General features: G+C 45.8%; 49 protein-coding genes, 2 pseudogenes and 1 other annotated feature (1 of these 52 cut by a window edge). Of the genes and pseudogenes, 43 read left to right on the top strand and 8 right to left on the bottom strand.

The features are described 5' to 3' along the window. Positions 1-107: 107 nt before the first annotated feature. From WH46_RS09175 to WH46_RS09165, 3 genes are all read left to right on the top strand, one after another. On the top strand, positions 108-1,412 hold the full coding sequence (locus WH46_RS09175) for an arsenical efflux pump membrane protein ArsB (RefSeq protein WP_046226497.1): 1,305 nt from the start codon (positions 108-110) through the stop codon (positions 1,410-1,412). Between the two features lie 125 nt (positions 1,413-1,537). Continuing rightward, positions 1,538-1,957 carry an arsenate reductase (thioredoxin) gene (gene arsC, locus WH46_RS09170; RefSeq protein WP_046226496.1) on the top strand — a complete coding sequence of 140 codons (420 nt, stop codon included), beginning with the start codon at positions 1,538-1,540 and terminating at the stop codon, positions 1,955-1,957. A gap of 77 nt (positions 1,958-2,034) precedes the next feature. Beyond that, positions 2,035-2,302, top strand: a binding site (T-box leader). A 140-nt stretch (positions 2,303-2,442) separates the two neighbouring features. Then, complete coding sequence (locus WH46_RS09165; RefSeq protein WP_046226495.1) at positions 2,443-4,119, top strand: glutamine--tRNA ligase/YqeY domain fusion protein; 1,677 nt, start codon at positions 2,443-2,445, stop codon at positions 4,117-4,119. Between the two features lie 113 nt (positions 4,120-4,232). On the opposite strand, the gene WH46_RS09160 is transcribed toward WH46_RS09165, so the two are convergent. After that, positions 4,233-4,913 (bottom strand): TetR/AcrR family transcriptional regulator, encoded by a 681-nt coding sequence (locus WH46_RS09160; protein ID WP_046226494.1) that lies wholly within the window; start codon positions 4,911-4,913, stop codon positions 4,233-4,235. A gap of 131 nt (positions 4,914-5,044) precedes the next feature. Here WH46_RS09160 and WH46_RS09155 point away from each other — a divergent pair, with 131 nt between their 5' ends. The 6 genes from WH46_RS09155 to WH46_RS09130 all read left to right on the top strand — a co-directional run bounded on the left by WH46_RS09155 (position 5,045) and on the right by WH46_RS09130 (position 12,880). After that, positions 5,045-6,397, top strand: a complete 1,353-nt coding sequence (locus tag WH46_RS09155) for an MATE family efflux transporter (protein WP_046226493.1) — start codon at positions 5,045-5,047, stop codon at positions 6,395-6,397. 80 nt (positions 6,398-6,477) lie between these two features. Beyond that, the gene (locus tag WH46_RS09150) at positions 6,478-6,945 is read left to right on the top strand and encodes a MarR family transcriptional regulator (RefSeq protein WP_046226492.1); all 468 of its coding nucleotides are present in this window, start codon (positions 6,478-6,480) and stop codon (positions 6,943-6,945) included. Positions 6,946-7,096: 151 nt separating this feature from the next. Further along, positions 7,097-8,506, top strand: coding sequence for a DHA2 family efflux MFS transporter permease subunit (locus tag WH46_RS09145; RefSeq protein WP_046226491.1), 1,410 nt, complete (start codon positions 7,097-7,099; stop codon positions 8,504-8,506). Between the two features lie 177 nt (positions 8,507-8,683). Next, positions 8,684-10,897: a heavy metal translocating P-type ATPase gene (locus WH46_RS09140; RefSeq protein ID WP_046226490.1), complete on the top strand. Its 2,214-nt coding sequence runs from the start codon at positions 8,684-8,686 to the stop codon at positions 10,895-10,897. 392 nt (positions 10,898-11,289) lie between these two features. Continuing rightward, positions 11,290-11,925 carry a flagellar brake protein gene (locus WH46_RS09135; protein WP_081604072.1) on the top strand — a complete coding sequence of 212 codons (636 nt, stop codon included), beginning with the start codon at positions 11,290-11,292 and terminating at the stop codon, positions 11,923-11,925. Between the two features lie 505 nt (positions 11,926-12,430). Continuing rightward, the gene (locus tag WH46_RS09130) at positions 12,431-12,880 is read left to right on the top strand and encodes a C40 family peptidase (RefSeq protein WP_017812344.1); all 450 of its coding nucleotides are present in this window, start codon (positions 12,431-12,433) and stop codon (positions 12,878-12,880) included. Between the two features lie 195 nt (positions 12,881-13,075). On the opposite strand, the gene WH46_RS09125 is transcribed toward WH46_RS09130, so the two are convergent. Continuing rightward, a complete protein-coding gene (locus tag WH46_RS09125) occupies positions 13,076-15,691 on the bottom strand; it encodes an FAD-dependent oxidoreductase (protein WP_046226489.1) in 2,616 nt (871 codons plus the stop codon). A 1-nt stretch (position 15,692) separates the two neighbouring features. Then, complete coding sequence (locus tag WH46_RS09120; RefSeq protein WP_017812342.1) at positions 15,693-15,995, bottom strand: ArsR/SmtB family transcription factor; 303 nt, start codon at positions 15,993-15,995, stop codon at positions 15,693-15,695. A gap of 293 nt (positions 15,996-16,288) precedes the next feature. On the opposite strand from WH46_RS09120, the gene WH46_RS09115 reads away from it, so the two are divergent. The 13 genes and pseudogenes from WH46_RS09115 to WH46_RS09050 all read left to right on the top strand — a co-directional run bounded on the left by WH46_RS09115 (position 16,289) and on the right by WH46_RS09050 (position 30,369). Next, entirely contained in the window at positions 16,289-16,684 is a 396-nt protein-coding gene (locus tag WH46_RS09115; protein ID WP_156172242.1) for a hypothetical protein, read from the top strand. Between the two features lie 218 nt (positions 16,685-16,902). Continuing rightward, positions 16,903-17,133 carry a DUF896 domain-containing protein gene (locus tag WH46_RS09110; RefSeq protein ID WP_017812340.1) on the top strand — a complete coding sequence of 77 codons (231 nt, stop codon included), beginning with the start codon at positions 16,903-16,905 and terminating at the stop codon, positions 17,131-17,133. Between the two features lie 243 nt (positions 17,134-17,376). Next, the gene (locus tag WH46_RS09105; RefSeq protein ID WP_046226487.1) at positions 17,377-17,955 is read left to right on the top strand and encodes a TetR/AcrR family transcriptional regulator; all 579 of its coding nucleotides are present in this window, start codon (positions 17,377-17,379) and stop codon (positions 17,953-17,955) included. Between the two features lie 113 nt (positions 17,956-18,068). Continuing rightward, on the top strand, positions 18,069-21,230 hold the full coding sequence (locus tag WH46_RS09100; RefSeq protein ID WP_046226486.1) for a bifunctional cytochrome P450/NADPH--P450 reductase: 3,162 nt from the start codon (positions 18,069-18,071) through the stop codon (positions 21,228-21,230). Between the two features lie 420 nt (positions 21,231-21,650). After that, positions 21,651-21,938, top strand: a complete 288-nt coding sequence (locus tag WH46_RS09095; protein ID WP_046226485.1) for a hypothetical protein — start codon at positions 21,651-21,653, stop codon at positions 21,936-21,938. Between the two features lie 22 nt (positions 21,939-21,960). Next, positions 21,961-22,755 (top strand): prolipoprotein diacylglyceryl transferase, encoded by a 795-nt coding sequence (locus WH46_RS09090; RefSeq protein WP_017812336.1) that lies wholly within the window; start codon positions 21,961-21,963, stop codon positions 22,753-22,755. Positions 22,756-22,836: 81 nt separating this feature from the next. Then, positions 22,837-24,249, top strand: a complete 1,413-nt coding sequence (locus WH46_RS09085) for a radical SAM protein (RefSeq protein ID WP_017812335.1) — start codon at positions 22,837-22,839, stop codon at positions 24,247-24,249. 610 nt (positions 24,250-24,859) lie between these two features. Then, on the top strand, positions 24,860-25,363 hold the full coding sequence (locus WH46_RS09075) for a DUF7832 domain-containing protein (protein ID WP_052714173.1): 504 nt from the start codon (positions 24,860-24,862) through the stop codon (positions 25,361-25,363). Positions 25,364-25,550: 187 nt separating this feature from the next. Next, positions 25,551-26,069, top strand: coding sequence for an SMI1/KNR4 family protein (locus tag WH46_RS09070; protein ID WP_046226483.1), 519 nt, complete (start codon positions 25,551-25,553; stop codon positions 26,067-26,069). A gap of 138 nt (positions 26,070-26,207) precedes the next feature. Beyond that, on the top strand, positions 26,208-26,606 hold the full coding sequence (locus tag WH46_RS09065) for a YxiJ family protein (RefSeq protein WP_046226482.1): 399 nt from the start codon (positions 26,208-26,210) through the stop codon (positions 26,604-26,606). Positions 26,607-26,959: 353 nt separating this feature from the next. Then, positions 26,960-28,159, top strand: coding sequence for a GTP-binding protein (locus WH46_RS09060; RefSeq protein ID WP_046226481.1), 1,200 nt, complete (start codon positions 26,960-26,962; stop codon positions 28,157-28,159). Between the two features lie 78 nt (positions 28,160-28,237). Then, a pseudogene (locus WH46_RS09055) lies at positions 28,238-29,450 on the top strand (GTP-binding protein). An 85-nt stretch (positions 29,451-29,535) separates the two neighbouring features. Next, positions 29,536-30,369, top strand: coding sequence for an AAA family ATPase (locus WH46_RS09050; RefSeq protein WP_017812327.1), 834 nt, complete (start codon positions 29,536-29,538; stop codon positions 30,367-30,369). A gap of 80 nt (positions 30,370-30,449) precedes the next feature. Here the strand turns inward: WH46_RS09050 and WH46_RS09045 are convergent, their stop codons facing one another. Then, a complete protein-coding gene (locus WH46_RS09045; protein ID WP_046226480.1) occupies positions 30,450-30,917 on the bottom strand; it encodes a hypothetical protein in 468 nt (155 codons plus the stop codon). A 108-nt stretch (positions 30,918-31,025) separates the two neighbouring features. Between WH46_RS09045 and WH46_RS09040 the strand changes: the two genes are divergently transcribed. Then, the gene (locus WH46_RS09040) at positions 31,026-31,499 is read left to right on the top strand and encodes a DUF6678 family protein (RefSeq protein WP_046226479.1); all 474 of its coding nucleotides are present in this window, start codon (positions 31,026-31,028) and stop codon (positions 31,497-31,499) included. Positions 31,500-31,657: 158 nt separating this feature from the next. Here the strand turns inward: WH46_RS09040 and WH46_RS09035 are convergent. Both WH46_RS09035 and WH46_RS09030 read right to left on the bottom strand, forming a co-directional pair. Then, a pseudogene (locus WH46_RS09035) lies at positions 31,658-33,412 on the bottom strand (alpha-amylase family glycosyl hydrolase); the annotation flags it as partial. Between the two features lie 750 nt (positions 33,413-34,162). After that, positions 34,163-34,594: a hypothetical protein gene (locus WH46_RS09030; protein ID WP_046226477.1), complete on the bottom strand. Its 432-nt coding sequence runs from the start codon at positions 34,592-34,594 to the stop codon at positions 34,163-34,165. Between the two features lie 463 nt (positions 34,595-35,057). Between WH46_RS09030 and WH46_RS09025 the strand changes: the two genes are divergently transcribed. The 20 genes from WH46_RS09025 to WH46_RS08930 all read left to right on the top strand — a co-directional run bounded on the left by WH46_RS09025 (position 35,058) and on the right by WH46_RS08930 (position 56,319). Beyond that, entirely contained in the window at positions 35,058-38,732 is a 3,675-nt protein-coding gene (locus WH46_RS09025) for a nitrate reductase subunit alpha (RefSeq protein ID WP_046226476.1), read from the top strand. Next, positions 38,722-40,299 carry a nitrate reductase subunit beta gene (gene narH, locus WH46_RS09020; protein WP_017812320.1) on the top strand — a complete coding sequence of 526 codons (1,578 nt, stop codon included), beginning with the start codon at positions 38,722-38,724 and terminating at the stop codon, positions 40,297-40,299. The genes WH46_RS09025 and narH overlap by 11 nt, the downstream gene beginning before the upstream one ends. Beyond that, entirely contained in the window at positions 40,292-40,867 is a 576-nt protein-coding gene (gene narJ, locus WH46_RS09015) for a nitrate reductase molybdenum cofactor assembly chaperone (protein WP_017812319.1), read from the top strand. Before narH ends, narJ begins: the two co-directional genes overlap by 8 nt. Beyond that, positions 40,854-41,540, top strand: coding sequence for a respiratory nitrate reductase subunit gamma (narI, locus tag WH46_RS09010; RefSeq protein WP_017812318.1), 687 nt, complete (start codon positions 40,854-40,856; stop codon positions 41,538-41,540). Before narJ ends, narI begins: the two co-directional genes overlap by 14 nt. Positions 41,541-41,588: 48 nt before the next feature. Beyond that, entirely contained in the window at positions 41,589-42,047 is a 459-nt protein-coding gene (locus WH46_RS09005) for a GAF domain-containing protein (RefSeq protein WP_046226475.1), read from the top strand. Beyond that, a complete protein-coding gene (locus tag WH46_RS09000; RefSeq protein WP_407944405.1) occupies positions 42,044-43,114 on the top strand; it encodes a sensor histidine kinase in 1,071 nt (356 codons plus the stop codon). The genes WH46_RS09005 and WH46_RS09000 overlap by 4 nt, the downstream gene beginning before the upstream one ends. 13 nt (positions 43,115-43,127) lie before the next feature. After that, complete coding sequence (locus tag WH46_RS08995; protein WP_017812315.1) at positions 43,128-43,775, top strand: response regulator; 648 nt, start codon at positions 43,128-43,130, stop codon at positions 43,773-43,775. Positions 43,776-44,000: 225 nt separating this feature from the next. Then, positions 44,001-44,654, top strand: a complete 654-nt coding sequence (locus WH46_RS08990; RefSeq protein WP_046226474.1) for an ArsR/SmtB family transcription factor — start codon at positions 44,001-44,003, stop codon at positions 44,652-44,654. A 247-nt stretch (positions 44,655-44,901) separates the two neighbouring features. Continuing rightward, on the top strand, positions 44,902-45,816 hold the full coding sequence (locus tag WH46_RS08985) for a phosphotransferase (protein ID WP_046226473.1): 915 nt from the start codon (positions 44,902-44,904) through the stop codon (positions 45,814-45,816). A 320-nt stretch (positions 45,817-46,136) separates the two neighbouring features. Then, positions 46,137-47,072 carry a thioredoxin-disulfide reductase gene (trxB, locus tag WH46_RS08980; protein ID WP_046226472.1) on the top strand — a complete coding sequence of 312 codons (936 nt, stop codon included), beginning with the start codon at positions 46,137-46,139 and terminating at the stop codon, positions 47,070-47,072. Continuing rightward, positions 47,072-47,440 (top strand): rhodanese-like domain-containing protein, encoded by a 369-nt coding sequence (locus WH46_RS08975; RefSeq protein ID WP_082208352.1) that lies wholly within the window; start codon positions 47,072-47,074, stop codon positions 47,438-47,440. Before trxB ends, WH46_RS08975 begins: the two co-directional genes overlap by 1 nt. Positions 47,441-47,497: 57 nt before the next feature. Further along, the gene (locus WH46_RS08970) at positions 47,498-47,839 is read left to right on the top strand and encodes a thioredoxin family protein (protein ID WP_046226470.1); all 342 of its coding nucleotides are present in this window, start codon (positions 47,498-47,500) and stop codon (positions 47,837-47,839) included. 331 nt (positions 47,840-48,170) lie between these two features. Continuing rightward, complete coding sequence (locus WH46_RS08965; protein WP_046226469.1) at positions 48,171-49,673, top strand: nitrate/nitrite transporter; 1,503 nt, start codon at positions 48,171-48,173, stop codon at positions 49,671-49,673. Between the two features lie 120 nt (positions 49,674-49,793). Continuing rightward, on the top strand, positions 49,794-50,810 hold the full coding sequence (moaA, locus tag WH46_RS08960) for a GTP 3',8-cyclase MoaA (RefSeq protein WP_046226468.1): 1,017 nt from the start codon (positions 49,794-49,796) through the stop codon (positions 50,808-50,810). Between the two features lie 23 nt (positions 50,811-50,833). Continuing rightward, positions 50,834-51,544, top strand: a complete 711-nt coding sequence (locus WH46_RS08955) for a YwiC-like family protein (protein WP_052714172.1) — start codon at positions 50,834-50,836, stop codon at positions 51,542-51,544. Positions 51,545-51,571: 27 nt separating this feature from the next. Next, the gene (locus WH46_RS08950; RefSeq protein ID WP_046226466.1) at positions 51,572-52,690 is read left to right on the top strand and encodes a TIGR04053 family radical SAM/SPASM domain-containing protein; all 1,119 of its coding nucleotides are present in this window, start codon (positions 51,572-51,574) and stop codon (positions 52,688-52,690) included. After that, a complete protein-coding gene (hemG, locus tag WH46_RS08945; RefSeq protein ID WP_046226465.1) occupies positions 52,687-54,240 on the top strand; it encodes a protoporphyrinogen oxidase in 1,554 nt (517 codons plus the stop codon). Before WH46_RS08950 ends, hemG begins: the two co-directional genes overlap by 4 nt. Before the next feature lie 375 nt (positions 54,241-54,615). Next, a complete protein-coding gene (locus WH46_RS08940; protein ID WP_046226464.1) occupies positions 54,616-55,230 on the top strand; it encodes a hypothetical protein in 615 nt (204 codons plus the stop codon). Positions 55,231-55,288: 58 nt separating this feature from the next. Beyond that, complete coding sequence (locus WH46_RS08935; protein ID WP_026136082.1) at positions 55,289-55,867, top strand: histidine phosphatase family protein; 579 nt, start codon at positions 55,289-55,291, stop codon at positions 55,865-55,867. A gap of 53 nt (positions 55,868-55,920) precedes the next feature. Beyond that, positions 55,921-56,319: a hypothetical protein gene (locus tag WH46_RS08930; protein WP_017812302.1), complete on the top strand. Its 399-nt coding sequence runs from the start codon at positions 55,921-55,923 to the stop codon at positions 56,317-56,319. 162 nt (positions 56,320-56,481) lie between these two features. Here the strand turns inward: WH46_RS08930 and WH46_RS08925 are convergent, their stop codons facing one another. Continuing rightward, entirely contained in the window at positions 56,482-56,721 is a 240-nt protein-coding gene (locus tag WH46_RS08925; RefSeq protein WP_017812301.1) for a hypothetical protein, read from the bottom strand. 64 nt (positions 56,722-56,785) lie between these two features. Next, positions 56,786-57,671: the 3' portion of a hydroxylamine reductase gene (gene hcp / locus WH46_RS08920; protein WP_017812300.1), read on the bottom strand. The gene runs 809 nt beyond the window's last position; only the last 886 of its 1,695 coding nucleotides appear in the window; its start codon lies off the right edge, out of view; its stop codon occupies positions 56,786-56,788.

Raw genomic sequence — 57,671 nt, 5'->3', positions numbered from 1 at the left:
TTACTTCGGATAATCACGGGTACATGTGATTAGCAAGTGATTCAAAAGGTGTTTTGCCTGTTTAACAGTACGAATATTGTAATGCTGATCATGTGGAGGAAGTTATTGTGCTTAGTGTAATACTTGCGATCGTTATTTTTGTGGTTACCCTTGTTTTTGTAATCTGGCAGCCTCGCAATCTTTCGATTGGCTGGTCGGCATGCGGAGGTGCAGTGCTGGCTCTGCTGGCAGGAGTCGTTAACCTGCAGGATGTCTGGGATGTGACACAGATTGTATGGAATGCGACATTGACGTTTGTCGCGATTATTCTAATTTCTCTTATTCTCGACAAAATCGGATTTTTCGAATGGGCGGCGCTACATATGGCACGTATCTCTCATGGGAACGGGCTGCGCATGTTTATTTATGTCTCCCTGCTGGGAGCGGTGGTATCAGCCCTGTTCGCCAATGATGGGGCTGCGCTGATTCTGACGCCGATTGTTCTGGCGATGGTGCGTGCACTAAAACTGAGTGACAAGCATATTCTGCCGTTTATTATGGCCAGTGGATTCATCGCAGATACTACTTCGCTGCCACTGGTAGTCAGCAATCTGGTGAACATTGTCTCGGCAGATTATTTTCATATTACCTTTATGGAATATGCGGGCCGGATGATTGTACCAAATCTGTTTGCACTGGGTGCGAGTATTCTGGTACTGTATCTCTTTTTCCGTAAAAGTATTCCGCGTAACTTTGATGAACGAAACCTCAAGCCGCCGGTCGATGCGATCAAGGATATCCGTATGTTTCGGCTATCCTGGTGGGTACTGGGACTGCTGCTGGTGGGGTACTTTGTCAGCGAATTCTTCAATATCCCGGTCTCACTGGTAGCAGGGGTTATCGCTATCTTTTTCCTGGTCATGGCAAATCGCAGTGAGGCAGTGCCTACACGCGAAGTCGTCAAAGGAGCACCATGGGCAATTGTGTTTTTCTCGATCGGGATGTATGTAGTGGTGTACGGGCTGCGTAATGCCGGACTGACTGATATATTGGCAGGTATGATCCAGGTAACAGCCGATCATGGTCTGTTCGCAGCGACTATGGGCATGGGCTTTCTCTCTGCCATACTGTCCTCGATAATGAACAATCTGCCGACAGTACTGATCAATGCGCTGGCTATTCAGGGAACAACTGCTGCAGGTGTGATCAAGGAAGGTCTTATTTATGCCAATGTTATCGGATCGGATCTGGGTCCCAAAATGACGCCGATCGGTTCACTGGCTACACTGCTCTGGTTGCATGTACTGAATGGCAAAGGAATCCGTATCTCCTGGGGAACCTATTTCAAAACAGGTATTATCCTGACGATTCCTACGCTGTTCCTGACTTTGCTGGGTCTGTATCTCTGGCTACTGCTGATTGCCCAGATGTAAGAAAGAGTAAGCAATAGATACCAAGGGTTCGTTTTATCGTTGTGGGTGCTTGATAGTAGATAAGCAGTATATCGGCTGTGAACGAGTCTACAGACTGGTAAATAAGTGTAAAGGAGCTGGGTGTAATGGAAAAGAAAATCCTCTATTTTTTGTGTACAGGCAATTCTTGCCGTAGTCAGATGGCGGAAGGCTGGGCGAAGCAATATCTGGGCGAGAAATGGAATATTTACAGCGCAGGCATTGAAGCCCATGGATTGAATCCGAATGCGGTAAAAGCGATGAAAGAAGTAGATATCGATATCTCGGGACAAACATCCGACGTAATTGATATGGAATTGTTAAACCGGGCCGATATGATCGTAACTCTATGCAGTGATGCCGATGACAAATGTCCAGCGACACCATCGAATATTCGCCGCGAACACTGGGGATTCGATGACCCTGCCAAGGCAGAAGGCAATGACTTGCAGCGCTGGGGAGTATTCCAGCGTGTGCGGGATGAGATTGGTAACCGTATCAAAAGTTTCTCGCTGACGGGCATGTAATTGAATGTAATTATAAGGCGTCAGCATACTGGCATCTATTGTCAAACCGACTGCCGAATGGTAGTATAATTCCAATATCAAATGCGATGATGAGAAGAGTAGAATAAATTACTTTTTGTACAGAGAGCTCCGGATGCTGAAAAGGAGTCAAAAAGCTTTATTTGAAACAAGCCTCTGAGCAGCGGATCGGACCGGATGAACCGGGTATGGTACGACAGGAGCTCCTGTTACAGAGCTAGGGTATAACCGTTATACTGGATTTGTACAGCGGCGTACCTGATAAGGCAGATATAGTGATATATCCGCAAACTGGGGTGGCACCGCGATCAGAATCTCGTCCCCAAGACCATACGTCTTGGAGGTGGGATTTTTTTGTTGTGTCTGTAATAAGGTTAGTCTGAATATGTGTTATACAACAAGCAGAGTAGACGAGAAAAACTATCCGGTAAGCATATGTAGCCGGAACCGATCAAGGAGGTCACCCCATGACTGCTATAAACGAGAATCACTCCCATTTTATTCATAAAGTAATTGAAGAAGATATTCGCATCCATGTATACAGCCGCCCCATAGCGACCCGCTTTCCTCCGGAACCTAACGGTTATTTGCATATCGGCAGTGCTTTTGCGATTATTACTAACGCAGAGCTGGCTCGGCAGTATGAAGGAATATTCAATCTGCGGATGGATGATACGAATCCACTCAAAGAAAGTATGGAGTACGTGCATTCGATTATCGAAGATATAGAGTGGCTCGGCTATCGTCCACAACTGTATTTTGGCTCCGATTATGCGGAATATTATTATGAAGCCGCGATCCGGTTAATACGTAAAAACAAAGCCTATGTCTGTGATCTTACACCGGAAGAAATGACCCTGTATCGTGGCACACTGACTGAACCGGGAATGGACAGTCCTTACCGCAACCGTTCTGTCGAGGAGAATCTGAAATTGCTGGAAGATATGCGTGCCGGCGAATATGCTGCCGGAACGAGAGTACTGCGGGCGAAGATTGATATGACTTCTGCCAATATGACACTGCGGGACCCGGTATTATACCGGATAATTCATGCAGCGCACTACCGCACGGAGACACAGTGGTGCATTTATCCAATGTATGACTTTGCCCATCCGATCCAGGATATGCTGGAGGGGATTACTCATTCTCTCTGCTCGATTGAATTCAAAGAACACCGTCCGCTATACGAATGGATACTGAGTGAACTGGAAGTGAGTGAACCGCCCAAGCAGCACGAGTTCGGACGGCTCAATATTACAGGAGTCGTAACAAGCAAGCGTTACCTGCGTGAATTGGTAGAGGGAGGTTATGTAGACGGTTGGGATGATCCACGTCTGCCTACCCTGCAAGGGCTACGGCGGCGGGGATATACACCGGAGAGTATTCATTCCTTTTTCAGGGAGATTGGAATGATCCGTACGAGCAGCACAGTAGATATCGCTATGTTGGAACACGCCATTCGTCAGGATCTGAAGCCCAATACGCGCAGTGCCATGGTCGTATTAGATCCTATTAAAGTCATAATCACTAATTATCCAGCCGATACAGTGGAATGGCTGACTGTAGAAAATAATATGGAAAATGAAGAAATGGGTGCGCGAGAGCTTCCATTTACCAGAGAACTCTGGATTGAGCGGGAAGACTTTATGGAGGAGCCAATTCGCGGATTCCACCGTCTGTCACCGGGAATGGAAGTCAGACTAAAAGGGGCTTATTTTATTCGTTGTGAACATGTTGTTCGCGATCCCTCTTCCGGAGAAGTCCTAGAGCTGCACTGCACGTACGATCCAGCAACACGAAGTGGCAGCGGCTTTAACAGTCGTAAAGTCAAAGCAACGCTGCACTGGGTATCAGCTGCGCATGGCATCCGTATAGAGACTCATCTATATGATTCGCTGCTTCGTGAATCGGATGAGACACCTGTAGACCCGGCTGATTGGCAGAATCGGATCAATCCGGAATCCCTGATCCGTGTGACTGATAGCATAGGGGAGCCCTCGCTGCTCGAAGCATCTGCAGGTGATCGTTTTCAATTTATTCGTCACGGTTATTTCTGTGTGGATAATAAATATACAACTGCGGATCGTCCAGTATTCAATCGGATAGTATCTCTCAAAGATTCCTGGAAAAGCAATAAACGATAAAATCAAAACGGAAGGAAATGATATTTATAAGTATTTATTATGGTTCAATCCAAGTAAACGGCAAATAACAGCAAAAAGCGCCCTTCGGATATCCGATTGGCGCTTTTTGTTATTTAATCTTCCTGTTCCTTGATCGCCTGTTCAATGCCAAGCAAAATTAGTTTTAATCCGAATTCAAAAGACTGATCTGTTCCCATCAGCTCAAACTTATTGCTGTTGAACAACTGGCGAAAAAGACCTGCTTCTCCCTCACTCATTGAATCCAGCAAGCCCATCATCTTTTCACCCGGAAGGGTCTCTCCATTATCGGTTATGGCTGCAACACTGCGCTGATGCTGATAATCATCCATTACGAAATAGAAAATGTAATTTACAAAAGTAGTGACTACCTGGAATTTCTGATCCTGCTCCAGAGGTGTTGATTCCACGCAAAGCAGCATCCGGTTGGTAAAACGGATAATATCAGGTTCATTGGGCAGAGTCATCATCATCATCTGGGTAGAGCAGGGGTAACGTCTGAGCACACGGCGGATAACCGCTGCCAGTTCGGTCATTTGCTGCTTCCAGTCTCCATCGGAGTAGAATTCTTCCAAAATAATTTTACTTACCTGATTGGCAAGTCGTTGATAGAGATCTTGTTTACTTTTGAAATACCAGTACAGGGAGGGGGCCTGTATATCCAGACGGGTAGCAAGCCGCCTTAGACTGAATTTTTCAATCCCTTCTTCGCCGAGAAGTTCCCACGAAGCTTCCAGAATTTTATCTTCTGAAATCTGGGGTTGTTGCTTTTTCATCTTCATCATCCTTTTTATCTAACAGTGTAAGTTTATGCTTTACAGGATCTATAAGGGTATGATAACATCTAACACTGTAAGGTACAATCTAACAGTGTTAGATAGAGTATGAAAAGAAGGTAGTGATAACTATGAATGCTGAAAATCTTCATTATTTTGAGAAAGCTCCGATTGCGAAGGCAGTTGCCCACTTTGCTGTACCAATGATGCTTGGAATGTCGATGAGTGTGATTTATTCTATTTTGAATGCCTATTTTTTGGGCACTCTGCATAATACGGCTATGCTAACTGCACTGGCGCTCACTTTGCCATTATTTGCAGCTCTGATGGCGTTTGGCAATCTGATTGGTATAGGTAGTGGGACATTTATTTCCCGTTTGCTGGGAGAGAAAAGATATGAAGATGTGAAACATGTGTCTTCATTTGCTTTTTATAGCAGTCTGATTTTGGGATTGCTCGTTATAGCAGCTGGTTTGCCACTCGTTGACTCGATCGTTCATGGTCTTGGAGCGGCACCGAGCTCGTTTGCTTTTACCAAAGACTATGTGACGGTAATGCTGATCGGTGCGCCTGTAGTTGTATTATGTTTCACACTAGAGAATATTGTACGTTCGGAAGGGGCAGCCATCACCTCGATGATTGGTATGATTCTCAGTGTAGTAGTCAACATCATTCTGGATGCGCTGGTTATTTTCGTTTTTCATTGGGGTGTAGTAGGTGTAGCTTCAGCTACAGTTATTTCAAATCTGGCTGCGAGCATTTTCTACGCTATTCATATGGGCTGGAAAAGCAAGTTCCTGAGTATCTCGCTTGGGTGGTTCAAAATGAACAAAGAAATTTTGAGCAATGTCCTCAAAATTGGTGTGCCCGTATTTATTATGAGTTTGTTTATGGGAGCGATGTCACTTATTTTTAATCTGTTTCTGATCGAGTATGGAGATCAGGCCGTAGCAGCCTATGGTATTTCATCACGTCTGCTGCAATTTCCCGAGTTTATCGTGATGGGATTATGCGAAGGTGTGGTGCCTTTGATAGCCTTCTCTTTTACCGCTAACCGATTACGGATGAAGCAGACAATTACGTTTACCATTCAGGGAATACTGGTGCTGGCTGTGCTATTTGGTGCTATCGTCTATCTGATTTCCGGTCATCTGATTGGTCTGTTCACCAATGATCCGTTATTAATCGAAATGGGCAGTTATATTTTGCATGTGACCTTTTTATCTTTATTTATTACAGGGGTTACATCGTTGTTCACAGGAATCTTCCAGGCTACAGGGCAGGGTACAGCTGCCTTTGTTATGTCAGTCATTCAGGGGATTACGCTTATTCCTGTACTGTATATTGCCAACCGGATGAATGGGTTTCATGGAGTAGTCTGGTCGCTCGTTATCTCGGATTTGGCTGCTTTTGTAGTAGGGGCAGTTATGTTGTATATGTTACGAAATCGACTGCAGCCGGATATGGAGCAGCTGGCAGAGTAGAATGCATATCAGGCTGGGGCTGTGACAGAAAAAGTGCTAAAATGAGAGAGGTGAAGGTATAAGCGATAGGAGGGCAAGCCATGAATAAACAGGAGCAGGTTATGACAGAATTCAGGGAATTATTTAATAAAATGGCTTGGTTGAACAAATACAAAATGGAACGCAGTCTTCAGGGATACAAGCCTTCGGAAGTGCATTGTATCGATTATATTGGCAAACATACAGAGGCGAACGTTACGCGGCTCGCAGAGTCTCTCTATATGACCCGGGGCGCTATAAGCAAAATAACCAAAAAGCTACTGGATCGACAATTGATCCAGAGTTATCAAAAGCAGGATAACAAAAAAGAAATTTATTTTAAGCTAACCGAACAGGGCGAGTCTGTATTTGCAATTCATGATCAGCTTCATCGGGAATTCCAACAGCGGGATCAGCTTGTATTCGAACAGATTACAGACGAACAATTTGACAGCATGTTGAATTTCATACAGAAATACAGTCAGCATCTGGATCAGGAAATACAGGAACAAGGGATTACGATTAACTGATCGAAACTTATTTTTTATATGAACAATATCCACAAAGACAGCCTGTCTGCATCAGAAACGGCTGTTTTTTTATATTCAAATTTTGTTGACTGGGAAACAAAAATAAGATATATTGTTGACACGGAAACAATAATGGGAAGAAGGTACTTCTATGTCAACCTATTCAAATCAGTCATTTCGATTACCAAGAAAAACACTTGGCGCTGCCTGGGCGATTGCTCTTGGTGCAATTGCTCCTATGCTGGACTCTACCATGATCAATATTGCTATCGACCCGCTTAATCAAGCCTTTCATACGACGCTGGATATGATTCAGTGGGCCATCACCGGTTATATTCTGGCACTGGCAATTGCTGTACCTGTATCAGGTTGGTTGATGAATCGATATAACGGCAAACGAATTTTTATCGGTGCAGTGGTGGCTTTTGGATTGATGTCGATTCTGGTAGGAATCAGCTGCGATATTGCCAGCTTTATCTGTTTCAGACTACTGCAGGGATTCAGTGCGGGAATTATTACTGCGCTTATGTCCGCACTCCTCGTCAAGACAGCAGGACCCGATCATCTTGGCAAAGTAATAGCCATCGTCAGCACGCCGATGATTCTTGGACCTATTCTGGGTCCGGTAATTGGAGGTATTATTGTTCAGATGGCCTCCTGGCACTGGATTTTCTTTATCAATGTATTCATCCTCTGCATCGCTGTTCCTCTGATGATAAGATACATTCCCGATTTTGAGCCTTTTGATCAGGACAGCCGACTGGATCTTCCAGGTATTCTCCTGTTATCTGCAATCAGTGCTTCATTGATCTATGGTATTACCAAAGCTGCACGGTATGCTTCGTTTTATAATCATGAGACAGTATGGTGGATAGCGATAGGTCTGATGCTGATAGCAGTATATATGGCTTACGATCACTTTCGCAGACATCGAACCGTACTCCCCATGAATCTATTCATTCACCGGAGTTTTGCTGCATCAAGTGCAGGGCTGTTCCTCGCTAATATGGCAATTATGGGTCCAATGCTGATCCTGCCGCTCTTTTTTCAGAATTTCCGTCATTTTACGGCGATCGAATCAGCACTTGCACTTATTCCGCAAGGAGTGGGGATGCTGATTACCCGGCCGTTGATCGGGATTATGATCGATCGTATCGGTGCCAGATATGTAGTCATCGTCAGTCTGGTTCTTGCCTTGATCGGTTCGATACCAATGGTATTTATTAACGATCAGACCAGCATGTTCTGGATAGCTCTTTTATTATTTATTCGTGGTACCAGTGTTGGCGGAATTATGCTACCACTTACCAGTGACGCTTATACCGGGCTGGATAGCAGACAGATCCCTGAAGCCAGTATCGGTATTAACATTATCGAGAATCTGGGGTCCAGCTTTGGATCTGCAGTCATCGCTGCGATCGTTGCGGGCACTGCTTATACGGGCCAGTCGGCAACGAATGTTAACATAGAAGGGTATCAGGCTGGATTTCTGATGTCTGCTGTTATCCTGGTAATGATCTTCTTGCCGGGTATGCTGCTTACTCACAAAAACAATAATTGATGATGAAAATACTATTCGAATAAGCGGTATCCAGTTTGCGGCAGTCAGAGTAGACGATCAAATATTTGCTTCGCAAAAGAATACCGGGAAGTTTTGACTTTGTTCTACGGACGAACTATAATGAACCTAACATATGAACAATTACTCATGTATTGTTATTGAGAGGGGAGATTATCCGTGGAACATACACAGGATAAAGTCGTCCGATGTGAGCTGATTCTCGATGGTCTGCACTGTGCCAATTGTGCGATGAAGATCGAGAATAGTGTACAGAAAATTCAGGGTGTGTCTGCCTGTTCAGTCAATTTTGTTAACAAAACGCTCTTGCTGGAAACGGCAAACGGGCGTGAAGAAGCTATAGTGGACGAAGCGACTCGTACGGTTAACCGGATTGAGCCGCAGGTGACTGTAAGGGTCAAGCAATCCCAATCTTCATCTCTATCCAATCCTGCCCTGGGACAACAGTCAGCATTAGCTGATGAATCAAAACAGAAGCCCGGCTTGTCGCGTCGCCAGATGATGATAGCGCGATTAGTGGTGGGAGCAGGATTGACCGCGGCTGGTTTATTGATGCCTCTTCCAGCCTGGGCTGAGTTTGTTGTCTTTTTGGCCGCTTATCTGATTGCTGGCGCCGATATTGTATGGCAGGCGGTACGTAATATACTGCGTGGACAGGTGTTTGATGAGTATTTCCTGATGTCGGTAGCGACGATTGGAGCTTTTGCCGTACAGCAGTATCCTGAAGGCGTAGCAGTGATGCTCTTCTATCAGGTAGGAGAGATGTTCCAGGGAATGGCTGTAGATCGTTCCCGTCGATCGATTACTGCGCTGATGGATATTCGTCCGGATTATGCCAATATTCATACAGAAGACGGGATCAGACAAGTATCTCCCGAAGCTGTACAGATTGGAGATCATATTGTAATCAAGCCCGGTGAAAAGGTACCGCTGGATGGTATCGTGATTGACGGTTCTTCGATGCTGGATACCTCGGCACTCACTGGTGAATCGGTTCCTCGTGAGGTGATTCCCGGCAAGGAAGTACTGGGCGGTTGTATTAACAAAAATGGCGTATTGACCGTGAAAGTTACCCGTATCTTCAGTGAATCCTCAGTAGCCAAAATTCTCGAACTGGTCGAGAATGCCAGCAGCAAAAAGGCACCTACAGAGAAATTTATTACACGGTTTGCCCGTTATTATACACCGGCCGTCGTTATTATTGCGACGTTGTTGGCTGTTGTTCCGCCGCTGCTGATCAGTGGAGCAGAATTCTCGGATTGGGTATACCGTGCGCTGATTTTCCTCGTGATCTCGTGTCCATGTGCGCTAGTCGTCTCTATTCCACTCGGATTTTTTGGGGGAATCGGGGCTGCTTCCAAAGCAGGAATCCTGATTAAAGGCAGTAATTACCTGGAAGCACTGAACGATGTACGTTATGTCGTCTTCGATAAGACCGGTACACTGACTCATGGGACTTTTGCCGTAACTGCAATGTACCCGGCAAATGGATATTCACAAGAGCAGCTGCTGGAGCTGGCTGCCTATGCGGAGCTTCATTCCAATCATCCGATTGCTGAATCTATTCGTACAGCCTATCAGGGCACTATAAATAAGGAACGGCTGGGTAATTATGATGAGATTGCCGGTCACGGTATCCAGGCTGAATTAGATGGTCAGCGGATCCTGGCAGGCAATGCAAGATTAATGAAGCGTGAACAGATAAACTATACACAACCCGATGCTTCAGGTACTGTGATCCATCTGGTCTATAACGGACAATATGCGGGCTGCATCCTGATCGCTGATACGATCAAATCGGATTCAGCTATGGCTATTCAACAGCTCAAAGCACAGGGAATCCGCCACACAGTCATGTTGACCGGTGATAGCAAGGCAGTTGGAGAGGCGGTCGGCAGACAGTTGGGAATAGATGAAGTACACGCCGAGCTGCTACCTCAGCATAAAGTAGAAGAGATTGAGAAGTTGGAACTGCTGCGTGGCAAAAGGGAGAAGACGATCTTTGTGGGTGATGGAATCAATGATACACCGGTACTTGCCCGTGCAGATATAGGTGTAGCTATGGGGGGACTGGGCTCAGATGCAGCAATTGAAGCTGCTGATATCGTCATTATGACCGATGAACCTTCCAAGCTGGCGACAGCCGTTCGGATTGCCAGACGTACCCGCCGTATTGTATGGCAGAATATCATATTTGCGCTGGGAGTCAAAGCAGTATTTCTTATTCTGGGAACATTCGGTATTGCTACCATGTGGGAAGCAGTTTTCTCGGATGTAGGCGTAACTTTGCTGGCTGTACTGAATGCAACACGTGTACTGCGCGCCGAGTCACCGCCGGCCGAGATACCTTTATCAGAGAGTCAGCCAGCCTGAATGAGCAGATCATTATCATAAATACAATATATACTCTAACTGACAAAAACCGTATGCGTTGTAAACGCTGCGGTTTTTTATGATGTCCTGAATAACCAGCGTATAGGTCTCAGGGTATCTATCTAAGCTATCAATAGAATGAACAAGCATAATAATGGTACATATTAACTAATTTTTCGACAAAATTTGTTCTATTTATAGGTCTATTGTGTTATTATATTGATAAAAGGGTAACTAAATACCTGAATCGATCCGCTTATAGAACTACCCTGAGCGTAGAGAGAATAGATTTACTTGATTGTTAAACTTATAAAATGATATGAAATCGGCATTACCCCATACAACAACTGCATCAGGATAGGCGGTTGGCTAATCGGATAGAAGGAGAATAGATGATGAAGATCGCGAACTATGTTTTTGTTAATCAATACCTGGATGTACAGGACAATGAAGGCAATATGATGGTGGGACGTGTAGAGACAGTCGATGAGCAGGCGATTGTACTGAGCGATATTACCCGCAAAGAAAAACTGGTATTAAGCGAGATGATCAAACGGGATGTATTTGTCTTTTTTGTGGGCAATGACAAGCTGAAGTATCAGTTCCAGACCCGGATGGAGCGTATCGAAGGAGAGCCGCTCAAGATCAAGTTGCATGCTCCCGATCCTGCCGATATTATCAAAATTCAAAACCGTGACTATTTGCGCATCGGCTCTTCGGTACGCTGTGATCTGAAAGTAGAAGAGGAACCAGAGCAGCAACTGGAGATTTATACCCATGATATCAGTGGTGGCGGATTGTCCTTTTATACCCGTACACCTGTCGAACATGACAAGTACTCCGGTACCATGTATCTCTATAAGGGAGAGAATGAAATCTCACTGCCTTTCAAAGCGGATTTGGTATATATGAATGAACTGGATGCCGGACGTTACAAGGTAGCCCTTCAATACAGCGATATCAAGGAACAGCATCGCAATCATATCATTCGCTACGCGATTCAGGAGCAGGTAAAAGTACGGAAATAACCAATATTAAAAATGCTGTTCCGTAAGATTATTTCTTCGATAACCTATCAGAGAGCATGATAGTCAGATCTATCAACGGTATGGATTAAATAAGAATAAACAAAAAGTCTGGTCTTTGAGATCAGGCTTTTTGTTTATTTATGCTACTTTAACAGCAAGTAATGCAGTATACATAATAGTCATTAAGTTACATTGAAGAAGATGTAGACTATAATCCCGGGTGTAGAAATAATGAATATGCATCTTATGTATCAGAAATGCGTCAATGCCATTATAAATGAACAAATTGCGACGGTATTTGACAAAAGATAGGTAAATGATTTATGGTGTTAAAGGTTACAAAAATTTAATAAATGATTCTAATGTCGTCCGTTTGTTTAAATTATTCAGTTTGCACCGCGGGTCCTTACTATAAAGGGAATTTGTTTACATAGATAGAGAGCTCAGATTACCCCTGGACAGAGGTTGAAGCAACTCCGCAAGCACCGAAGGGAGAAGTATTTGTTTGAAGAAAATGATATTGTCTCTGCTGGCTGCCTCCATTATTTGCACAGCAAATCCAGCCGGCGCGTCTGCAAGTTCGCCAACATTCAAAAGTGAAATTAAAACAGAAGCCAGCAAGGTGATCGGTACTCCTTATGTGCTTGGAGGAACCAGTACACGAGGATTTGATTGTTCCGGATTCACCCGTTATGTATATAAGAAATTAAATAAGACTCTGCCGCGTACAGCCAGACAACAGGCGAGGATCGGCAAACCTGTAGCCAAAGGCAACCTGTCTGTAGGCGATCTTGTCTTCTTTAATACGATGGGCAGAGGAATCTCCCATGTCGCTATCTATATCGGTCATAACAAAATCATTCATGCAGCCAGTAGCAGCGGCGTAACCATCAGCAGTCTGTCCCAGTCCTACTATGCCAAACGTTATGTTACGGCTAGACGGGTCGTCAAATAAAGCACAACTAAGTATCCGCTTGTTCTATAGTAGACGCTGGATATACCAAAACGTGGAATTCATTTCTGTAACATTTACAGAGAATGGATTCCACGTTTTTTGATTTGAATGTTGTTTGTTGATTTTATTGGTGTAGCAAACACTCATTAAAGTTCATTGTAGAAGAGTAGCTGCGCTTATGAAGATCAGTATTTGTTAAATAAACAGATTATGCGAAGCTTGATCGGCCTGACCAAGATAGTAGCCTACACCGCCGATTTTGACATTATCGATTAATTCCTCGTGCTGAATACCCATCACATCCATCGACATCTGACAGGCTACCATTTCCACGCCAAGAGAGGTAGCGCTCTGGATCAGCTCTTCCAGCGAAAGTACATTTTTCTGCTGCATAATACCACGGATCATGCGTGGTCCCATACCTAGCATATTCATGCGGGATAGCCCCAGTTGACGGCTACTTCCCGGCATCATAGCGCCGAACATACGGCTGATCAGATTTTTGCGTACCGGAGTAGCTGGCTGTCTGCGCAACACGCTGAGACCCCAGAAAGTAAAGAACATCGTAACCTTACGCCCGCTGGCAGCAGCACCGGTAGCAATAATAAAGGAAGCAATCGCTTTGTCCAGATCCCCGCTAAAGACAACCATAGTACTTGCTGGTTGGCCCGAAGGATCTTCAGTCATAGAGTGCTGAGATGCTGGGTGCTGCTCCTCCTGATGAAGGACCGGTTGCTCCGCCTTGCGCAGCAGAGCGGTAATAGTTCCTCCATTGCTACGACTAATCTCCAGTAGCGGATGATGGGACATGGTAGCCCATGACTGTATATCTTCATAAAAACCGGGATCGGATGCTACGACTCGCAGCGTATCACCATTTTGCAGCTCGTCTATTTTATGCTTGACCTGAATCAGCGGCCCCGGACAGCTAAGACCACAGACATTCAGCTCGACAGAAGCAGGCAGATGATTGGTAACTTCAGAAGAATGAAGAGGTAGAGTAGAGAATTCAGTCACAGATAGATGACTGATGACAGATGAGTCAGTTGCAGATGTATGGAGCTGAACGACATTCTCCATCTTTTGCGTAGACTGATGATCATCTGCAGGTGCAAGCAGATGGCGTGCTGGGTCTTGATCGGGAAATGGTGGAGCCGGATGCATCAGCTTATAGGTTTTATAGCCGCCACTGAGATTTTTCACCTGATAACCATGCTGCGCCAGAATTCGTGCTGCTGTATAACCGCGTAGGCCAACCTGACAATAAACCCAGATTTCCTTAGCTGTATCCAATTCGTCAAGACGTGAACGCAGTTCATCGACAGGAATCGAGATAGAACCAGGGATATGACCATTCTGGTGTTCAATATCCGTCCGCACATCCACCAGCAGTGAATGCTCTGAATGACGGGAAGGGATATCAGCAAAGGTAAAAGTCTGTACATGACCATTCACAATATTCTGGGCAGCATATCCAGCCATATTCACCGGGTCCTTGGCTGAAGAATACGGTGGTGCATAGCTCAGCTCCAGTTCGGTCAGATCATGGATCGTACCGTTCAGACGGATTGCTACAGCAATATCATCAATTCGCTTGTCTACGCCTTCGTAACCAACGGCCTGTGCACCGAGGATACGTCCTTCCGGTGTGAATAAAAGCTTGATGGTCAGTGCAGTAGCACCCGGATAATAAGAGGCATGAGAGCTTGGATGCACAATAGCTGTCTGATATGGGATACCCATTCGTTGCAAAGTTTTCTCATTGCTGCCGGTAGCTGCACCGGTCAGACCGAATACTTTGATAATGGAAGTACCCTGTGTCCCTTTGTAGGTAGAATCCAGTCCACCCAGCCGATCAGCGATAATCCGGCCTTGCTTGTTTGCCGGTCCTGCCAGCGGGATGGTAACAGGAATCTGATGAATATAATCCTGCACTTCAATCGCATCGCCTGCTGCATGGATATGTGGTACGCTGGTTTCCAGCTTGTCATTCACTATAATATGTCCGCGCGCCCCCAGCTTAATCCCGCTATCTGTGAGAAACCCGGTATCCGGTGCTACACCTACAGCGAGAATTACCAGGTCACTTTGCAGCTCCTGACCACTGCCCAGCTCTACAATAATGCCCTCTGTAGCTTCCCGAAAAGCGGTGACCCTCTGCGAGAATAACAACTGTACACCATGCTGCTGCATTTCCTGAGCGAGAGAAGCCGCGATCTCCGGATCGAATGGAGTCAGCAGCTGGGCATTGCCTTCAATCAATGTAACGTCCAGACCAGCTTCCCGCAGATTTTCGGCCATCTCCACGCCAATAAATCCACCGCCTATAACGATTGATGATGCGTTGTTAGACGAACTTATTTGCTTTTTGATCCGATCTATATCGGGAATATTGCGGACGGTATGGATCAGTGGATGATCAACGCCGGGAATAGGAGGAATAACCGGTCTTGCGCCGGGAGAGAGAATCAGTTCATCATAACTCTCGGTATATTCGCCGCGTTCGGTGCTGCGGATATGGACTACCTGTAGCTCCGGATCGACCGATGTCACCTCGCTATCCGTTCGTACATCAATTCGAAAGCGGTCTGCCATACCCTGGGGAGTCTGTACAAGCAGCCGTTCCCGGTCAGTAATCGCTCCACCGATATAATAAGGCAATCCACAGTTGGCAAATGAAATATAAGGTCCTTTTTCCAACATGATAATATCTGTATGCTCATCCAGTCGGCGGAGCCGGGCAGCTGCAGAAGCACCGCCGGCTACCCCTCCAACAATAATAATTTTGCGGTTATGATTTTTGTTTTCCATATTATTCTTCCTCTCCGAAAAAGACAGTAATCAGCTGTTCAACCCGCTCATCTGCGATAATATAATTTACTTCCAGACCGCTGCGTTCTGTTGTGACAATACCTGCACTGCGCAGCTTTTGCAGATGCTGCGATACAGTAGACTGTGGTAGGTCAAGACATTCCTGCATATAGGACACATTGCATTTCTTTTTGCGCAGCAAGCCGCGTACAATACAGAGACGTACGGGATGAGAGAGTGCCTTGAGCACTTCGGCAGGCTCCTCGTACTTTTTCCAATCCTGTATATTAAAAGCAGAATTCATTATAGTTGCCTCCTGATTTAATTTTGATAACGTACAGTATGTTAAATTAAAAAGTAGAGAATGATAATAATCAAAATCGTTATATCGTAATATTACGTTATATTGATTTAATGGTCAATATTTATTTTGTTCCAGAAAAAGGATACACTATTTCTGATATGAATAGATAAACATGCAGAATTTGTAAACAGGAGTGTTTGATAAAAGCAATCTACAAGTATAAAACAAGGAATTAGCACGCGTACATAGCTGACAGGAAGCAACTTATGTTAAGGGAAAAAGGAGAATACAAAATGGGGAAATGGATCGATTATGCACTTGGATTTTGTATTTTAGTTATGTCATTTCGACTCTACCGCAGTACAGGTGACATTTATTTGCTTTGGCAGGGGCTTGCGATCAGTCTATTAGCGCTTCATCTGATTGTCTATTACAGACAGGAGAAGAAGGAGTCCAATCAAGCATTATCTCCAGCTTCAACCAGTGTAAAGCGTAGATTGGGAATGAATCAAAAATGGATGCTCACCGGTATAGCGGTGATGATGATCAGTATCGCTATATTCTATATAAGTGAGAAGTATCAACTATCTGCTGTATTATCGTGGGGAGCTCTGACTATTCAGCTGATCGTAACTTGTATAGCAGGATGGTATGCTTTCCATAAAAGAAACGGACAAACGAATAAATAGCCAAAGTGACATTTATAATTCCGCATATCATAAGGAAAAAACACGATAAGTAAAGGGGGTTGCATTTATAAGAATATGTGTTATACTAAAAATATCTTAAATATGAGATATACAATTTAAGACTAATTAAAAAGCTTCTATATTATCCATGCAAGTAATTGAATCGCACAAACCAAAATAATGCAGCAAAAAGCTGCCATAACAACGGAGGTATTATGATGATCCAAAGCTTAAATCGTATTAATGAACTGGCACAAAAACAGCGTGAACACGGTCTGAACGATGTAGAAAAAGAAGAACAGCGTGTACTGCGTCAGGAGTATCTGCGTGAGATTCGTGGACAGGTACTTAGCACATTTTCCCAATTGACTGTTGTCGATGCTATGGGTAATGATGTTACTCCTGAAAAACTTCGCGCCGAAAAAGAAAAAGGATTTATCATTGATTAAAATATGACTTCTCATTTAGCTCATCCGCTAACTGATCATGGTCATTTTCATTCCAGGCATCCCTGAAAACCGTACGCATACACCGCAAGGTGCAATGCATACAGATACAGGGATGCTTTTTTTGTTGTCTGGAATTTGCAATAGTACGTTTAGGTACTTCTATAGAAGGTTATAAGACACAAAGTCCAACTTTTAATGATACCAACAGAATGTTATTTCAAACCGATTCAAAGAGGTGAATGCATGAACAAAACGCTGGATAAAAGGACACAGATTGTTGAAGCATCACTCGCGCTATTCGCCGAAAGAGGTTTTGACGGGACAACCGTACCCGAGATTGCCCAGCGGGCAAATGTAGGCGCAGGTACCATTTACCGATATTTCGCCAGCAAAGAAGCGTTGGTTAATGCATTATTCCAGGATCGGCTGGCAAAACTGCATCAGGCATTTGAACAAGACTTTCCGGGAAGCAGTGATTCGAGAGCACAGTTCCATCATATTATGAGCAGACTGTCCCGATTTGCCGAAACGGATCTGAATGCGTTGCACTTTATTGATACGCATTATTATTTCAGATTATTAGATGAACAGAGTCTGAAAATTTATCGGAAGCTGTTCGACTTACTGGATCGATTTATCCTGAGTGGACAGCAACAGGGGATGATCAAAGATATACCTGCTCATACGCTAATTCTGATGGTGTTTGGTGCATTTCTTGGAATGTACAAACAGAGAATGACTTCTATCACGATGACAGATGAAGACGTTTTGCTCCGTCAGGTAGATCAGTGCTGCTGGGATCTGATCGCTGTCCATATTTGAAATAGCAACTCCATTTGATAAATCATTATCGTCATATCAAATTTTATCTTAAACGGAATGAATATTCATTCCGCATCATAATTGCTTCATATTCAGACAGGAGGAGATTAATAATGTCTACAATTCCACAGCCCAAAACGTTCGGTCCACTCGGTAATCTACCGCTCATTGATGCGGAGCATCCGGTGGAAAGTGTAATGAGTCTGCTTGAGGAACATGGTTCGCTGATTCGTCTGGGATTCCCTGACCGCGAAGAGATTTATACCTCCGATCCCGATCTGGTTAAAGAGCTATCGGATGAGTCCAAATTTGATAAAAATGTATGGAGTCCACTGCAGCGTGTACGTCCCTTTGCCGGGGATGGTCTGTTCACCAGCTGGACAAATGAACCAAACTGGGGCAAAGCCCATCGTCTTCTGATGCCAAGCTTCAGTCAGCGCGCCATGCAGGACTATCATGACAAGATGGTCGATATCGCTGTACAACTCGTGCAGAAATGGTCTCGGTTGAATCGGGATGAAATGGTTGAAGTTCCTGACGATATGACTCGTCTCACTCTGGATACAATCGGCTTATGTGCATTCAATTATCGCTTCAACAGCTTTTACAGCCAGGAACCCCATCCTTTTGTAGAAAGTATGGTCGAGGCACTGGATGAGGCAATGAATCAGGGTCATCGACTGGAAATTCAGAACAAACTGGCGTTACACAAAAAGCGCGAATTCCAGAAAAATATAGATTATATGTTTGAAGTGGCTGATGGGCTAATCCAGCAGCGCAAAGAAAACGGCGATCATGGAGAAAATGATCTGCTCAGCCGAATGTTAAACGGAATTGATCCTGAGACCGGTGATCAATTACCGGATGAGAATATTCGCTACCAGATGATTACTTTCCTAATTGCCGGTCATGAGACAACAAGCGGACTCCTGTCATTTGCACTGTATTTCTTAATTAATAACCCCGATAAGCTAGAAAAGGCCCGCGCTGAAGTGGATCGTGTTCTGGCTGATCCGGTGCCGGGCTACAAGCAGGTACGTGATCTCAAGTATATCCGTATGATTCTGAGAGAAGCACTGCGGCTGTGGCCGACAGCTCCTGCTTTTTCCCGAATGGCCAAGGAAGATACAATGCTGGCAGACCAATATCCACTAAAAAAAGGTCAGAGCGTCAATATCATTACTCCATCACTACACCGGAACAAAGAGATTTGGGGAGAAAATGCTGAAGCTTTTGAACCGGAGCGGTTTGAAGATGAATCACAGATTCCCGAGCATGCATACAAACCATTCGGACATGGGATGCGTGCCTGTATTGGACAGCAATTTGCCATGTATGAGGCTACACTGGTACTCGGTATGCTGGTGAAGCATTTTGAGTTTGAGGATTCCGAGCAGTATCAACTGAAAATCCGGGAGACGCTGACACTGAAGCCCGACGGATTCCGTATCAAGGTGCATCCACGTACAGCTCGTGTTGCTGTCGCTATTCCGGGCACTGAAGGCAGTAAACAGCAACAAGAACCAGAAGTTTCGGAGGCAGTCCAGAAGCATGATACACCGCTGCTCGCTCTTTATGGTTCGAATCTGGGTACAGCAGAAGCAGTTGCAAGAGAACTGGAAGAAGGAGGGAAAACGTACGGATTTGAGACAACGGCTGCGCCGCTCGATGATTATGCAGGTAACCTGCCACAAGAAGGCGTGCTCATGATCGTAGCTTCTTCGTATAATGGACAGCCGACCAGCAATGCCGAGAAATTCGTTAACTGGTTGCAAAATGCCGATGATAATAGCTGCCAAGGTATAAAGTATGTTGTATTTGGCTGTGGAGATCATAACTGGGCCAGTACGTACCAGCGAATTCCCAAGCTGATCGATGAGCTGCTGGAGCAGAAGGGAGCCGAACGTATTTTCCGACGTGGCGAAGGAGATGCGAGCGGGGACTTTGAGATGCAGCTCGATGAATGGAGAAGCGAGCTGTGGCCCGAGCTGTTCAAAGTGTTCCATGTAGAAATCAATGAACAAGAGCTCAAAAAGGAAAATGCTATCCAGATAGAATTTGTCAATTCACCGGTCGGAAGTCCACTGGTACGTAGCTATAATGCACTGGAATGCGAGATTCTGGAAGCTTACGAACTACAGAAGCCGGATAGTGGACGCAGTACACTGCATCTGGAGATTGCCCTGCCGCAGGGCGAGAGCTACCATGAAGGGGATCATATGGGCATTATTCCACGTAATCCTCAATCATTGGTACAACGCGTATTGCGCCGGTTCCGTATGGATGGGGGCGAACGTATCCAGATTACCGGTAAAGGTAGCAGCGCCGCTTATCTACCGCTGGATCGTCCGGTATCGATTATGGAATTATTGACCCTGAGCGTAGAACTGCAGGATGTAGCTACCCGTGCTCAGATTCGGGCGATGGCAGACAATAACCAGTGTCCGCCGCATCGCAAGGAACTGGAGGCGCTGCTGGAAAACGAGACTTATCATCGTGAAATTTTACAGAAGCGGATTACCCTGCTGGATCTAATGGAAGATTATATGTCCTGCGAGATGCCTTTTGAGCAATTTCTGGGACTGCTGCCTGCGCTGAAGCCGCGTTATTATTCGATCTCCAGTTCACCTGCTATGCAGCCGGATCGTGCCAGCATTACAGTGAGCGTAGTAGCCGGACCTGCACGCAGCGGAAAAGGAGAGTTCTATGGTATTGCAACCAGCTATTTGTCCGAACTCCAAAAGGGTGATACCGTACTTATGTTTATCCGTTCGCCGCGTTCGGGATTTGATTTGCCGGAAGATCCGCAGACACCGATCGTTATGGTAGGGCCTGGTACCGGTGTAGCACCTTTCCGTGGATTCTTGCAGCTGCGTCACCATCTGCAAGAACAGGGAACCGAGCTAGGGGAAGCCAGACTATATTTTGGTTGCCGTACACCGGATAAGGATTATTTGTACAAGGATGAGCTGGAGCGTTATGCGGATGAAGGCATAGTGAAGCTGTATACTGCCTTTTCTCGCCAGCATCCGGATCACAAGCAGTATGTACAGGATACGATGCGTGAACATGCAGAGGAACTGATCCATCTGCTTGATCAGGGAGCCAAGCTGTATATTTGCGGAGATGGCAACAAGATGGCACCGGATGTAGAACAGGCACTTCAGGAAATGTACTGTCAGGTGCATCAGGTGAGTGCTGACGAAGCTGAAGAGTGGCTCGGTCAACTGCAGCAGAATGGACGTTACGTGAAAGACGTCTGGACAGGTATCTAATTCGTTCATTTTCATTATATAGTTGATTAATTACAAACAGATAGCAGTATAAACTATTTATCTATGCACTTCTGACTTTTCGTCCGTATCTTCTTTACAGATAAGCGGATCGGAGCCAGGAGTGCTTTTTTTGCTTTTTAATTGCTGTTAACAATAGTTAATTATAATGAAGATCCTGCGACTCTATTCTCTACTATACTATTGATGGGTTTGTCTTCGAGCTAATCCCACCAGGATGTTTACTCTTTTACATAATTAGATGAGATGCCGGAACGGAGATACAATGTTCGGCATTTTTTAGAATGGACTGAATAAAAAGACGCAATCTACTCGATAGTCTGATATATTGTTCGCAATGAAAGCTGGTCGAAATAATAGAGAGCGTATACAATGGAAACAAATGCCGATGGAGGTGGTAAGATGGCAAATTTTTATTGTAAAAATCATAAAGATCGAATCGCAGTTCACCAGTGCTCCCGCTGCAGCAAGGCACTGTGCGAAGAGTGTTACAGTCCCGAATTGGATGCTTGCCGGGTCAATTGTGATGCGGATATACCTATCATTCCGCGTTTTCAGCCCCCGAATCCTGATCGGGAACGGCCCAAGTTTAACTGGTTCTTACAAGTAATAGTACCGCTGCTGGCAGCGATAGGTGGTCTGGTGCTGCTACTTGCAGCAATATGCGGAGCCATGCTGATGGGCGTGTAGACAAAAAAGAAGGGGGAGCGTCATGGAGTTTCCGTTTTATTTACATATTGGTTCATGGCGGATTCATCCCCATGTGCTGTTCGAGACACTATCCTATTTTATCGGATTTCGTGTATATCTGTGGACACGTCGTCCAAGCCAGATGAGCAAGCTGGTGAGTCTGCAGATTCTGGCTGGAACGATCCTGGGAGCAGCACTAGGAGCCAAGCTGCTGTTCTGGTTTGAGAATCCTGTGGCTACCTGGGAGCAGCTGAGTCAGGGACATTTTCTCTGGGGAGGGAAGACGATTGTCGGCGGCCTGCTTGGTGGTCTGATCGGAGTGGAATTGACCAAACGCATGGTCGGATGGAAAAGCTCAACCGGAGATGACTTTGTCTATCCGCTGATCCTCGGGATAGCGATAGGACGAATCGGCTGTTTTCTGACTGGACTGGACGATCATACATACGGGATCGCAACCACCTGGATCACCGGTGTGAATTTTGGCGATGGCATTATGCGTCATCCGACACAGTTGTACGAGATTGCTTTTTTGATCCTGCTGGCAGTGCTGCTGATTCCGCTGTACCGTCAGAGCCGTGGACAGATTGCAGGAGCCTCCGGTACTTACATATCCGGGAGGATGTTCCAGTGGTTCATGGCAGGATATTTGCTGTTCCGATTTGGTATTGAATTTATCAAGCCGACGCTGCATCCTTACCTTGGACTGAATAATATTCAGCTCGCCTGCCTGGCGGGACTACTCTATTATGGGTGGCTTCTGTTTGGCAAAGGACCCCAGCAGCGAACCGCAGTAACTGCGGATTACCAAGGATAATACTACAAAGACAGGCAAGCAGATGAAAGTTGTTATATCGCTTATTCCTACATATTTTATTCAGACAAAAGGAGCAATCCAATGCCCAAAAATCGTCCTTATCTCTATCATGAATTGACGAATAGTATCTGTTCGACATGCTATCGCAAAGCAGAAGCCAAGATCATTGAAGAAAATGGCCGCATATATATGGTCAAACGCTGCCTGGTGCATGGACCGGAAAAGGTACTGATCTCGACCGATGTAGAGTATTACCATCGTACCCGCGAATTCGTCAAACCATCCGAAATGCCGCAGATCTGGAATACTCCTATCAAATATGGTTGTCCTTATGACTGTGGACTCTGTCCGGATCATGAGCAGCATAGCTGCCTGACCCTGCTGGAGATTACGGATCATTGTAATATGAAGTGTCCGATTTGTTTTGCCGAATCTTCACCGCATCGTACGTCGTATCGCTCGCTGGAACAGATTGCATTTATGCTGGACCGGATTGTGGAGAATGAAGGAGAACCGGATATTGTCCAGATCAGTGGCGGAGAGCCGACGACCCACCCAGACTTTTTCGAGATTCTGGAGATGTGCAAAAGCCGTCCCATCAAGCATATTATGCTGAACACCAATGGTGTCCGGATAGCCCAGGATCGTGAATTCACCAGACGACTGGCGAGTTATATGCCGGGGTTCGAGATCTATTTGCAGTTTGACAGCTTCGAAGCATCGGTACTCAAGGAACTGCGCGGTGCAGATGTACGGCGGATTCGCGAGGATGCAATTCGTCATCTGAATGAATTCAATCTGTCGACTACACTGGTCGTTACCCTCAAAAAAGGGCTGAATGATCACGAGATCGGCAAAATTATCCAGTATGGATTAAAACAGCGTGCTGTGCGCGGTGTCACTATTCAGCCTATTCAGGCTGCCGGTCGCCTGGAAGGCTATGATCCGTCAACAGATCGTTTGACCGTCAGCGAAGTACGCCAGATGATTATTGATCAGTCGGGCGTATTCAATGAAAATGATATTTTGCCGGTGCCTTGTCATCCCGACTGTCTGGCAATGGGCTATGCGCTGAAGCTGGGCAAGCAGGTACTGCCGTTGACACGCATGATCGAGCCGGAAGTACTGCTGGAGGGAGACAGCAATACCATTGTATTCGAGAATGACCCGGTGATCCGTGGCAAGCTATTTGAACTGCTATCAACAGGTCATTCGCCGATATCTTCGGCATTGTCGCTGAAAAGCCTGCTCTGCTGCCTGCCGCTGGCGGCGGTACCCAAGCAGATTAACTACGATAATGTATTCCGCGTGATCATTATGCAGTTCCTGGATGCATATAATTTTGATGTCCGATCGGTGAAAAAGTCCTGCGTGCATATCGTACACCCGGATGGACGTATTATTCCATTTGACACATATAATCTGTTCTACCGGGATGACAAAGAGCAGCTGCTGGAAGAACGCAAACGCGAGATTGTAACAGCGTGGGAGTAAAGACGTATGAATGAAGTACAAGCAAGTAAATGAGATAAAGTAGGATAATTTGAAGTAAAACAGAGCAGTTGAACATACAATTAGGAAAAGAGTAAGAAATGTAGAAAACCTGAAATAAACATAGAAGATGAAGCAAAAAGGAGCATAACGCTATGATAGCGCTATGCTCCTTTTTACCTAAATGAATTGGCTTATGCTTTGTATTCATTGTTTTTGGTAAGCATCACGGTCAGCACCAGAGAAAGGATCACAATGAACGCGATCGCTACCAGCTGAACCACATTTTCAATACGGACAGGTAAATCAATATGCGCAAAGATCAAGTCGCGCAGTATGTAGTAGAAAATCTGTAATAGTGCTATAAAGACCAGGGTTTGGACGATCCATGATTGCATAGTGTGTCGGATAATATCACCTTTTTGCTGTTTATTTTAGTTCTATTTAATATTCATTTTAGTCCTAAAGTGGATGCAATATAGACATTTTAACATAGCTGTACTACATGATATATTCTACGGAAAAGCTGAAAATGATACGGTTTCAAAATCCAGTGCTGAATCAATGAATAAAAGGTAAAATAATTATATATTATAAAGGAGCTCTATTAACTATGAATAATTTTGATGACAAAAATCACTCCACCCCTATTAATAATCGGATGAAGCCACATACATATGACAAAGCCAAATGGCATTATGACGGTGAATTTCCAGAAGAGTTAGACCAATTCCAGGGATTTATACCGTTTGGAATGCTGATCGGCTGGTTTATTGAACATAAAATGATAGATGAAAAAGTTGAAGCAATACATGAGGAAGACCTGCTACTAGTCAGACAAGGTAAAATGTCTGGTGCCCAGTTCTACGAGAGAAATATAGGCGGGACTTTTAATTCGCGAGATCTAACAGAAGAAGGCAACGCTTTTGCGAAGTATTATACAGATGCAGACAAGGAAGAAAATTACTTTCTGGATTATGCTTACGTATTGGCAGAGAATTTGCCCAGTGAGTATCATGTTCAAGATAATGTAGACAATTACCAAAAGATCAGTGAAATTATCTCTTATCGGTACGATAACTGGAAATCAACAAAATCGCGTAACGAAGCTAATTGAAAAATAAACCTCTCGTTGGTGTTGAGGAGAAGCTTTTGGTGACAACTTTATTTATCTAAATTTAAAATTTCAATACATGAAAAATTCATAACAGAAAAATCAAAGTCATGAAAAAAGAAATTATAATTTCTATTGTCCATAATATCAACATTATTTTCGCAGTTAAGAAAGGAGTTCAACTATCCATATGACACAGGCAGCACAGTTATGGCAGAAACTTATCACATTGGCAATCGCGAGAGAAAGTAGTACAGAAGAAAAGCTACAGCTTTTGCCTGGAGTGGAGGGACAGGATTGGAGTCGACTCGCAGAAAGTATCAAGGCAGAGATTCCCGCGGAACTGAAGGCATTCTATCAGGTGTATGGCGGACAGCGGGATGAGATTGGCGTTATTCCTTTGGTACGTAATCTGACTTTGTTGTCGCTTGATTCGATCCTGGAGCAGTGGCAGTTTCTAAATGAAGAGGTGGATCAGGATGAAATGGAGGTAGATAACGGACCGGGAATCAAGCCGACCCTATGGAGTCCCGCCTGGATTCCATTAGCAACCAATGGAGCAGGAGATTATCTCTGTCTCGATACCGATCCGGATATCGGAGGCACGTATGGACAGGTGCTGTATTACTGGCATGACTGGGAGAATCGTTCTGTCGAAGCAGAGAGTTGGTTTGCATTTATCGAGTTGTGTTTGACGGAAGAAGAGTAGGCTGGCAAGATATTTGGAGAGGGATGTCAGCATGGTTAGAGTAGAAATCTCTATTATTGAATGTAATGCCGAACTTTGTAAGAGGATGGAAAAAGAAAAATAATTCGTATCAGGTCATGAATGACCAGGTGATTAAAGATGAGTAAAGAGAATGTACTGGCAGAGATTCAGCGTTTGTATATAGAGGAATATGAGACAATGGCATTGTACGAGGAATGGAACTGGCTTCAAGAGGAATTTGCCGAAGAATTCCGGCGGTATGCAGCTAACGATATCATTAACGCGGACTTTGACACCTATGAGTCGCTTATCGTTGGGCTGGCGAGTCGCCGGACAATGGAGCGATTGGGTGATGCACTGGAGCGGTATACGTACAAAATGTGGCTGGACAAGTCGTTTTATGATCGCTATCCGCAGTATAGATTTTTGGAGAAATATGATCTTTCAGGGTATCCGAAGATATACAAAACGATGATTACATTGGAGCGAATACGGATGAAACTGCGTGAGCTTATTCTGTTGCTAGATGTTAAGTAGGGAGTCTTTTAAATAGAAAAGAATGCGTATAATAAAATAAAAATGAAATAGCCTAACTATTCGTTATAACTAAATAACGAGCAGATTAAGGCTTTTTTCTTTATTATTTTATAACGTTAGTCAGTTTTGTTTTATAAGTATGTAGTAGCCTCAAAGGATTGGATAGTTGACAAATATATAAAACAATCATATATTGTTACAAGTTAATCGTAATAATTACTATTAAAAAATGTGAAAATAAGCAGGGATGTAAAAGAACTACAATGGACACTCATGACAACAGTCATACTACAAGTAAAATGGAATGCAATTCTACATGTATCGAATTCATCAAAAATCCAAGGAGAATCAACATGACTATAAAACAATTACCAGTAACAGTACTCAGCGGCTATCTCGGTGCAGGCAAGACCACAGTGTTGAATCACGTGCTGAATAACCGTCAGGGACTAAAAGTAGCCGTTATTGTAAACGATATGAGCGAGATTAATATTGATGCAACACTCGTCAAGGAACAGGGAACATTATCGCGTACCGAAGAAAAACTGGTCGAAATGTCCAACGGCTGTATCTGCTGTACTCTGCGTGACGATCTGCTGCAGGAAGTGCAGAAGCTGGCGCTGGAAGGACGATTTGATTATATTTTGATTGAATCGACAGGTATTAGTGAACCTGTACCGGTTGCGCAGACATTTACGTATGCCAATGAAGAACTGGGGATTGACCTGACCGAGCTGGCGCGGCTGGACTGCATGGTAACTGTCGTAGATGCCAACCGTTTCTGGCATGATTATGAATCCGGAGAGACATTATTGGATCGTAACCAGGCGACAGATAACGAAGATACCCGTGATGTTGTCGATCTGCTGATCGACCAGATTGAGACTTGTGATGTACTGCTGTTGAACAAGTGCGATCTTGTAGATCCGCAGGAGCTGGAGCAATTGGAACAGGTTATTCGCCAGCTGCAGCCGACAGCACGTATTATTCGCACAACAAATGGACAGGTTAATCCGTCAGCTATTCTAAACACCGGGTTGTTCGATTTTGAGAAAACAAGTCAATCAGCAGGCTGGATTCGTGAATTGGAGCTGGAAGAGCATACACCGGAGACCGAAGAGTATGGAATCAGTTCCTTTGTCTATCGTCGGCGTGCTCCTTTTCATCCGGAGCGTCTCGCTGAATATATGAGCTACTGGCCGGAACAGGTCGTACGTGCCAAAGGTCTGGTCTGGCTCGCTGCCGAAGGAGACCTCGCCGCCAGTCTGAGTCAGGCAGGACCATCCATACAGTTTGGGCCAGCAGGTCAATGGGTTGCTGCACTCCCTTTAGAGGAACAGCAGACTATTCTGGCAGAAGAGCCGGATGTACGCGAGCGCTGGGATGAACGTTGGGGAGATCGATTAACTGAGCTGGTCATGATCGGGATTGATATGAACCGGATGGAACTGGAGACAGAGCTGGATGAATGTCTGTTAAATGACGAAGAGCTGGAGCAGGACTGGAGCACATTTACCAACCCACTGCCATGGCCGGTACAGGTTCAACAGTAGATCAGCATCGTTTTACAAAAAAGCTTTTTAGATCACGATCTATAATCGTAATAATTACGTATAAAGGTGGTCGATAATATGACAACTATGAACATAGAAAACAACGTAGATGAGCGGATTCCGGTAACCGTACTTAGCGGTTATCTGGGTGCAGGCAAGACGACAATTATGAATCATGTGCTCAATAACCGGGAAGGGCTGCGGGTTGCTGTAATCGTTAATGATCTGGGTGAAGTGAATATCGATGCCGATCTGATTCGGGAGGGGGGCGGATTGTCACGTACCGACGAGAAGCTGGTCGAGATGTCCAATGGCTGCATCTGCTGTACTCTACGTGAAGATCTGCTTGTGGAAGTTGAGAAGCTTGCCAGGGAAAAGCGATTTGATTACATCCTGATCGAATCAACCGGGATCGGTGAGCCGGTGCCTGTCGCACAGACCTTTACTTATGTGGATGAGGAGAATGGGATTGATCTGACTCGATTGACCCGACTGGATACAATGGTCACGGTTGTCGATGCACCGCAGTTCTGGCAGGATTATTATTCACGCGAGACCCTACTTGATCGTGGGCAGGCAGCAGGTGAAGAAGACACACGCGGCATCGTACATCTGTTGACTGATCAGGTGGAATTCTGTGATGTGCCTAATCATCAACAAAGTCGATCTGGTCAGTGCAGCCGAACTGGAACGTCTGGAAAAGGCACTCCGTGCCCTGCAGCCGGATGCCCGGTTGATTCACTCCACATATGGACAGGTGAATCCGGTAGATATTTTGAATACCGGACGTTTTGATTTCGAAAAGGCGAGCCAATCGGCGGGCTGGATTCAGGAATTGCTCAAAGAACAACATACCCCGGAGACCGAAGAATATGGAATCAGCTCTTTTGTATATCGCCGCAAAATTCCTTTTCATCCAGAACGGTTACTTCATTGGGTGACTCATTATCCGAATACGATCGTTCGCTCCAAAGGGCTGATCTGGCTGGCAACGCGTAATCATATGGCGATCAGTTTCAGTCATGCGGGCACTTCCAAACAATTGTCACCGGCAGGATTGTGGGTAGCGGCACTCAGTCAGGAGGAGTTGGATGTACACTTTAACGGAGAAGTGCCCAGAACGCCCGATTGGGATGAGCAGTGGGGAGACCGTGTAACCAAGCTTGTATTTATCGGAGTGGAGATGGATCGCGCAGCGATTGAACGGAGTCTGGATGAAGTACTGCTTACACCGGAAGAGATGAATTCCAGCTGGCGCAATCTGAATGATCCACTTCCTTCATTTAGATAGTCTGACTTCACCGCATATAGATAATCCGGCTACTTTTACAAACCAATCACTATCCCTATACATGATAAGGAGTGCTTAACCCCCTATGAGCAAGAATAGACGTAATTATGGCAAAATGCCGCTAACCAAAGGTATTGAGATGGCTTCGGTCTATAGTGTCAAGGAATGCGGACACCGTGCCAGGCATATTGTGCTGTCACCCGAGAACAAGATGATCACCAGCGAATTTCTGAAAATTATCGATATGAAAGACAAATTTGTGATCCATGATGTACCTGTACCCAACAAGATCATGATGTTCGGTCCGCCAGGAACAGGCAAGACATTGACAGCCTTTCATCTGGCGCATCAGTTGGAGCTGCCTCTTGTTACCGTCCGTCTGGATGCATTGATTCATGCGCATCTCGGTGAGACAGGCAGCAATGTACGCAGAATTTTTGAATATGCGCGTCTGGAGCCCTGTGTGCTATTTATGGATGAATTCGATGCGGTCGCCCGTACACGGGATAATAATGACGAGGTCAAAGAAATGGCACGTGTAGTGAATACACTGCTGCAATGTCTCGATGAATTCCCGGAACATTGTATTTTTATTGCAGCCACCAATCTGGAGACCGAACTGGATAATGCGATCTGGCGGAGATTTGATACCAAGATGGTGTATGGCAATCCAGCGGCTGAGCTGCGGCTGGAGTATATTCGCCGGTTATGTGATGAATTTCCATGCGAGTCAGGACTGCATGACTGGGCAAGCCAAAAGATGGAGGGATGCAGCTACGCGGATATGGAGCAGATTATTCTAAAAGCCAAGCGCAAAGCGATTATTGATGATACGCTGCTCTCCCGTCTGCTGATTGAGCTGTCTATTCAGGAGTATCGTCCGTATCATCTGATCGCTGCTGCACATAATGAGATATAAAGGCCAAGCTTTGCAAAAGGAAATCTATGGATCTTGCTGCATCTGGGTTGAATGGATGTAGCTTGGCGGTTCGTTACAGTCTACTGGATCGGCTGCAACTTGAAATTGGTACCATCGAGCTGGATCAACAGATTCTGTGTAGTCATATATTCAAAAAGCTGAATGACCGAGTGGAAATCAGCCGGTTTGAGACGACGTACCAGCACCTGTGCTGCCGGAAGATGCTGCAAAAAGTGACTGAAAAATCCTGCGTCGATCCAGCTATTATCATGAATGCGTACTTCAATAGGCAGACCGCTATCACTTTTGAAAAGACAGTGTTCTCCATGGGGATCGATATTCCAGTACTGGCCTTTATACCAGATTGGCTTCAGGTCATCTTGTTCAATAACATTTTCGAAACGGGAAACTTTTTGTTCTATAGACATGTTCTGATTGCATTCTGCTGTCAACAGCGACTCGAATAGTTGTCTGGCCATTCGTGTATAAAGTTCTGTAAACCGGATCGTCTCTTGGACAATCTCCGGTGTATATGGATCGGTAATCATGCTGTGGTGCCTCCTGTAGTTTCAACTATACGTGTGACTGATCCACCATTATACCATGCGATGCTATAATAGGGGGATAAGGATATCAGGACAGGAGATATTAGACCAATGGAATACGACAAATACAAGATAAAAGTCCAAAAAGAAGTCGAACGCCGGGGCTTGACTTCGGTTCTTAACGATACGCGTTGGAACCGGCTGCTGCAGGGGATTTACAAACGTTTGCCTTTTGCTCCACCTTTTCAGATGAAGGATGTGTTGGAGGAACTGCCATACCCGGAGTATTTTGAACAGGATGTAAATTATAATGGAGACTGGCATGCCGCTATTGGAGATATGTCGGATGATGCTCGGTTTACCCCCTTGCAAAATCCGGCTTTTGCTATCGAGTGGCTGCGTATCAAACCCAGACGTCTCGAGTATCAGGGACGTCTGGTTGAGCCGCTTCTGCTTGATATAGAGCAGGAATTTGTTACACTACTGAGGGAAGAACGCATCCCCTATGTCAAAAAAGGCAATGATTACTGGATCTATGGGTATGCGACTGCAGAGCAATTTGCCGAGATTCATATGGATTCATAGACTCCATCAGGCAGCATGGCGCCGTTCTGCAATCCTACTGATCAGTAGGTGAAGGGAAGTACTCAAAACTATATAAAATGCTCCAATAAAAAGCGACAGAGCCTTGGTTACAAGGTCTGCCGCTTTTGTAGTCTGTCGTTGTTCAGGTTTCGAACATTTTACTTCGTCAGGATTTTTACTTCTTTTGGTCCCAACGTTACATTGATAGAACCACCATTAACGGTTACAGAATCGGTACCCATCTGATTTTTCAGTACAGTTCCATTGCCGAAGTTATCCAGGTTCGGAATCGTGCGTGTTTCATTGCCCCATGAGTTGTTGATCAGCACAACCACTTCATCGGTACCACTGGAGCGTTGATAGGCGTAGAATGTATTGTCGACCCATTTTTCTTTTTGCGAACCGTTTTGCAGAGCCGGGTGGCTGTTGCGGATTGCGTTGACTTTAGCAATATATTTGTACAGTTCATTGTTGGTATCAAACTTCATATCTTCACGGTTGGCTGGATCGTCACCACCATTGAAGCCTTGTTCGGTACCTTGATACACAATCGGAATACCACGTGAGGTCAGCAGGAAGCCAAGAGCAGCCTTGAGCTGAGGCCATTTGTCGGAACTGGCGCCCGGTTTGCCGGTTGCTTCATTCAGAAAACGCTTCACATCATGGTTATCCAAGAATGTGCCATTCAGATTAGGATTTTTGTAACGTGAATCCTGAGTGTAGCGTTCTTTGATCAGATTCATGGAGCCATCTTTGGCAAATACATCACGCATTGTGTAATACATTGGGAAGTCCAGTACCGCATCCAGATAGTTACTGTAGTCGCCTACATAGACAGGATCACCATGGAATATTTCACCAATAGTGAATGTATTAACCGCAGTATCAAAATCTTTCAGGAACCATTTTGGTACATGCTTGGCGGTATCGACACGCAAGCCGTCTACATTGGATTGTTGGATAATCCATTTGCCCCAATTTTTCAGCTCAGTTGCAACTGCCGGATTCTCCTGCTTCAGATCGTCGAGACTGGCTACATCACCATTCTCGATACGGGATTGATTATTGGAATTATAGTCATTTTGAGTGATTTCACCGGCATTGTGATACCAGTCCGGTTTGTCGAATGGTGCTTTGGCTGTGCCATTGCCTGGCAGGAAATCACCGGTATGGTTAACCACGACATCCAGCATAACAGCGATGTTTTTGCTGTGAGCTGTTTTGACAAGTTCCTGGAATTTGGCCATGTTACCCAGATGACCGTCTACAGAGTAGAAGTCATATGTGTGATAACCATGATAAGCAGCTACGCTTTTTTGCATCGTTACTGGAGTGATCCAGATCGCAGTGAAGCCCATGTTTTTGATATAGTCCAGGCGGTTGATAATCCCTTGGAAGTCGCCGCCATGCCACTGAATCGGCTGGCTTTTGTTGGAGTTGAAGCCACCGTAGTTATCATTGCTTGTATCGCCATTATCAAAGCGATCCGTCATGATAAAGTAGATACTGCGCTTGCTCCAGTCCACCGGTCCAAAATTGTCTGCTGGCGGTGGTGTCGTCGGATCAGTTGGTGGAGGTGTTACCGTACCGCCTGGTGCACCGGCAGTAATAGTACCCGGAGCACTGTTAGCGCCTGGCACATAAGTGGAAGTACCAGTGTTGAAGAAATAATTTTTGGAACCGTTATTATCCCATGTTCCGGTACCGTTATTGAATACCGCTTCCAATTGGGAATACGTACCAATGTTAATCGTTGTTTTGGCATAGCCGCTAATCTCGGCATCGCTCATCTTCACTCCAGGTGCTGCCGTCCAGTTACCGTCAGCCTGACGATAATGTATGTACGGAGTGGCAAAGCCCTTTTTGTAATACACGGTAACTGAATTATCTGCCGCATTTGTTGTGGAACCACCGACAGCAGATAGCAGCGAGACGAGCAGCAGCATCGCAAACAAAAGAGATGCCCACTTTTTGAACTTCATTTTACCAGGTAACAAATAAATCAATCCTCCTTGATATAATGTTGTGCAAACGTTTACGCAACTCATTATAAGATAACGCTTACAAAATTGGAATAAGGAAGATATATAAAGATCTGGATGGAAATTACTTCAGAGAAAGATACTAAACTATGTAAATCAATATAATAATACTACTTCTAAATAGCTATGTATCTAATGGTAAATCAGGAAAAATAAAATAGCGAAATAGCACGATTTAAATCGTATTAAATCAGATATTAATAACAGAAGGAAGAAGTGAATGTGGATATATGATTCTATTTTATATACTGATATTTTGATGAAGATCCTTATTAAAGAATAAAGGAAGATATAATATTAACGAGTATAAGTTCAATAAAATGAAAATAGTATACGGTTGCTGGGAATCAAAGTCCGAGAATAATTAGTGAAATGGTTTGCACATATCAATGATTTATTATGTGAATAATTAAGTATATAATCCTAAAGATTTGAATTGAATAATCGATAGATAGTTATATTGGACAATTGGAGAACAGTCATCCTGATCTATTTCAAGCTTACTAAAATAAAGTACATAATTCAGCTGCATGATCAAAACGAAACGAAGCAAAAGCCAGCATGAACGGATAAATCTCCGCTTGCGCTGACTTTTGCTTTATTTTAATCTGCTAATTTATATTACCAAGCAACAAATTCAGCATGGTAGAATGCCGATTTAGGATTTTCACTGGTGGTACTGACAGCGACTCTAAAATCCCCTTGCTCGAATTCGGATTCCAGGGTTCCGAAAAATCCACTGGCCGGACCATGCACAATTCTTACATCACGCGGTTCCCACTTTTTCTTGTTATAGTCGTAAAACTCATAAGATACAATCATCTTCTCGTTATCGGCGAGAGGAAGATATAGAGACAGATTAGTATTCCCAGTTGATCCGATTTTATTGGTATAAGCTACATCTGTAGAGCCATGAAGTGATAAAGTACCATCCAACTCGCCCATTAGAGCGGGAGTCACCTCTTTTTGAACCTGTTGGGCATGAACAGCAGGAATAAAACTCAGCATCATCACCAGAGCAATACATACACATAACCATCTTTTCATCAACATTAGTCATTTCTCCTTTAATAAAGAGGATAAGGTACATGTGAGACAGATCATCGCCAGCATTTCCTTTTAAAAAAGATAACGCTTACAGATCTCCCTTCTGGATCAAATTTTGAAGTTGACGATGGAAATGAACAGATATTCATATATGTGTATTGTGGTATAGCTCTGCATTCGTACAAGGTAGGCATATAAAAGGGAGATATCTTTTTAAAAGCTACCCGTATTGCTTTTCCATCGTTAACGTTCATAACCACCTATAATTTACCATCTATTCTGATGCAAAAGTAGATTATCCATTGGTAATTTTCAATGTATTTCGATGTATAAGGACATTCCCGAACATACAAAGGGGATTCCCTAATGGGCATGACAGACAATCAATTCCATAATAAAAAGACCGAATGATTATACAGCCGGATTCCGCTGTCCGTTCTGTATAACAAATAAGGAGTGTTCAACATTCATGAAACGTAAATATAAGCTGAATTTTTTCAAGCCGATTGAGAGCTACTCGAATAACTGGTCCGTTCTGGAAGAGAAAAACCGCGAGTGGGAAAATATGTACCGGCAGCGCTGGTCTCATGATAAAGTCGTGCGAACAACACACGGCGTCAACTGTACCGGCTCCTGCAGCTGGAAAGTATTTGTGAAAAATGGAATTATCACCTGGGAAAATCAGCAGATCGATTATCCATCCTGTGGTGCGGATATGCCGGAATTTGAACCTCGCGGATGTCCGCGTGGCGCTACATTTTCCTGGTATGAATACAGTCCGCTGCGTATCAAATATCCTTATATGCGCGGCAAGCTGGTTCGTCTCTGGCAGGCCGCCCTGGCAGAGCACACCAATCCGGTTGATGCCTGGGCAAGTATTGTAGAAGATCCCGCCAAAGCCGACATTTACAAAAAAGCGCGCGGTAAAGGCGGTCATGTACGTGTTAGCTGGGAAGATGCGATGTATCTGATCTCTGCACAGCTGATTTATACGATCCGTAAATATGGACCGGATCGTATCGCTGGCTTTACACCGATTCCGGCTATGTCGATGATCAGTTACGCGTCGGGAGCGCGGTTTATCTCGCTGCTGGGCGGACAAATGCTCAGCTTCTATGACTGGTATGCGGATCTGCCGCCAGCTTCTCCGCAAATCTGGGGTGAACAGACAGATGTACCGGAATCTTCGGACTGGTACAATGCCGGCTATCTGATGATGTGGGGGTCGAACGTACCGCTGACCCGTACACCGGATGCCCACTTTATGACCGAAGTTCGTTATAAAGGAACCAAAGTCGTCTCGGTCGCACCCGACCTGGCGGAGAACGTGAAGTTTGCCGATAACTGGCTGGCTCCTCATCCGGGAACGGATGCTGCACTCGCACAGGCCATGACGCATGTCATTCTGGATGAATTTTACCAGCAGCGTCAGGAACCGATGTTCATGAACTATGCCAAGCAGTATACCGATATGCCGTTCATGATCCTGTTGGACCCTCATGAAGACTCTCTCAAAGGAGGCCGTTTCCTGCGTGCCAGTGATCTGGGCAATATTTCCGAGCACGCTGACTGGAAGCCGGTGATTTATGACCAGACCGCTGGCGAACTGATCGTACCGAACGGAACGATGGGACAGCGCTGGGAAAAGGATGCCAAATGGAATCTGATTCTGGAACGTGAAGATGGAACGGTCATTGAACCTGCTCTCAGTGTAGAAGGACCGGATGCCGAGTGGCTCGAAGTGGTATTCCCTTACTTTGATAATAGTGGGAACGGAATTTTTAAACGCGTGATTCCGGCACAGAAAATTACACTGGCTGATGGAACAGAGCGCTATATTGCCACCGTCTATGATCTGATGATGAGTCAGTATGGTGTAGCTCGCACAGACAGTGAATACAATGCACGTGGCTACGATGATGCGAGCTCGTATTATACACCAGCCTGGCAGGAGAAAATTACAAGTGTCAAAGCGTCGGTTGTTGTACAGATCGCCCGTGAATTCGCCCAGAATTCAATTGATACTGGTGGTCGTTCGATGATCATCATGGGCGCCGGCATCAATCACTGGTTTAACAGTGATACGATTTACCGGGCTATTCTGAATCTGGTTGTACTGACTGCTTCACAGGGTGTGAACGGCGGCGGCTGGGCGCATTATGTCGGTCAGGAGAAATGTCGTCCGATCGAAGGATGGTCCACGGTTGCTTTTGCCAAAGACTGGCAGGGTCCGGCACGTCTGCAGAATGCGACGTCGTTCTTCTACTTTGCCACCGATCAGTGGAAGTATGAAGAGAGCGGTGTAGATTCACTCAAATCACCGGTAGGTGGAGAAGTCAATTATCAGCATCCAGCGGATTATAATGTACTCGCTGCACGTCTGGGCTGGCTCCCATCCTATCCGCAGTTTAACAAAAACAGCCTGCTGTTCGCGGAAGAGGCGGCACAGGAAGGTCTGAAGACCAATGAAGAAATTATCAAGCGTTCGGTGGAGCAGATTACTTCACGTCAGACACGTTTTGCTGTAGAAGATCCGGATGCACCGGAGAACTTCCCGCGTTCGCTGTTTATCTGGCGTTCCAATCTGATCTCCAGTTCTGCCAAAGGCCAGGAGTACTTTATGAAGCATCTGCTCGGCGCATCCGATGATCTGCTGGCTACACCTAATGAAGAAGACAAGCCGGAAGAGATCGTATGGCGTGAAGATGTACAGGGCAAGCTAGATCTGATGGTAGCACTGGACTTCCGGATGACGACTACACCGCTCTATGCGGATATCGTACTGCCAGCAGCGACCTGGTACGAGAAGACCGATTTGTCTTCCACTGATATGCACCCGTTTGTGCATCCGTTCAATCCGGCGGTTAATCCACTATGGGAATCCAGATCCGACTGGGACATTTATCGCGGACTGGCAGAGACATTCTCCGATATGGCCAAAACACATTTGCCAGGGGTATACAAAGATCTGGTAACAGCACCGCTCGGTCATGATTCCATGGGAGAAATTTCACAACCAATGGGAATGGTCAAAGACTGGGCCAAAGGCGAAGTAGCTGCCCAGCCAGGCAAGACAATGCCAAGCTTCAGTATTGTAGAACGTGATTACACCAAGATTCATGATAAATACGTATCACTCGGACCGAATCTGGCGATCGGCAAGACCGGAGCACATGGAGTCAGCTTCTCGGTAGCCGAGGAATATGAAGAATTGAAGCGTCTAAACGGTGTCTACTATGATGAGACCGTCAAGGACGGACTGCCTAAGCTACAGACCGCCCGGCAGGTAGCAGATACCATATTGCATCTGTCCTCTGCTACTAATGGACGCGTCTCCCAGAAAGCCTACGCTCAAGCCGAACTGGATTCAGGTGTAGAGCTGCGAGACATCTCCGCCGACCGGGCTGCCGAGAAGATTACGTTCCAGAGCATTACCGCCCAGCCGCGTGAAGTTATTCCGACACCGGTATTCAGCGGTTCGAACAAGCAAGGACGCCGGTATTCACCATTTACAACCAATATTGAACGTCTGGTGCCTTTCCGTACACTGACCGGACGTCAGCATTTCTATATCGATCATGAGATTTTCCAGCAGTTTGGCGAAGCCATGCCGGTCTACAAGCCGACCCTTCCGCCGATGGTATTCGGTCCTCGCGACAAGGAAGTTCGTGGTGGACAGGATGCACTGGTACTGCGCTATCTGACACCGCATGGTAAATGGAATATTCACTCCACCTACCAGGATAACCAGCATATGCTGACTCTGTTCCGCGGTGGTCCAACGGTATGGATAAACAATGAAGATGCAGCTGCCCATGATCTGAACGATAACGACTGGCTGGAAGTATATAACCGTAATGGTGTCGTAACCGCACGCGCTGTAGTCAGTCACCGGATGCCGCGTGGCACCATGTTCATGTATCATGCGCAGGACAAGCATATTAACGTACCGGGATCGGAAATTACGGATACGCGCGGCGGCAGTCATAACGCACCGACACGCATTCATATGAAACCGACACAGATGGTCGGAGGTTATGCACAGCTCAGTTACGGATTTAACTACTACGGCCCGATCGGTAATCAGCGCGATGTGTACGTAGCTGTCCGCAAAATGAAGGAGGTTAACTGGCTTGAAGATTAAAGCGCAAGTCGCCATGGTAATGAACCTGGATAAATGTATCGGCTGCCACACGTGCAGCGTGACCTGTAAAACAACCTGGACCAACCGCAAAGGTGCAGAATATATGTGGTTCAACAATGTAGAGACCAAGCCGGGTATCGGTTATCCGAAGCGTTGGGAAGATCAGGAGATCTATCGCGGTGGTTGGCAGCTGCGCAAGGGCAAGCTGGAACTCAAGTCCGGCAGCAAGCTGTCCAAAGTCGCACTCGGTAAAATCTTTTATAATCCGGATATGCCCGAGATGCGCGATTATTATGAGCCATGGACATATAACTACGAGAATCTCACCAATGCCAAGGATCAAAAACATTCACCGGTTGCCCGTCCGCATTCGGCAGTTACCGGCGAAAAAATGGATTTGAACTGGGGTCCCAACTGGGAAGATGATCTGGCCGGAGCGCATATTACCGGCCCGCTCGATCCCAATATCGAGAAGATTGAAGAAGAGATCAAGTTCAACTTTGAAAAGTCATTCATGGTCTATCTGCCACGTCTGTGCGAACACTGTCTGAATCCGAGCTGCGTCGCGTCCTGTCCATCAGGAGCGATGTACAAACGGGATGAAGACGGAATTGTACTGGTTGATCAGGAAGCCTGCCGCGGCTGGCGTTACTGCATGACCGGCTGCCCTTACAAAAAAGTATACTTCAACTGGCAGACCAACAAAGCCGAGAAATGCACGTTCTGCTTCCCACGTGTAGAAGCCGGACTGCCAACGGTCTGCTCGGAGACCTGTACCGGCCGTATTCGTTATCTGGGTGTACTGCTGTATGATGCGGATCGTGTCAGCGAAGCAGCTTCCCTGGAAAATGAACAGGATCTGTACAAAGCCCAGTGTGATCTGTTCCTCGATCCGAACGACCCGGCTATTATTGCCCAGGCTCGCAAGGATGGTATTACCGAAGACTGGATCGAAGCAGCGAAAAACTCACCGGTATACAAACTGGCGATTGAATACAAACTGGCATTCCCGCTGCATCCGGAATACCGCACAATGCCAATGGTCTGGTATGTACCACCACTGAGCCCGATCATGAACTATTTTGAAGGCAAAGACTCCATCGAGAATCCGGATATGATTTTCCCGGCGATCGAAGAGATGCGTACACCTATCCAGTATCTGGCGAATATGCTGACAGCAGGAGACACCGTTACAGTAAAAGAATCCCTGCAGCGTATGGCGATGATGCGTGCTTACATGCGTGCCAAGTCTACCAATCAGGAATTCGATGAGAGCCGTCTGGAGCGGGTCGGATTGACTGTACGTCAGATCGAGCAGATGTATCGTTTGCTGGCGATTGCCAAGTATGAAGACCGTTTCGTTATCCCGACTTCGCACAAAGAAGGCCATATGGACCCTTACCGTGCACAGGGTCTAGCCGGTTACAGCGATATGATGGGCAATACCAGCATGGGCAGCGGCTGTAATGGCTGCAGCGCGATTGATTCCATGAGTACGAATCAGGTCGACAAAGATGGTCGTCCGGTTCATGACGAGAACTTCTACGGGGGGATCTGGCGTGATTGATCTGATGCAGTTATATACGTATAAACCTTCTTTTCACTTTTTTGCCCGTCAGCTGATGTATCCGGAGAAGCTGGATTTTCATCCGGATCTGCTGGCCGAGTCTTTTGAAGAAAACCATCCGGGGCGCGAACATGCGCACCGGTACTGGGAGCTCATGCATAATCTGAGCATGGAGCAGATTCAGGAGATGTACACAGAGACTTTTGATTTTCAAAAAGATTGTGCACTGTACATGACCTATTTCAAATTCGAAGAAGCCAAGGAGCGCGGTCAGATGCTGGCCAAGCTCAAAATTCTGTATGAGATGTTCGGTCTGGAAATGCCCGAGGGCGAGCTGCCGGACTTCCTGCCCCTGATGTGCGAATTCCTGTATGCGGCAGAGTGGAAGCATGATCCGCGTGCCGGAGAGAATTTCAAAATGCTGCTGGCCATTCTGGAAGATGGAACATACCATCTGGTTCGGGCGCTGGAGAAGCTGAACAGTCCATATTACCATCTGGTCAAAGGACTGCGTGAGACATTGAAAGCTTGTGTGAGACAGGAGGCACCAGCTCATGAACATGAGTGAGCAGTTTTTGTGGGTAATATTCCCTTATATGTGTATCGTCGTTTTTATTGTAGGACATATATTCCGTTACCGGACCGATCAGTTCAGCTGGACAGCCAAATCCAGTGAATTTATTGAGAAAAAGCAACTTATGCTCGGCAGTCTGCTGTTCCATCTGGGTGTAATCCCGGTTATTCTCGGACATGTGGCAGGTCTGGGAATTCCCAAGACCTGGATGAACTCACTTGGAGTAAGCGAGCATCTGTATCATATGGGCGCAGTGTATGGCGGCGGATTCTTCGGCGTAGTGACGCTGGCAGGGATGTTCCTGCTGACTGCGCGGCGCTTCACGATTCGCAGTGTGCGTCGTCTGAGTACAGCATCTGATCTGATCGTCAACGTGCTGCTACTGTTTATCGTCTTTATGGGTCTGTATGCGACACTGTTTACCAACTTTGCCCGTCCGGAGTTTGATTACCGGGAGACGATCTCGATCTGGTTCCGCGGACTGTTTATGCTGAGTCCGGATCCGGCGCTGATGCGGGATGTACCTGTTTCTTTTAAAATCCACGCCTTGACCGGTTTTGCGATTTTTGCATTCTGGCCATTTACCCGTCTGGTGCATGTGTGGAGTGTTCCATTGAATTATGTAGGCAGAAGTTATATCCTGTATAGAAGACATAAATCGAGCTGAGGAGAGAGGGCGCTGCCTTCTTTCCCTGTTCCATGAGGAGACCATACGATGAATAACAAGGTGGATTATCAGCTGGAGCTGGATCAGATCCGAGCGATCTGTGGGTATGATTTGATGGCGCTCGCGCTCGTGGAACCAGCCGAATACCACTACGTAATCAAGTGGAAATATGCTTCCGGCAATCTGAATGAACGGTTCAGAGGCATTGTGCTTCAGAGCGGGCGCGGGGTAGCCGGTATGGTATTTAAAACAGGCAAGCCCTTTATGTTCTCGTCGGTTCATGCTGATGTCCCGCAGGATGCATTGTTCAATTATCCGATTATCCGAACAGAGCAACTGACGAGTATTGGGGCAGTGCCGGTCTGGAATGATACGAGAGTAGCGGGTGTGCTGCTGGGCGGATTCCGTGATGAACAGCGTGTCACGCGCCAGAGCGTACAGCAATTGCTGGAATTGACGCGTCGTGGTATTGGCGAGCTGAACGGAAAGGAGTTTCTGCTGAATTGAATCAATCAGGAGATACAGAACAGTTGGATACATTGATGCAAAAGCTGTATAACAACAGTATGGAAGCCATGTTTTTCTTTAATCGTCAGGGCAAGGTGCTGGCCATGAATCCGGCAGCCGAACAGATCGTGAATGAAGATGTACTGCAGCAGCTCTATCAGGGTAAAGCCCAGGCGATCTGCGGCGTCTGCCGTGGATATATGAGCGATACAGAGCTGCGTACGTGTCTGGCATGCTATTTTACCAGTCCGGAATCCGAAGAGTTCTCTTCTTTTCAGGTATATCTGGATACCAAGGACAAAGGGATGGTCCCTTACGCGGCTACATACCATACGATTGACCGGGAGAATGGTGTATATGTGTTCATGCTGCGGGATCTGACCCGTCAATTCAAGACGCAGGAAAAGTTCTATCAGAACAAAATGATGAAGCATGTGATCGAAGCACAGGAGAATGAACGCAAACGCATATCCAGAGAACTGCATGATAGTGTAGCTCAGGAACTGATGAGTGCCGTGATAGATTTGCGCGTGCTCAAGTACATGACAGCAGACGAAGAACTGCTCAAAAAAATGAAACAAACCGAGGCTTCCATGACAAGGCTGCTCGATGATATACGTAATCTGGCGGTTGAGCTGCGCCCGGCTGCACTGGATGATTTTGGACTGGAAGCGGCTTTCCGCTCCCATTTCAAAAAGATTAATGAAAGTTACGGATTCACCATTGTATTCGATTCCGGTCTGGAGCAGCGGCGTTACAGTAATGAACTGGAGACTGTCATCTACCGGATCGGTCAGGAAGCGATTCTGAATGCACTCAAATATGCACAGGTCGATATGATTCATGTCTCTTTGCAGGACAATGATAATCTGCTGCAGCTGATTGTCGAAGACGACGGGGCAGGATTCAATCCAGGTGATGCACCCACAGGAACCGGTCTGGGTCTCTACGGGATGCAGGAACGCGCCGAACTGGTCGGCGGACATGTGAATATATTTTCTGCGGCAGGCAGGGGAACACGGATTGTCGTGGAGATTCCCGTACAGCCCCAGCCGCAGGAGCAGTGAGGAGATAGAATAGATGAAAATTGTAATCGCGGATGATCATGCGATTGTCCGGAGCGGATTTGCGATGATACTGAATTTTCAGCCGGATATGGAAGTGGTCGGCACGGCAGCAGACGGGATCGAGGCGTACACCATGGTCGCCAAGCATCAGCCCGATATTCTCCTGATGGATCTCAGTATGCCCCCGGGAGAGAGCGGACTGATTGCTACCGGCAAGATCAAGGACGATTACCCCGATACCCGTATATTGATCCTGACCATGCATGATGACGAAGAATATCTGTTCCATGTACTGCGTAACGGAGCATCCGGTTATGTACTCAAAAATGCGCCGGATGAAGAGCTACTGCTCGCGATTCGTACGATTCACGAGGGAGGCACCTACATTCATCCCAAGCTGGCTACTTCACTTGTACGCGAGTTTGTCAAAAATGACACCAGTGCAGGCAGCGAGGATGTCTATGAACTGCTTTCCCGCCGGGAACTGGAGATTCTGCCGCTGATCGCCAAAGGATACGGCAATAAGGAAATCGCCGAAAAGTTGTTTATTTCCGTTAAAACAGTAGAAGCGCACAAAGCCAAGATAATGGAAAAGCTGAATCTCAAAAGCCGTCCTGAGTTGGTAGAGTATGCACTAAAGAAAAAAATATTGGATTTCTAAATACATTATTTTGCGGATACGAGGTATTTGCAAGAGATGCAGTAGAGAACTATTCATAGTAGAGACAGGCTGTTTCCCAAGGGAGACGGCTTGTTTGGTTTATCATGATTTGGTTTATCATGATTTGGTCTATCATGTTTTGTGAAAGAGAGCATTCTATTGAATTTCACATTTAAATATTATAGAATTCAATTAAGTCATTGAATATAAAGGGTGAGTACTACTATGGATAACAAGCAAATTGCTGATCATTATAAAGAACAATTATTTCTCCAATATGCACGTATCGGAAAATGTCTATCCAGCGAGAGACGGCTGGAGATCCTGAATCTGCTGTCCAATGGTCCCAAAGCAGTCGAAGCGCTGGCTCATCAATCCGGTATGAGCGTCGCCAATGTATCGCGACATCTACAGATTCTACTGGATGCGAATCTTGTACGCTTTACCAAAAAAGGAACTTATGTAATCTATTGCCTGGCAAACCTGCAGGTAGCGGAATTTTTGCAATCGTTATGGAAAGTGTCCGAGAATCAGCTTCCGGACGTGCCACGCATCAAGCAGGATATCCTAAACAATTACCAGACTGTCCAGACGATCTCCAAAGAAGAGGTACTGCAGCGGATGAACAACGGCAACTTCCTCGTGCTGGATGTTCGTCCAAAAGACGAGTATGAAGCCGATCATGTGGAAGGTTCTATTTCTGTACCTATGGAGGAGCTTGATGAATACCTGGAGACGGTACCTGAAAATACAGAAATGGCAACGTACTGTCGCGGGCCTTACTGTGTATTCACGACGCAGGCGGTCGAGAAAATCCAGCAAAAAGGCTTTAAGGCATATCGTATTGACGAAGGTATAGTAGAGTGGCGGCTCGGCTAAACGATATAATCTCTTAAAAGAACACAAATAGATTTGTGTTCTTTTTTTATTGTTTGACTATGTTAAACTTTGTTGTGGATAGTTGATAATTATCAACTAACCTCCTATATTTACTGGCGACATAAGATTCTGTTCGCTTTGAAGCAGATTCCAACTGAAGCATTTCAAGATATAGTATGAAGTTATACATAACTCCAAAGGAATATAAGTATCTACATAACTCAAGGGACGAGGAGGCAGACAATTCATGTCAGGAACGAATGTATGGGATGCGGAGTGGGAGATTAGCGAAGAGCAGGCGCGGACGCTGATCGGTAGACAATTCCCACAGCTGTCATCGAAACGAGTGAAGCGATTAGGCTGGGGCTGGGACAATACGGTTTTTCTCATCGGTGACGAGTATGTATTCCGATTCCCAAGAAGAACGATTGCGGTTGGCTCGATTCGTATAGAAGGAAAGCTGCTGCCGAAGCTGGAAACCTATATCACCATCCCCTATCCGAAACCGTTATTTTATGGCGACGCAAGTGATGAATACCCGGCACCATTTCTTGGATATGCCCACGTGTCAGGAGATTTCCCAATCGGGTTGACGGAAGAATGCCGGGCTTTATCGGCAGAGACGCTGGCGAAATTTTTGCGAAGATTACACGAGTTTCCGGTGCAGGAAGCGGTGAAGTGCGGAGTTCAGCAAGATCATCGCAACTTAACGGATATAGCAGCGCGCAAAGTAAAATTGGAGAGCTTTCTCTCGAAGGTAGCTGAACATTTGTCACTGGAGGAGTCCAGTGTGATCGAAGCGTATATAAGCAGGCTGCAAAAAGACCATGTCGAATCAGTGAATGTACTGCTGCATGGCGATCTTCATTTCAAAAATATGCTTATAAATGAGAAAGGGATCATTTCCGGCATCATTGATTGGGGTGATTTGAGTATAGGACATCCGGCTTGCGACTTGAGCGTTGCTTATAGCTTTTTACCACCTTATGCTCGCGGTGTATTTTTTGAAACGTACGGAGGAGCGGACGAGGAGACGAGAATGCTGGCGCGGCTAATCGCAGTATACATCCCCATGCTGATCTTAATGCAAGCTGTCGATGACGGGAATGAAGCAATTGCGTCAGAAGCGAAATCCAATATCATGCGGGCACTGTCGGATTAGGCTCCTTATTTCGTTGCGGCTATAGAGCAGCGTGGCTATCGGTACTATTTTGTCATCTAAAGAAGGCGCTAACGTACAATCCTTCTTTTCTAATGTTGCTTTGTGTTGAGGAAGATGTTTGGGATTACGCTTTTGAAAGGTTTATGCGTTTTACCAGTTGAGTTTTGCAGCAGATAAAATACCGCACTTAAATCAAATATATAAAATGATTTCCGGCGTATCTTGAAAAGGGTTGACGGGAATCATTTTCGGATCTATAATTCAATTATTCAATTGAATATAAAAAGAAGCGTGAAATATGATCTAAAGGAGTGGATCTTATGTATAAATCAATCATTGTAGGTACCGGGCCTGCCGGTCTGACCGCTGCAATCTATCTGGCGCGCGCCAATATGAATCCGCTGGTTATTGAGGGACCCGAACCTGGTGGTCAGCTGACTACTACAACAGAAATCGAGAATTATCCCGGTTTTCCCGAAGGTATACTGGGGCCCGAATTGATGGATAATATGCGCAAACAGGCAGAGCGCTTTGGAGCCGAATTTTATACGGGATGGGTAAACAAAGTGGATCTGTCCAAACGTCCATTTACACTACAGGTAGAAGGCAAAGGGGAACTGGTAACAGAGACACTGATTATTTCCACTGGAGCAAGTGCCAAGTATCTGGGAATTCCGAATGAACAGGAAAATATCGGGCGCGGTGTAAGCACATGTGCTACCTGTGACGGTTTCTTTTTCCGTAACAAAGAGATAATAGTGGTTGGTGGAGGAGATACGGCGTTGGAAGAGGCACAGTTTCTGACACGCTTTGCTTCCAAAGTAACTATTGTGCATCGGCGCAATGAACTGCGTGCATCCAAAATCATGCAGGATCGTGCTCGTACCAACACCAAGATCGAGTGGGCGCTCAACCGTACTCCGCTGGAAGTAACTGCTGATGACAAGGGTGTTACCGGCCTGTTGGTCCGCAATGAAAATACTGGCGAAGAAGAGAATCTGACTGCACATGGCGTCTTCGTAGCAATCGGCCACCGGCCTAATACCGGATTCCTGGAAAGCCAATTAACAATGGATGCCCAAGGTTATATCATGACAACACCCGGAACGACAGAAACCAATATTCCCGGCGTATTTGCCTGCGGTGATGTTCAGGATATTCATTATCGTCAGGCAATTACTGCAGCCGGTAGTGGGGCAATGGCTGCTATGGATAGTGAGAAATTCGTAGAATCTCTGGTAAGCGTAGGAGTGTAATGATGTATATTCTGAGCATAATACTGCTGTTGGCAGCTGCTATATGGCTGCGGCAGCGCTGGTCGCCGGTAGATTCCCTGACCTGTCCCAAAGTCACGCTTGCAGAGCATCTGAGCTGGCTGCCTTCAACAGTGAAGCTGCTGGATATACGGGATGTAACCGACTTTGATCAGGGACATATTCCAGGTTCGATCAATATTTCGCTGGGACGACTGCCATTTGTATGGCAAAAGGAGTTATCTCCCGACGATGAAATAGTTATTCTCGCCGATAGCTGTCTAAAAAGTAAAAAAGCAGCCCGGATTTTATATCGCAAACACTTTAAAAAGCTGCATACTGTCCGAACACCAATTTTCAAGCAATTATAATAGCAGCAGTGCTGTTATACTTCCAAACCTATTCAACAATCCAAAGGAGTGTTTTATATGAAAAAAATCGTATCCAAAGCAGAATTTGATACCGCGATTCAATCTTCCGACCTGACTGTTGCTGTATTCAAGGCAGACTGGTGCAGTGATTGTAAATTTATTGATCCATTTATGCCTGAAGTAGAAGCTCAATTCGCACAGGATGTGAATCTGGTAGAAGTTGATGTAGATCAGATGGGCACAGTAAGTGAAGAACATAATATTATGGGTATTCCCAGCTTTGTAGCCTTCTCCGGTGGCCGTGAAGTTAGTCGATATGTAAATAAATTGCGCAAATCCCGGAGTGATATTGAACAGTTCCTGCAGCAGGCTGTCGATCTGGAGAACGCAAACCACTAAGAAATAACTATCCAGTCGGATAAAAAAGCTATTGCCCGATAAAGTGTCTACCATAATCAGGAAATGTATATGCAAAAATTAGAAAAAGCCTCCCGACGAGCAGCATCGTTGAGGAGGCTTTTTGGGTTGTAAATATGGGGAATGCAGGATATAACACAGACTATAGCTGTTTGAAACCCTGCCTGATCCTGCACTTAGGGATTCCCTTATCATGTACAGGGGACTCCCCTATATCCTGTCTGTAATCGCAGACCCTACAATAAAGAAGTATAAAGAACGGCCATATGGCTTCTATCAAATTGTAGCGAAACACAAGTGAAAGGTGAGTTGGATGATCAAAAAATTACAGCTATCCTTACAAACAATGAATCTGGTGCTCGGATTTATGGTATGGGTAATCATTTCGTCCCTGATGCCCTTTATCCGGGAAGATATCAACATTCCGGCCGGAAGTCTGGCAATGGTCACAGCAGTACCCGTTGTACTGGGTTCGATCCTGCGGATCCCACTCGGCTACTACGCAAATATCGTAGGTGCGCGGATTATCTTCATGGTCAGCTTTATCCTGTTGTTGTTCCCGGTATTCTATATCAGCCGCGCAGATTCCATGGCGGATCTGATTATCGGCGGACTGTTCCTGGGCATCGGTGGTGCTGTCTTCTCGGTAGGGGTTACATCACTGCCCAAGTATTATCCCAAAGAAAAACATGGACTGGTTAACGGGATCTATGGCATGGGCAATATCGGTACAGCGATTACGACGTTCTCTGCTCCGGTCGTGGCTACCCAGATCGGTTGGCAATCCACTGTACAACTGTATATGATCCTGCTGGCTGCTTTTATCGTGCTGAACTTCTTCCTCGGTGATCGCCGTGAAGTCAAAGTGAAAACGCCGATTATCGAGCAGATCAAAGGTGTATACAAAAATGAAAAGCTCTGGTTTTTCTCGTTGTTCTACTTTATTACGTTCGGTTCATTCGTAGCATTTACCGTCTATCTGCCCAACTTCCTGGTTGCGAACTTTGATCTCTCCAAAGTCGACGCAGGTATACGTACTGCCGGGTTTATCGCACTGGCAACGTTCCTTCGTCCGGTTGGCGGTTGGTTGGCTGACCGTTTTCAGCCTTTGTTCCTGCTGGTAGGTACATTCGCTATGTATACGATTGCTGCAATTGTACTGGCATTCTCTCCATCAATCGGATTGTATACGATCGGCAGTCTGGCGATTGCTGTCAGTGCAGGTATTGGTAACGGCGTTATCTTCAAGCTGGTACCGTTTTATTTCAACAAACAGGCAGGTATTGCCAATGGTATTGTCTCTATGATGGGTGGTCTGGGTGGATTCTTCCCGCCACTGATGCTATCGGCTATTCATGGTATCACCGGACAATATTCGATCGGATTCATGTTGCTGTCCCAGGTGGCACTGGCGAGTCTGATTATCGTGGTCTGGATGTATTATCAGGACAAACTTGCTCTCGTATCCGAAGTATTCGATTCTACAGCTCAGGGAATACTGGTCACCGATCCATCCGGATATATCAAAACGGTCAATCCGGCATTCACCCGGTTAACCGGTTATGAAGCTGACGAGGTTCTTGGACAACGACCAAGCATCCTCAAATCCGGCCGTCAATCCCAGGACTTTTACAGCCAGATGTGGGCTGAAATCAAGCAGTATGGAGTCTGGCAGGGAGCGATCTGGAACAAACGCAAAAATGGTGAAGAGTATGTACAATGGCTGAATATCAGTGCAGTCAAAGATGAGACGGGCGAAGATGTTCGCTATGTTGGTACCTTCAGCGAACTAAATCAGCAGCAGCTCAAGGCGTAATATAGACGTTACTGTCCATATGGACAAATAAGTTCCATTATTCACATTGACTTATTACAAGCTCTACAATCCGATATCCATGAATTATAAAATACGAACTACGAAAAGAGGGAGAGCCCTGTGAATATCCGCCAGCTGACTGATACACTGAGTCGTCCGGTACGTGATTTGCGTCTGTCGGTAACCGACCGCTGTAATTTCCGGTGTGCTTATTGCATGCCAAGAGAATTGTTCGGAGACGACTATGCATTCATGCCGCGCGCCGAACTGCTGACTTTTGAAGAAATGAGTCGGCTGGTAAGACTATTCACGGGCCTGGGCGTGCAGAAGGTACGTCTGACTGGCGGAGAGCCGCTGCTTCGCAAAAATCTGGATGAGCTGGTCAGAGAAATAGGTACGATTCCCGGCGTACAGGATATGGGACTGACGACCAATGGACTGCTGCTCGGACAGCACGCGGAAGCCCTTTATCAGGCAGGTCTGCGGCGGCTGAATATTAGTCTGGATGCACTGACCCCGTCTATATTCGGTCAGCTTAACGGAAGAGGTGTACAGCCGCAGCATATCCTGAAGCAGATTGATTATGCCCAATCTCTGGGATTCCGGATCAAAATCAATATGGTCGTACAAAAGGGAATTAACGACGAAGAAATCCTGCCAATGGCTGAATATTTCCGTGATAAGGGAATTACGCTGCGATTTATCGAGTTCATGGATGCCGGAAGCGGTAATGGTTGGAGCTACGACAAAGTAGTGACCCAGGCAGAGATTCTCCAGCAACTGCAGAGTCGTTATGAGCTGGTGCCTGCCGAACATAATATCTACGGCGAAGTTGCCAGCTATTACAGGTACCGTGGTACTCGTACAGAAGTGGGTTTTATTACATCGGTCTCGCGTTCATTCTGCTCTTCATGCACAAGAGCGCGTTTGTCATCCGATGGCAAACTGTATACCTGTCTGTTTGCTTCCAGCGGCTATGATCTGCGTCAGCTGGTACGCGGCGGAGCAACGGATGAAGAATTGCAGGATGTCATCGCCGATATCTGGGAACACCGGACAGATCGTTACTCTGATCTGCGAACCGCGCATACGGCAGCTTCCTGCCGCAGAATCGGCATGTCCTATATTGGAGGTTAATAAATAAACAGGAGGCTCAAAAGATGAACCGGTACATTCCCAATCAGCATGGGGCATGGGCTATGCTCGTACTGCCTTTTTTGCTTGGTCTCAGCATCTCGGGAGGACGCTGGGTCCATCTGCCGCTGTTCCTCTGCTGGCTGGTCATGTATCTGTTCAGCTATCCGGTACTGCAGTGGATCAAGACAGGACGCAAAGACAGATATTTGCGTCCCGCAGCACTATATGGAGTATTATTGGTTCCGCTGGTTGCCGTCGTTATTGCCCAGCAGCCTCAAATGCTGATGTACGGTGCACTGCTGCTGATCTTTTTTGCCGTGCCTGCCTATTATGCCAAACGCCGTAATGAGCGTGCATTGTTCAATGATATTGTAGCGATTGTGCTGTTCAGTTCTTTCATTTATCCGGTTGTCTATATGAGTGGCACACCGGACTGGATAGCGGCAAGTAAGCTGTTTTTGCTATCGGTTTTGTATTTTACAGGTACCGCTTTATATGTAAAGACCATGATTCGCGAGAAAAAGAACCGGCGTTATTATTACATTTCCTGTCTGTATCATCTACTGCTAGTCGTGCTGGCAGCTGGCTGGAATGTATGGTTATGCATTCCTTTTGCCGTGCTGCTGATCCGAGCTGTATGGCTGCCCAAGCAGAAACTGCGTACCATGCAGGTAGGGATTGCCGAGATCGGATTTGCAGTCATGATGTATGTGTCGGTTGTATGGATCATTTAATCGTATTTGCAGAAAGGAAGGATTGCCATGATGCCATCCATCAAGCAGCGGGACTATAGTCAGAATCCATTTATCGTAATCTGGGAAGTTACCCGTGCCTGCGCCCTGAAATGCTTGCACTGTCGTGCCGAAGCGCAGTATCATCCAGATCCGCACCAGCTCAGTCTGGAGGAGGGCAAGCAGTTGATTGATCAGATCAGCGAGTTTGACGAGCCGCTGTTTGTATTTACCGGCGGTGATCCACTGATGCGACCGGATCTATACGAGCTGGCACGATATGCTATCCAGGATAAAGGGCTATCGCTGTCTATGACACCAAGTGCGACTCCGCGTGTGACCCGCAGTGCAGTAGAGAAAGCTGGTGAGGCCGGATTATCGCGTTGGGCATTCAGTCTTGATGGTTCATGTGCAAAAATTCACGATCATTTCCGCGGAACAGCAGGTTCTTATGAACGTACGATGCAAGGGATACGCTATCTGCAGGAATTGCATATCCCGATTCAGATCAATACGACCGTCTCCCGTTACAATCTGGAAGATTTGCCGCAGATCGCAGAACTTGTCGCACAGATGGGGGCGGTACTATGGAGTGTATTTTTCCTGATTCCGACAGGCCGCGGTATGGAAAAGGATATGATTACCCCACAACAGCATGAAGAAGTAATGCAGTGGATGTATGAGCTGCAGCAGCGAATGCCATTTGGCGTCAAAGCAACCGAAGCACCACACTATCGACGAGTAGTGCTTCAGCAGCAGCGTAGTATAGTTCAATCTTCTGAAAATGGAGTCTCCCGTCCGTCCGCCAGCAAACATAGGGATATGCTGGGGCGTGCGCCGCAGGGGGTAAATGATGGGGATGGGTTTGTATTCATCAGCCATACGGGAGAGGTATATCCCAGCGGATTCCTGCCGCTTAGCTGTGGCAATGTACGGGAACAGCATCTCGCCGATATTTACCGGTCTGCTCCGGTGATGCAGCAGCTGCGGGACAAATCACTGCTCAAAGGCAAATGCGGAGTCTGTGAATACCGGCAGCTGTGCGGGGGTTCGCGGGCAAGAGCATATGCACTAACCGGCGATTATCTGGAAAGCGATCCGTACTGCGCGTATCAACCTGCAGCGTGGACAGGAGGAGACATACTATGACACCATCATCTATACGCAAAATTGTCGTGCTGGGCGGAGGGATCACGGGTCTGAGTGCGGCTTATTATGCCCGAAAGGCTGCTGATCAGCAGGGTATACCGGTAGAAATAACGCTCATTGAGAGCAGCAATCGTCTCGGCGGCAAAATTCATTCGGTTCAGACAGATGGATTCCTGATCGAAAAAGGCCCGGACTCTTTCCTTGCTCGCAAACAGCCGATTATCGATCTGACTCATGATCTGGGAATGGGTGAACAGCTGGTACCTACTAATCCAAAAGCAGGTTCCGCCTACATTTTGCATAAGAAAAAGCTGCATCAGATGCCGATGGGACTGGTGCTCGGTATTCCAACGAAGATTAGCCCTTTTATCCGTACCGGTCTGATCTCTCCACTGGGCAAAGCCAGAGCTGTACTCGATATGGTACTGCCTGCACGTCAGGCAGATGAAGATGAGGCGCTTGGTGACTTTATTGAACGGCGATTGGGTCGTGAAGTGCTGGAACAGATGACTGAGCCACTGCTGGCAGGCATTTACGCAGGAGATACACGTTCGCTCAGTCTGCTGTCGACCTTTCCCCAGTTCAGACAAATGGAGAAAAAGCACCACAGCCTCATTATCGGTATGGCCAGAGGAATGCTGCGTCGACCTGCTGCAAGCAAGGGAATTCAGCAAAAGGCCGGAACCCATGCAGGAAGCGATAGCAAGCTATCCGGTATATCCTCCTCATCTCCAACGTCGTCTATGCCCAAATCCAAAAGTATGTTTTTGTCTTATCAGCAGGGGTTGTCCGCTATTATTCGTAGACTGCAAGAGCAGCTCACGCTGAGCCATGTACAATTCCGCATGCAGCAACATGTGACAGGAATCGCTGCATCGGATACGTTTCATCCGGTAGATGACTCGAATAGTAGCATACAGCATCATCGTTATACCCTGACACTGAGCAGCGGAGAGAATATTGACGCGGACAGTATTATTTGCACTATTCCGGCTTATGCAGCAGCCGAACTGCTTGGAGATATTCCCGAGATCCGGCAGCTAAGTCAGATTCATTATGTGTCGGTAGCGAATATTGCTCTTGGATACAAGCATCACCAGCTGCAGCACGAATTTGAAGGTACAGGGTTCCTCGTGCCCCGCAAGGAAAATCGCATGATTACCGCATGCACATGGTCCTCGACCAAATGGCAGCATACTGCTCCAGCCGGTCAGACGCTGCTGCGTACCTATATTGGTCGTGCAGGTGCAGAAGACTGGACGAACCTGTCTGATGAAGAATTGGTACAGGCGGTACGCCGGGATCTACGGGATCTGATCGGATTCGATGCAGAGCCAGATCTGGTGGAGATCAGCCGCTGTTACCGCTCAATGCCGCAGTATCCGGTAGGACATAGAGAATTAATGGATAAAGTAAGAACTTCTCTCACAGCGCATTTACCTGATGTATGGTTATGTGGTGCAGGCTATGGAGGAATCGGGATTCCCGATTGTGTACAGCATGGCCGGGAAGCCGCAGAACAGCTCATCAGCAGGTGGGCAGTGAATTGATTCAGGTGATTGGCCAGCTGGCATAAAATATAAAAAGGACTACAGTTCTTATGAGCTGTAGTCCTTTTTTATATAATGGATAAGTAGAGTAGGAGTGATAGAAACTATGTAACATCATTTAAGAAGTAAGAAGTAAGAAGTAAGAAGTAAGAAGTAAGAATGAGATATGCGATGTAAGATATGAAGTTATATCGTGAAAAAGCTGGCTCTCAACAGCATAGACAGCTTAATAGAGCGATAGGGAAGTATATGATATGATGGAGATGTTCAAATACATATAGTCAGAAAGTTATTATCAAAGCATTATCGTAACATTGTAAATTATATTTAATCCGTCGATTCTGTCACCATATCTGTAACAAGGAGAGGACAAGAATGGGAGCCAAGCTCGGGAATGTGCATGTTCAAATCAGTGATTTGCAAGTACTGCTGGATGCTCTGGAAGATATGATTGCAGAGCAACCCGCTGTAAGTGGTTCAGTTACTTCTTCCAATCCGTACCAGGAGATTATTGATGAAGCAGAGCGTACCAGACACACTTATTATATCGCAGAAAAGAAGCCAGGATGGTTCAGTATTCTAAATGACTGGTTTGGTTGGGGAAAGACAGAGCAATTTGGTGAAGAGCTGTCTTCTTATCTGAATGCTCCTGTATTTACTTTGTCTTATTTTGATGAAGATGTACTGGAAATTGGCATGTTTACCAATGGAGAGAAATTAACCGGCTATACCTGGTGCAGTCAAACGCGACAAGAATATGGAATAGAAGAACAGGATGTAGATATTAGTATTTTGGCACAGATATTTGGTTATGAATACGGGGCAGGGTTACAACAAATTATTGAACAGCCGGAGCAGCAAAAAGCACTGGAGCAACTCGAACAACTGTTGCAGCTCCCCTTTGCGATAAGCTCTGATTTTTATATTGATCAAAAAGAAACCCTGACAGCTCAGTTTACCGAATTCAAATGGAATCTATCGGATAGATAAGTAGATTTTGATAATAATTAGAGAGGTATAAGAATTTAATCTTAAAGGAGGGAGCAAACTGGAGATTATTTTTATTCGTCATGGGCAGGCTGAACATAATTTGCCGGGGCCAGATCGATTCAATAAGACACATCCACATTTGACAGAACTCGGGAAGCAGCAGATCAGCGGCTTGCAATCCGGGTTGCAGATTGGAACAGATGATCTGCTGCTCGTCAGTCCCATGGTACGTACTATCGAATCGGCAGTTATACTTACCAACCATTCCCTCATTGCTCACGCTTACCTTAGCCATGCTGTAGGGCCTCGCATGTATCCGCAGAATCCAGAGTGGAAGCCACTCCTGTGCGATCGTCTGCTGACAAGAACCGAGCTGCAGCAAAATTACCCGGCATGGTCGATGATATATACAGAACAAGATGAGCTCGGAGATTCAGGAATAAACATAATGCCAGAGCCCGAGTTTGCAAGACTGGCTGCAAAGCAAATGGAATGGATCGCCCATTATCCGGCGAAACGAACGATTATTATCAGTCATGATGGCACGATACAGAGTTACCGCGAATTTCTGGGAGAACAGGGACTGACAAGAGCAGACTTTCTTGGTGAAGCAGGTCTATATAAAATGACCATATAGATAAGGGAATAAAATAATACTGTAAAAGAATCATTGAAAGAGGAGGCATTAGGTTGATCCAACCAGAGCATTATATTCAGAATGCAGAACAGGCACAGCAATTGATAGGGGAATACTGGTATTCCAGATTAGAATGGATATCCGGTTTTCATTTATATACTGCTCCTAATTCGTATTATGAGCCTGTTACAATAGTGGATATCACTTTTCTGCTGCATGGGAAATCAGGAAATTATGAAGTAATGCTTCGTTTTACCAATATTGAGCAGTTGAATTTTCAACCAGGATCGTTATTATGCCAGATCAGTGGCTTCAAAATAAACAGTCTTCATGATCGTGGATATACCGATATGAGATATTATATTGAAGATTATGAGAATGGAGAACTACATTTTTATTGTAAAAGTATAGAGTTAAAAAGCATTGAAAAATCCTATACTGCTATTCCGTAAATTCATCTTTAGCAGATTGGGCAATCTTATACATAGCAAAAAGCACTATCTAGCGAGAGTCATCGGATAACCGATCTAACGCTGGACAGTGCTTTTTGTCGTGTAAACCAATGCTATACTGCACTAATGATTGGGTTGCTTTTTAATGCTCTACCAGCTGGATCAGCTGTTGATTGAGCCGGTCTGACCGTCATTTTTGGCAGCTTCAAAATTGCCTGAGCCTACGCGTTCGCGAATCTCATCTTCTGTCAGTTCTTTGGCTACAGGACCGGTTGGGATGTCGGTAGCTCCATCGGCTAACTCGGCACGTTCCACCCGGGCAAATCCTGCATTGATATTGCGTCCAATCGCTTCACGTTCTTCACGACTTGTAATTTTCACTTTTTCCGGATCATTGGCCATGGTTATACCTCCTCTGGATTGTAAACAGGTCTACCTACCATTACCCGCTGACCCCGAGTGAAAATCAAGCGCCCATAAACATCTGCATATCATCTTCAACAGTTGTAATACCGGCAATACCAAAGTTTTCGACCAGCACGTTCACTACATTTGGTGAAAGGAAAGCAGGCAGTGTAGGGCCGAGATGGATATTTTTGACGCCCAGATACAGCAGAGACAGCAGAACGATAACGGCTTTTTGCTCATACCAGGCAATATTGTAGGAGATCGGCAGATCGTTGATATCCTCCAGACCAAATGCTTCTTTGAGCTTCAGGGCAATCACGACGAGTGAATAGGAATCATTACACTGCCCGGCATCCAGTACGCGCGGAATACCACCGATTTCACCAAGGTTCAATTTGTTGTATTTGTATTTGGCACAGCCTGCGGTCAGAATTACTGTATCCTGCGGTAGTTCTTCGGCAAATCGGGTATAGTAGCTACGGGATTTCATTCGTCCATCACAGCCAGCCATAACGAAGAATCGCTTGATTGCACCGGTCTGTACCGCATCGACGACCTGATCGGCTACATTCATAACCGCATTATGAGCGAAGCCGCCAATAATTTCACCTGTCTCGATTTCGGTTGGTGGCTGACATTGGAGAGCCTGCTCGATCAACCGGGAAAAGTCTTTGGGATGTCCATCTGTACCATCGGGAATATGCTGTACACCCGGATAACCCGTATTGCCTGTAGTATAAATGCGGTCTACATAGCTCGCTTTGGGCGGTACGATACAGTTGGTTGTCATCAGAATTGGTCCGTTAAAGGATTCGAATTCACTCGTTTGTTTCCACCAGGCGTTGCCATAGTTGCCGACGAAATGATCATATTTTTGGAATGCAGGATAATAATGCGCAGGCAGCATCTCACTATGGGTATACACGTCAACACCGGTGCCTGCA

The organism is Paenibacillus dauci, assembly GCF_000971985.1.
GTDB classification, from domain to species: Bacteria; Bacillota; Bacilli; order Paenibacillales; family Paenibacillaceae; genus Saccharibacillus; species Saccharibacillus dauci.
This window is presented reverse-complemented; position numbering and strand designations above follow the sequence as displayed.

Coding starts and splice junctions, on each gene's coding strand:
- WH46_RS08925 (WP_017812301.1), bottom strand. CDS start 56,721: ATGGCCAATGATCCGGAAAAAGTGAAAATTACAAGTCGTGAAGAACGT.
- WH46_RS08940 (WP_046226464.1), top strand. CDS start 54,616: ATGGGAGCCAAGCTCGGGAATGTGCATGTTCAAATCAGTGATTTGCAA.
- WH46_RS09125 (WP_046226489.1), bottom strand. CDS start 15,691: ATGGAAAACAAAAATCATAACCGCAAAATTATTATTGTTGGAGGGGTA.
- WH46_RS09165 (WP_046226495.1), top strand. CDS start 2,443: ATGACTGCTATAAACGAGAATCACTCCCATTTTATTCATAAAGTAATT.
- WH46_RS08950 (WP_046226466.1), top strand. CDS start 51,572: ATGATGCCATCCATCAAGCAGCGGGACTATAGTCAGAATCCATTTATC.
- WH46_RS09085 (WP_017812335.1), top strand. CDS start 22,837: ATGCCCAAAAATCGTCCTTATCTCTATCATGAATTGACGAATAGTATC.
- WH46_RS09045 (WP_046226480.1), bottom strand. CDS start 30,917: ATGATTACCGATCCATATACACCGGAGATTGTCCAAGAGACGATCCGG.
- WH46_RS09070 (WP_046226483.1), top strand. CDS start 25,551: ATGACACAGGCAGCACAGTTATGGCAGAAACTTATCACATTGGCAATC.
- WH46_RS09065 (WP_046226482.1), top strand. CDS start 26,208: ATGAGTAAAGAGAATGTACTGGCAGAGATTCAGCGTTTGTATATAGAG.
- WH46_RS08975 (WP_082208352.1), top strand. CDS start 47,072: ATGATGTATATTCTGAGCATAATACTGCTGTTGGCAGCTGCTATATGG.
- WH46_RS09155 (WP_046226493.1), top strand. CDS start 5,045: ATGAATGCTGAAAATCTTCATTATTTTGAGAAAGCTCCGATTGCGAAG.
- WH46_RS08965 (WP_046226469.1), top strand. CDS start 48,171: ATGATCAAAAAATTACAGCTATCCTTACAAACAATGAATCTGGTGCTC.
- WH46_RS09100 (WP_046226486.1), top strand. CDS start 18,069: ATGTCTACAATTCCACAGCCCAAAACGTTCGGTCCACTCGGTAATCTA.
- arsC (WP_046226496.1), top strand. CDS start 1,538: ATGGAAAAGAAAATCCTCTATTTTTTGTGTACAGGCAATTCTTGCCGT.
- WH46_RS09105 (WP_046226487.1), top strand. CDS start 17,377: ATGAACAAAACGCTGGATAAAAGGACACAGATTGTTGAAGCATCACTC.
- WH46_RS09115 (WP_156172242.1), top strand. CDS start 16,289: ATGGGGAAATGGATCGATTATGCACTTGGATTTTGTATTTTAGTTATG.
- WH46_RS09050 (WP_017812327.1), top strand. CDS start 29,536: ATGAGCAAGAATAGACGTAATTATGGCAAAATGCCGCTAACCAAAGGT.
- WH46_RS08995 (WP_017812315.1), top strand. CDS start 43,128: ATGAAAATTGTAATCGCGGATGATCATGCGATTGTCCGGAGCGGATTT.
- trxB (WP_046226472.1), top strand. CDS start 46,137: ATGTATAAATCAATCATTGTAGGTACCGGGCCTGCCGGTCTGACCGCT.
- WH46_RS09120 (WP_017812342.1), bottom strand. CDS start 15,995: ATGAATTCTGCTTTTAATATACAGGATTGGAAAAAGTACGAGGAGCCT.
- WH46_RS09095 (WP_046226485.1), top strand. CDS start 21,651: ATGGCAAATTTTTATTGTAAAAATCATAAAGATCGAATCGCAGTTCAC.
- WH46_RS09075 (WP_052714173.1), top strand. CDS start 24,860: ATGAATAATTTTGATGACAAAAATCACTCCACCCCTATTAATAATCGG.
- WH46_RS09150 (WP_046226492.1), top strand. CDS start 6,478: ATGAATAAACAGGAGCAGGTTATGACAGAATTCAGGGAATTATTTAAT.
- WH46_RS09145 (WP_046226491.1), top strand. CDS start 7,097: ATGTCAACCTATTCAAATCAGTCATTTCGATTACCAAGAAAAACACTT.
- narI (WP_017812318.1), top strand. CDS start 40,854: ATGAACATGAGTGAGCAGTTTTTGTGGGTAATATTCCCTTATATGTGT.
- WH46_RS08970 (WP_046226470.1), top strand. CDS start 47,498: ATGAAAAAAATCGTATCCAAAGCAGAATTTGATACCGCGATTCAATCT.
- WH46_RS09160 (WP_046226494.1), bottom strand. CDS start 4,913: ATGAAAAAGCAACAACCCCAGATTTCAGAAGATAAAATTCTGGAAGCT.
- WH46_RS08990 (WP_046226474.1), top strand. CDS start 44,001: ATGGATAACAAGCAAATTGCTGATCATTATAAAGAACAATTATTTCTC.
- WH46_RS09040 (WP_046226479.1), top strand. CDS start 31,026: ATGGAATACGACAAATACAAGATAAAAGTCCAAAAAGAAGTCGAACGC.
- WH46_RS09110 (WP_017812340.1), top strand. CDS start 16,903: ATGATCCAAAGCTTAAATCGTATTAATGAACTGGCACAAAAACAGCGT.
- WH46_RS09030 (WP_046226477.1), bottom strand. CDS start 34,594: ATGTTGATGAAAAGATGGTTATGTGTATGTATTGCTCTGGTGATGATG.
- WH46_RS09135 (WP_081604072.1), top strand. CDS start 11,290: ATGATGAAGATCGCGAACTATGTTTTTGTTAATCAATACCTGGATGTA.
- WH46_RS09005 (WP_046226475.1), top strand. CDS start 41,589: ATGAATAACAAGGTGGATTATCAGCTGGAGCTGGATCAGATCCGAGCG.
- WH46_RS08985 (WP_046226473.1), top strand. CDS start 44,902: ATGTCAGGAACGAATGTATGGGATGCGGAGTGGGAGATTAGCGAAGAG.
- WH46_RS09090 (WP_017812336.1), top strand. CDS start 21,961: ATGGAGTTTCCGTTTTATTTACATATTGGTTCATGGCGGATTCATCCC.
- WH46_RS09025 (WP_046226476.1), top strand. CDS start 35,058: ATGAAACGTAAATATAAGCTGAATTTTTTCAAGCCGATTGAGAGCTAC.
- hemG (WP_046226465.1), top strand. CDS start 52,687: ATGACACCATCATCTATACGCAAAATTGTCGTGCTGGGCGGAGGGATC.
- WH46_RS08955 (WP_052714172.1), top strand. CDS start 50,834: ATGAACCGGTACATTCCCAATCAGCATGGGGCATGGGCTATGCTCGTA.
- WH46_RS09060 (WP_046226481.1), top strand. CDS start 26,960: ATGACTATAAAACAATTACCAGTAACAGTACTCAGCGGCTATCTCGGT.